The sequence below is a fragment of the Frigidibacter sp. MR17.24 genome (assembly GCF_037095655.1).
GTDB lineage: Bacteria > Pseudomonadota > Alphaproteobacteria > Rhodobacterales > Rhodobacteraceae > Frigidibacter.
Window position 1 is genome coordinate 1,035,620 of sequence record NZ_JBAWKE010000001.1, and the last position, 56,318, is coordinate 1,091,937.

Genomic DNA, 56,318 nt, shown 5'->3' on the forward strand with positions numbered 1-56,318 from the left:
CCGGTGCTGCGGCTGGCGCTGGTCGCGCTGGCCTGCGCGCTGGCGCTGGCGGTGCCGGTCCCGGTGCAGGCGAAATCCAAGCATTTCGCCTCGGAGGGCGGGGTGGCGATCGCGGGCCACGACCCGGTCGCCTATTTCTCGCAAGGGCGCGCCGCCGCGGGCGACGCGGGCCATGCGCTGCGCTGGCGCGGCGTCACCTGGTACTTCGCCAGCGCCGAGAATCGGGCGAGCTTCGAGATGAACCCCGCGGGCTATGCGCCGCAGTTCGGCGGCTGGTGCCCGGTCGCGCTGGCCGAGGGGCGGCTGGCCGCGGGCGATCCCGACCTGTTCCGGATCCGCGCCGGCAAGCTTTACCTGCTTGAGACGCCGCAGGCGGCCAGCCGGTTCGACGCGGGCGACGGCCGGATCCTCGACGCGGCCGAGGGCGCATGGAAGGCGATTCCGCGCAAGTGACCGGCCGGCGCCGGGGCAGCTGCGCCATCGCGGCGGCGCGCGCAAGTCACGCGCAGGTAACAAAATCGGGATGGTGGCTTTAACGCCACAGGGAAGCTGCTATATTGAGCCTTGGAAGACGGCAACGGAACTGTCGTGTTTCTCTTCACTGTCCCTCGTTCCGCCACTTGCGCCCGGGTCTGTCCCGGGCGCTTTTTTCTTTTCCGGCAGCGCCTTAGGCGCCCGGCCACAGCGGCGGCAGCACGACGCGGCCGCGGGTCTCGGGCGCCAGCAGCTCCTGCGCATCCTCCCAGGCGAAAGTCAGCTCGCTGCGGGTGCCGGCATCGAGTCGCGCGACCGACCGGCCGCCCATCCGGGTGTAGAATCCGACCGCCGGCAGGTTGCGCGCGAGGACCTGCACGCTGGCCGACCAGTGGCCGCGCCGCGCCAGCACCCCGGCCCCCGCCGCCAGCAGCCGCCGCCCCAGCCCCCGCCCCTGCACCGTCCGCAGCAGGTACAGCGCCCAGACCTCGCCGTCATGGCCCATCTCGGCCAGCGCCGGGTGCCGCTGCGCCCCGGCGGTGACGAAGCCCGCGGGCAGCCCGTCGGCCAGCAGGATCGCCGTCTCGGCCGGCAGCCGGCCCGCCGCGGCGGCGTCGAGGTCGCGCGCCCAGGCCTCGGTGCGGCGGGTCTCGTCCAGCCGCGCCACCTCCTGTGGCAGCAGCGCGGCATAGGTCTCGCGCCAGGCGGCGACATGCAGCCGGCCCAGCAGCCGCGCGTCGCCGGGCGCCGCGGCGCGGATCTGGATCACCGGCCGCGCCGGAGGGGGTGTGGCCGCCCTGCTCATCGCCGTCTCCGCCTTCGCATCTTCCCTTTTGCGCGCCATGCCCCAGATTGAGATCTCACGGCCCGCCACCGCCGGCCCGGGCGGGCCGGCTGCCATCAAGATGGGGAGGAAGACCCGCGATGACCAGCACCGATGCCTTCATCCGCGACACGCTGCACACCACCCGGGTGATCGCCGTGGTCGGCGCCTCGGCCGATCCCGACCGTCCCTCGCACTATGTCGCGCGCTACCTGCAGGAGCAGGGCTATCGCGTGATCCCGGTCAATCCCGGCGCGGCCGGGCAGCAGATCCTGGGCGAGCCGGTCTTTGCCAGCCTCGCCGAGATCCCGGCCGAGGCGGCGGTCGACATGGTCGACATCTTCCGCCGCCCCGAGGCCGTGCCCGCGATCGTCGACGAGGCGATGGCGGCGCTGCCGGGGCTGCGCACGATCTGGATGCAGATCGGCATCACCCACCCGGCCGCCGCCGCGAAGGCGCGGGCCGCGGGTCTGGGCGTGGTCGAGAACCGCTGCCCCCGGATCGAGATCCCGCGCCTGTTCGGCAGCCGCAGCCCGCTGACGCCGCCGGTGGGCTGAGCGGCGCCGGTCGCGGGCGGCCGCCGTCTTCCGGGCACCGCAGTCCTCCGGGGGTTGGGGGCGTCTCGGCCGCCTGCCTGCGAAAAATCCTGCCTTGATCGGCACTTCCGGGTTGCAACCGCGGCGCGGGGGGTGATCATCGCGCCCGCCGCCCCCAGCCCCGTGCCGTGCAGCGCCGAGGGGGCCTGTCCCGGAGCCGATCGCCATGACCGACCGCAGCACGCCCAAGATCCTGATCGTCGATCCCGTCGGCCTTGCCGCGGGCCCGGACGGCCGGCCCGACACCGCGGCGGTGCGCGCCCATGTCGCCGCGCGCGGCGGGCGGTTCCACGATGGCCCGCTGGGCGCGGATGCGCCCGAGCCGGGGGTCGCGCATTTCTACTACTGCCCCGATCTGTCGACGCCCGAGGCGCTGCGCGCCGTCGCCGGCGGTGGCGCCTATGACGCGGTGATCGCGGCGGCGACCGCCCTGCCCGCCGACCTGCCCTTCCCCGAAGGCGGCGTGCGCATCGGCGCGGGCACCGGCAACATGGGCTGCGACAGCTGGGGCGGCGGCGACGGCACGGGGGGCGCGGCGCCGCTGATGAACACCCCCGGCCTCAACGCCACCGCCACGGCGCAGATGGCGTGGAAGGCGCTGATGGCGGTGCGCCCCGACCTGCCGCTCGCCACGCTCAACGACCTGACCGCCGAGGGCGCCTTCGACACCGGCCGCGACCTTGCCCGCTTTCCGACCGCCAAGCTCGAGGGCTGCCGGCTCGCGGTGATCGGGTATGGCAACATCGGGCGCGAGGTCGCGAAGCTTGGCCGCGCCTTCGGGATGCGGGTCGCGGTCTTCGCCCGCCCCCGCCACCGCGACTGGATCGAGGCCGAGGGCTTCGGCTTCGCCGCCACGCCCGAGGCCGCCGCCGCGGGGGCCGACGTGCTGTCGGTGCACCTTGGGCTGGGGCCGAAGACCCCGGAGGGCTTCGCCAATGCCGGGCTGATCGGTGCGGCGGTGCTGGGCGCGCTTGCGCCCGGGGCGGTGGTGCTGAACTTCGACCGGGGCGAGCTGGTCGATGCCGACGCGCTGGCCGCGGGCCTGGGGTCCGGCGCGCTCGGCCATGCCGCGATCGACGCGGACCTGTTCCGCGATGCCGCGACCGGGGCGCTGTCGGGGCCGATGCTGCCCTATCTGGCGCTCGCGCAGCGCTTCCCCGACCGCCTGACGCTGCTGCCCCATGCCGCCGCCGACACCGACCATCCGACCCGCGTCGCCGGCGCCTGCCAAGCGATCGACCAGATCCTGGGCGCGATCCGCGACCGGCGGGTGGTGAACCTGAAGGGCGATCTGCCGCCCGGCTATGTCGCGGGCGGCACCACCCGGCCGCACGGCGTCGGCGGGCTTGCCGCCGGGGCGCTGGCCGCGCTGCCCGCCGCGCTGCGCGGCGCCCTCGCGGCCGAGGCCGCGACCCTGCAGCGCGAGATCGGCGCGCTTGGCCGCGATCCCGCCGGCGCCGATGCCCGCGCGCTGATGCTGGCCGCGAACCGCCTGCAGACCCTGATGGCGCAGGCCGGCCTCGCCGGTCCGCTGCTGCCCTGACCCCTCCCGGAGACCGACGATGACCGCCCGCCTGATGATGCTCGACCCCGCCACGCCCGAGCGGCTGGACCGCCTGCGCCCGTTCCTGCCCGAGGGCTTCACCATCGCCACCGCCTCCGGGCGCGATCCGCAGGCGCAGCTGGAGGCGATCCGGCAGGCCGAGTTCGCGATCACCGGCGACGTGCCGGTCAGCGCCGAGATGTTCGCCGAGGGCGCCCGCTGCGGCCTGCGCGCGGTGCAGAAATGGGGCGTGGGCTATGACAACATCGACCTCGACGCCGCGCGCGCGGCCGGGGTGCGGGTGATGCGCACCACCGGCAGCAATGCCGTCGCGGTGGCCGAGACCGCGCTGGCGATGATGCTGGCGCTGAACCGCAACATCGTCGCGGGACATGCGGGCGTGACCGGCGGCGGCTGGCCCAAGGGCGCGCTTGGCGCCACGAGCATGATGCTGTCGGGCAAGACCGTCGGCATCCTCGGCTTCGGCTTCATCGGCCAGGCGCTGGCGCGGCTGCTGGCGGGCTTCGGCTGCGAGATCCTCTATACCAAGCGCAGCCCGCTGCCCGCGGCCGAGGAGGCGCGGCTGGGCGCGCGCGCGGTGACGCTCGACGCGCTGCTGGCGCGGGCCGACGTGCTGAGCCTGCATTGCGAGCTGAACGCGCAGACACGCGGGCTGATCGACGCGGCGGCGCTGTCGCGGATGAAGCCGGGCGCGATCCTGGTGAACCTCGCGCGCGGCGGCGTGGTGGTCGAGGCCGATCTCGCCGCGGCGGTGCGCTCGGGCCAGCTGCGCGGCGCCGGCGTCGACGTCTTCGCGACCGAGCCGGTCGAGCCGGGCAACCCGCTGGTGGGTCTGGAGCGGGTGATCACCACCCCGCACCTGGGCGCGATGTCGGCCGACAACTTCGCCCCGACCGTGACGCGGATGATGGCGAACCTTGCCGCCGTGCACCGCGGCGAGGCGCCGCCGGCGGGCGACGTCCTCGTCTGACCGGCCGGCCCCGGTTTTCAGGCCCGGTCGCACGGCACCGGTCTCAGGGCCGGTCTCACGGCCCAGTCTCACGGATAGCACCGCCCCCAGGTCGTCGCCCGCGACGGTGCCGCCCCGGCCGGTGCCGTCGGGGCCGCGGGCGGCGCGCCATGGGCCGCGCCGGGCAGCCGGCGGTCACCGCGCCGGTGCACCGGCCGTGCGGCCGCGGGTCCGGGCCAGGTGCCGGGCCGCTCCCCCGCGCCCGCGCCGGCCAGCAGCGCCGCGCCAAGGCCGCGCCCCGCGGGCCAGGGGCCGAAGCCGCTTTCGACATTGATGTGCCCGGCATGGCCGAGGTCGGTCAGCCCCGCGCCCAGGCCCTGCGCGAACTCCGCCGCCTCGGCCGCGCCCATCCAGGGGTCGTTGCGGCTGGCCACCACCCGCGCCGGCACCGGCAGCCGGCCGCGCGGCAGCGCGCCGAAGCCGCAGGTGCGCGCCGAGCGCGACGGCTCGGCCGGTGCGACCAGAAGCGCCCCCGCCACCGGCAGCCCCGGCCAGCGCAGCAGCGCCCGCGCCGCCGTCACCGCGCCCAGCGAATGCCCGACGATCAGCGCGCCCGGGTGCTGCAGCACCGCCCCCGCAAGCTCGGCCTCCCAGTCCTCGGCCACGGGCCGGTCGGGCGCGCGCCAGTCCAGCAGCAGCGCCCCCGGCGTCACCGCCGCCCACCAGGCCTGCCAGTGCGCGGCGCCCGAGCCGTCGAGGCCGGGCACGAGTAGGATCTTGGTCATCGCGTCTCTCCCCGGGCGCCCGTCGCGCCCCGATGCATGGTCAACGCGAAAACTCTACCAGTCCGGTCGTGAATTTCGGTTCCAAAGCCCGGCCCGCGCGGAGGCGATCGCGGCTGCGCCGCCCCCGCGCGGGAGAGGGAATGACTACCGGCGTCCATCCGCCACCCGTGCGGCCCCCCCCCGCGCAGTCCAGGGTCGCGGCCCACGGGGCGGCGCGCTTCGTGCCGCGGCGCGGCTTGCACGCACGCCGCGCCCGCCCTATATCTTGCCCTGTTCGGGGCTTGCCCCGGGCTATGGACATAAACGCGCTCGGAATAAGCGGCTCGGACCCGGGGGCGGTACCCGGCGGCTCCACCAAACCCTGTCTTGTTGGGACAGTCTGGGGCCGAAATAGGATCGACGAACGTCTAAAGGGGTTAGCTTTGTCCCGGTGAGGTACCACCGTTATCGGTCCGAAACGTACAGTTGCCAACAACAACCGTGCTCCGGCAATGGCTCTGGCTGCGTAAGCAGTTCGGGTCGCCGAAACTAAGTCCTTGCGCTTAGCCGCGTAAGGCGGGGTTCGCAGGTACCTGGCAACAGAAACCTGCACTTACCCCCCCTTTCGTGCCCCGCAGGGCCGGTGTCGCGGCGTGCTCGGACCCGTGCCGGGACCTTGGCCGGATGTCGCTTGCGACCGGCTCCGGGCGGTGCCGCATCCTGCGGCAGCCGGCGGAATTCCCCCATCCTTTCGGATCGCCCGGCGCGCTCGGGACTTTGTCCGTTAACCGAATCATGCGCAGGATGGTGAATGCACATCACCTCGCGTCTCGCTGCCATTGGCACAGCGGTCGCCTGCGGAGCCGTTTTCGCCGCACTTCCCGACCGCCCCTCGCGGGCCGATACCCGTTGCGACGTGGCCCTCGTGCTGGCCATCGACGTCTCGGGCTCGATCGACACCGCCGAATATCGGCTCCAGACCGACGGCCTGGCGCTTGCGCTTTCCGACCCCGACGTCACCTCGGCCCTGGTTTCGGGCGGTGCGGCGGTGATGGTCCTGCACTGGTCCTCGGTGTTCCAGCAGCAGGTGGTGATCCCCTGGCGCCGGATGCAGGAGCCCGGCGATGTCGAGGCGCTCGCCCGCGACGCGGGCCAGCTGCGCCGGTCGTTCTCGCGCTCGGACACCGCGCCGGGCGAGATGATCGCCGCGCTGCCCGCGCTGTTCGAGAGTGCGCCCCCCTGCCTGCGCCGCGTCGCCGACATCTCGGGCGACGGGCCGGTCAATGCCGGCCGCCCGGTGCCGCCCGAGACCCGCCGCGCGCAGCAGGCCGGCATCACCCTCAACGCGATCGCGATCGAGGATCGCGGCTCGGGCAACCCGATCACCGAGTTCTACCGCCGCTATGTCATCACCCCGGACGGCTTCGTGATGACCGCGCGGGGCCTTGGCGACTATGCCCCGGTGCTGCGACGAAAGCTGCTGCGCGAGCTGGTGATCCCCACCGGGTAACCCGCCCGGCCCCGCCCTTCCCGGGCGCGCGCTCCCCGGGCGTGACCGGCCCGCGGCCCGCGTTCTGGCCCGACATGGTCCTTCGCCGCACCGCGTTGGCCGTCGCGGGACAAGGCGAACGGCGGTCGGATGGCTGGCGGACGGCTGGCGCACGGCTGGAGAATGGCCCCCGAAACCGACCGACGCCCGGCCGGCCGCTGCGACCGGCCGGGGCAGCGACAGCCCTGCTGCCCCCCGGGCGCCGGAGTGGCGGCGTGGGCCCGGTGCCGGTCTTTTGCGCGGCCCGGCGTCCTCAACCAGTCCCCTGATCCGCCCCCGTCCGACCGGCCCCCAGATACCGGTCCCCAGATCCGGTCCCCAGATACCTGTCCCCAGAACCGGCTCCCGGATTCTGGCCCCCATATACCGGGGCCGGATGCGGACCTCAGATGCGGACCCAAGTTACGGGCCCCGAGCGGCTTCCTGATCGGCCCCGTCGACCGGCCCCCTTCACCCCCTCCCCCTGATCCGGACCCGGACTTGGACCGGACACCGGACCGCACCCGGGCTGCCCGTCGCCAAGCCCCACCTATGGCCCCGTGTCTGGCCCCGCGCCCGGTCTCGCCTCTGGCCCCGCGTCTGGCCCCGCGTCTGGCCCCTCTTCTGGCCCCGCGTCCGGTCCCGCCTCTGGACCCGCGTCCGGATCCGCGTCCGGGCACGGCGTCGGGGCGGCTTGGGCGGCGGCCCGTGCCGGGCGGTGCCCATCCGCGTTGCAGGATGCGGCACGGGGGGGCGCGAAACCGGCGCCGGGGCGCCGTCGCGCCCGCTGCCGGTGCGGCGGACCTTGCCCTTTCCGCCCGCCCGGCTAGGGTCCGCGCATGGACCAGACCGACCCGATCGTCTCGCGCATCCGCCGCGCCTTTCCCAAGCACGACTTCCGCGAGGTGACCGCGCGCCGTGACGGTCTCGACTGTCTCGGGATCGAGCTCGACCACGACTGGATCGCGAAGATCCCGCGCCATGCCGCCGCCGCCGACCGGCTGCGCCGCGAGGCGGGCCTGCTGCCGCTGATCGCCGCCGCCGTGCCGGTCGCGGTGCCCGCGCCGCGGCTCGACGACTGGCAGCCGCCGATGACGCTGCACCACAAGATCCCGGGCGAGGCGCTGACGCCGGCGCTCTACGCGCTGCTGACCCCGGCCGAGCGCGACCGGCTGGCGCAGGAGCTGGCGCGCTTCCACCTCGGGCTGCACCGGATGGACCCGGCGCCGCTGGCGCGGCTGGGCGCGCGCGAGGTGCCGGCGCTGCTGGACGTGGCCGCGATCCGCGCCGCCGCGATGCCGCTGCTGCCCGCCGCGATGCGCCCCCGCGCGGCCCAGAGCCTGCGGATGATCGACGAGCTGGGACCCGACCCGCTGGGACAGGTCTTCGGCCATTTCGACGGCCATGGCGGCAACATGGCCTATGACCCCGACACGCGGCGGCTGAACGGGCTGTTCGACTTCGCCGATGCGGGATTTGGCGAGCTTCACCGCGATTTCGTCCCCGCGGGCTTCGTCTCGCCGGACCTGTCGGACCGGCTGGTCGCGGCCTATGCCCGCGAGAGCGGCCTTGCCGTCGACGCGGGCCGGGTGCGGCTGCTGACCGCGGCCCACCGGCTGTCCGAGCTGGCCGAGGCCGCCGACATGCCCGAGGCGATCCCGGGGCGGATCCGCAGCCTGGCGCAGTGGCTCAACGCCATGCCCGCGCCGGGGGCGGTGGCGGTGGCGGGATCGGGCGCTAGCGCCGCGGCGCTGCCCGGGCGCGCAAATCGGCGAGGATGAACAGCCGGATCGCGGTGGCCAGCCCGGTGTCGGGATCGCGCGCATCGTCGATCTCGGCCGCAAGCCGGTTGACCGCGATGTCGCGCGCCGCCGCGATCTCGCGCAGCGCCTGCCAGAACGGGTCCTCGAGCGTGACCGAGGTGCGGTGCCCGTGCAGCGTCAGCGAGCGCTTGACCGGTGCGCTCACGGCCGCCGCTCCATCCGCAGCACCGGCTCGCCCGCGATCTCCGTCGTCGCGGTGACGACGAAGCCGAGCCGCTCGTAGAAGCCGCGCGCGGTGAGCGAGGACTGCAGCCGCAGGACCACGGCCGGGCCCCCGTCCGCACCCCCGTCTGCGCCCGCCGCCTCGGCCAGCCGCGCCATCAGCGCCCGGCCGATGCCGCCGCGCTGCGCGGCCGGCGCGACGAAGAGGCTGCGGATCTCGGCCCCGCCCGCGTCGCGCACCAGCGCCCCGGTGCCGAGGATCTCGCCCCCCCGCTCTGCCACCAGGACCTGCCGCGTCGCGATCTGCACCGCCACCGCCGCGTCGTCGAAGCCGGCGAGGATCCGGGCCAGGATCTCGGGCGGGTAGTCGGGGCCGTTGCTGGCAGCGATCGTGGTGCGGATCAGCGCCGCCACCGCCGGCGCATCGCCCGGGCCCGCCGCACGGATCGCGACGCCGGCGGCCACGCGCCGGTGGCCCGCCACCAGCGCCTCGGCCCGCGCGGCGCGCAGCGCCTCGGCCTCGCGCTCGGCCCGGGTGCGGCCGAATTTCGCGGCATTGGCATCGGCCTGCGCGCGCGCGTCGCGACGCGCCCTGTCCTTGCGGAACCGGTTGAGGTTGATCGGATCGGGCATGGCGTGACCCCCGGGCGGTTGCGGGCTCTGGTTCGGGCGGCGAAGGCGGGGGCGCTGCCCCCGCACCCCCGGGATATTTGAACAAAGGCGAAAAACAAAGGGCCGCGCGCGCGAGGCGGCGGCCCTTCGGCGGGGAGGTGAGGCGGGATCAGTCCTCGGGGCCGACCATCAGTTCCGGGCGCACGATGCGGTCGAAGGTCTCGGCGTCGACGAAGCCGAGCGCGATCGCCTCTTCCTTCAGGGTGGTGCCGTTCCTGTGCGCGGTCTTGGCGACCTTGGTGGCGTTGTCGTAGCCGATCGTGGGCGCCAGCGCCGTCACCAGCATCAGCGATTCCTTCATCAGCTTGTCGATGCGCGGCAGGTTCGCCTGGGTGCCGACCACCATGTTGTCGGTGAAGGACCCGGCCGCGTCGCCCAGAAGCTGCATCGACTGCAGCACGTTGTAGGACATCATCGGGTTGTAGACGTTCAGCTCGAAATGGCCCTGCGAGCCGGCGAAGCCCACCGCCGCGTCATTGCCGAAGACATGGGCGCAGACCATGGTCAGCGCCTCGGCCTGGGTCGGGTTGACCTTGCCCGGCATGATCGAGGAGCCGGGCTCGTTCTCCGGCAGGATCAGTTCGCCCAGGCCCGAGCGGGGCCCCGAGCCCAGAAGCCGCAGGTCGTTCGCGATCTTGAAGAGCGAGGCCGCCACCGTCTTCAGCGCGCCCGAGAACATGACCATCGCGTCATGGGCGGCGAGCGCCTCGAACTTGTTCGGGGCGGTGACGAAGGGCAGGCCGGTGATCTCGGCGATCTTCGCCGCGATGGCCGTGTCCCAGCCCTTCTTGGTGTTGAGCCCGGTGCCGACGGCGGTGCCGCCCTGCGCAAGCTCGTAGATCGCGGGCAGGCACATCTCGACCCGCTTGATCCCGTTTTCCACCTGCTTGGCATAGCCGCCGAATTCCTGGCCCAGCGTCAGCGGCGTCGCATCCTGGGTGTGGGTGCGGCCGATCTTGATGATGTCCTTGAATTCCTCGGACTTCGCGGCCAGCGCCTTGTGCAGCTTGGTCAGCCCCGGGATCAGCACGTCGCGCGCCATCATCCCGATCGCCACGTGCATCGCCGTGGGGAAGGTGTCGTTCGACGACTGGCCCATGTTGCAGTGGTCGTTCGGGTGCACCGGCTTTTTCGAGCCCATGGTGCCGCCGAGGATCTCGATCGCGCGGTTCGACACGACCTCGTTGGCGTTCATGTTCGACTGCGTGCCCGAGCCGGTCTGCCAGACCACGAGCGGGAAGTTGTCGTCGAACTTGCCCGCGACGACCTCGGAGGCCGCCTGCACCATCGCGCGGCCCAGCGTCGCGTCCAGCGCGCCGGTCGCCATGTTGCACTCGGCCGCGGCCTGCTTGATCACGCCCAGCGCGCGCACGATGGCCACAGGCTGCTTTTCCCAGCCGATCGGGAAGTTGATGATCGACCGCTGGGTCTGCGCGCCCCAGTACTTGTCGGCGGGAACGTCGAGGGGACCGAAGCTGTCGGTTTCGGTGCGGGTCGCGGTCATGGGCCTGTGCCTCCCGGATGTACTACGGCCCCGGGATAGGAAATCCCGGGGCCGATTGCAATTGGTATGCGAGTGTATACGGGCGCTAACATCGGCTGCGCGCCCGGCTTTTCACCGGGCGGGGCCGCAGCCCCTCGTTCGAGCGGGCCCTTGCCTGCGCCCGCCCTTGACTTGCGCCCGTCCTTACTTCCGCCAGGTGTCGAGGCGCACGACCTCGGCATCCTGCTTCGGCGCGGGATCGTCCTCGGGCTCGTCCTCGTCCTCGTCGTCCTCGTCGGTCTCCTGCGTCTCGAAGCGCAGGCCGAATTCGACCGAGGGGTCGACGAAGGTGCGGATCGCGTCGAAGGGGATGTAGAGCGGCTCGGGGCTGTCGCCGAAGTTCAGCGTGACCGCGAAGCCGGCGTCGTCGACCTCGAGCCCGTCGAACCAGTGCTGCATCACCACCGTCATCTCGTCGGGATAGCGGTCGCGCAGCCAGTCGGCCAGCTGGGCGTCGGGGTGGCTGGTGTCGAAGGTGATGAAGAAGTGGTGCTGGCCCGGCAGGCCGTTCTGCGCCACGTCCTCGAGAACCTCCTGGATCAGACCGCGAAGCGCCCGGTGCATGAGGTTGCCGTAATCGATGTTGCGCGCCATGACATATTCCCGAGCGGTCGTCCTTTCCCCGAGCATAGGGGATTTGGATGCGAAGGAAAGTGCCCCTTCGTCGGGGGGCAAGGCGGGGCGCCGAGGTGGGCACCGAGCCGGGGGCCGAGGGGACGGCCGTCACCCCCCCGGCGGCGGCGCCACCCCCGCGAGCGTCAGCGCAAGCCCGGCCAGCGCGGCGCCGCCCAGCACCCAAGGCAGCCCCAGCCGCAGCCGCAAGAGCGCCACCCCCGCGCCCAGCGCGATCAGCCCCGCGCGCCAGTCGAATCTGGCCGGATCCGGCCGCGGCAGCGCCAGCGGCCCGTCGCCGAGCCGCCCGAACAGCAGGTGCAGCGCGAAGACCGCGGCCAGCGTGGCGATGACGCCGACCACCGCCGCCCCCACCCCCGCCAGCGCCCCCGCCAGCCGCGGCCGGCCGACGATGCGGTCGAGATGGGGCGCGGCGGCGAAGACGAACAGGAACGAGGGCAGGAAGGTCACCCACAGCACCAGCGCCGCCGCGGCCAGCGCCAGCCCCCAGCCGCCCTGCCCGTAGCCCGCGAGGAACCCCACGAATTCCGTCACCAGGATCAGCGGCCCCGGCGTCGTCTCGGCCAGGCCCAGCGCGTCGATCATCTGCCCGGTGCTGACCCAGCCGCGGCCCTCGGCCAGCTCGGTCACCATCCAGGCCAGCAGCGCATAGGCGCCGCCGAAGGACAGCACCGCGAGGCGCGAGAAGAACAGCCCGAGGTCCAGCAGGAAGCCCCCGCCCGCCAGCCACAGCGCCGCGAGCGGCGCGGCCCAGGCCAGCGCGCAGGCCGCGACCGCGACCCCGGTCGGCCGCCCCGCGGGCGCGGCCGCGCCGCGCGGCGCCGGCCGCAGCCAGAGCGCGCCGCAGGCCGCCGCCGCCAGCAGCACCGCCGGGAACGGCAGCCCGACGACGAACAGCGCCACGAAGGCCGCCGCCGCGATGGCCCGCGCCAGCCCCGACCCCAGCGCGCGGCGCGCGACGCGCAGCAGCGCCTCGATCACCACCGCGACCACCGCGGCCTTCACCCCGAGAAACAGCCCCGCCACCCAGGGCAGCCCGCCCCAGGCCAGATAGGCCGCGGCCAGCGCCGCGATCAGCACCGCCCCGGGCAGCACGAACAGCGCCCCCGCCACCAGCCCGCCCGCGACCCCGCCGCGCCGCCACCCGGCCCAGGTCGCCAGCTGCATCGCCTCGGGCCCCGGCAGCAGCATGCACAGCGACAGCGCCGCCAGATAATCGGCCTCGGTGCACCAGCGCCGGGTCTCGACCAGCTCGCGGTGCATCAGCGCGATCTGCGCCGCCGGCCCCCCGAACGAGATCAGGCCGATCTTCAGGAACACCCGGACGATCTCGTGCATGCGCCATCCCCCCCCCGTCGTCCCGCCGCGGCCGTCCCGCCGTGGCCGTCCCGCCGCCATAGACCGCGATGTTAACGTGCCGGTGACGGCGGGTCGCGGGCGATCACGCGCAGCCGGATGCCGTCGCGCGCACGCACCGTCAGATGCGCCACCGGCACCGGCACCGCACCCGGCACCGGCTCCAGCCGCACCCGGGCCAGGATCGCGGCCAGCATCAGCACGCCCTCGGCCATGGCAAAGCCCGCCCCGGGGCAGACCCGCGGCCCGGCCGAGAACGGCAGATAGCCCGCGCGGCTGGCGGGCCGGGTCTCGGGCCGGGTCCAGCGGTCGGGATCGAAGCGGTCGGGATCGTCCCAGATCCGCTCGTGCCGGCCGAGGTGGAAGGACGAGATCACCACCTGCGCCCCCGGCGCGACGGCACGGTCGCGGAAGGTCTCGGGCCGCGTCGTCTCGCGCACCATCATCGGCACCGGGGCATAGAGGCGCAGCGCCTCGCGGAAGACGTTGCGGGTGAACGCCAGCCGCGAAAGGTCGGCGAAACCGGGGGTTTGCGGGAAGGCCGCGGCCTCGGCCGCGGCGCGGTCCTGCGCGGCGGGATCGCATGCCAGCAGATAGAGCGCCCAGCCGAGCGCCGAGGCCGAGGTCTCGTGCCCGGCCAGGAAGAAGATCGCCACCTGGTCGACCATCTCGTCGATGCCGAAGCGCGCGCCGGTGACCGGGTCGGCCATGGTCATGATCTTGGTCGCGAGGTCGTCGGGCGCGGTGCCCGCGGCGATCTCGGCGGCGCGCGCCGCGGTCAGGGCGGTGATCAGCGCCCGGATCCGCGCCGCGCTCGCCCGCACCGCGCGCCGGTGCGGCCGCGGCAGCCAGCGCGGCAGCGGCAGGAAGGCGGCAAGGTTCAGCAGCGGCTGCGTGCGCTGATAGCGGCGGAACTCGTGGAACACCGCCGCCGCGGTCTCGTGCTCGATCGGGATCGAGAACAGGGTGCGGAAGATGATGTCGGCGGCGGCATGGCTCGCCTCGGCCTCGATCTCGACCACCCCCTCTGCACCCGCCTGCGCCTGCAGCCGCGCCGCGGCGGCGCCCGAGGCCGCCCACATCGCGGGGAAGGTGTCGCGCAGGCGGCCGCCCTCGAAGGCGGGGTCGATGATCCGGCGCTGCCGCTCCCAGGTCGCGCCGTTGGTGACGAAGACCGACCGGCCCAGCAGCGGCGCCAGCCCCTCGCGCACGCGGTCGGATTTCGGGAAGTCGCCGGGCCGGGATTTCAGAACCAGGTCAACCAGATCCGGGTCGTTGCACATGTAGCTTGCGAAGAAGGGCGTGCGGAATTCGGCCATCCAGGCCCGGTACAGCCGCGCCGGCTGCGCCGAGAGGATGTCGGCCCGGAACAGCCGCAGGTAGCGCAGCAGGCCGACCCGGTCGGGCCGCGCCTCGGGCTTGGGCGGCAGCGGCGTCATTGCAGCGACCGGTGGCGCGCGCAGGCGCGGGTGATGCGGCTGGGCGAGGGGCTGCGCCCCCCGAGGCGCCCGGCCAGCGTGCGCGGCCCGGCGGTGATGCGGAAATAGTCGTAGTCGTCGGGGCGGCCGGGCAGGTTGTCGAAGGCCGAGAGATACTGGAAATGCAGCCGGAAATACTGGCGCCGCATCTCGGCCCAGCGCGCCGGGCTCAGCGTCTGCGAAAACGCCGCCGACAGCACCAGCGGCCAGCGCTGCCCGGGCGGCGCCACCCCCGTCACCGCCACCGGGTCGCACAGCGCGAAGGCGCAGCCGTCGCCGGGCGCGGTCACGTCGATCCACACCAGCTCGTCGCGCGCCGACAGGAAGCGCAGGTCGGCCCGCAGCCGCCCGGCGCCGGGCAGGAACGACACCATCGGCACCACCTGCCCGAGGCTGAGGAACGACAGCGCCGGGCCGCGATCGGGCACGCCGGCGCGGATCAGGTCGGCCAGCGCCGAGACCGCGAGATGGGCGCCCGAGGAATGGCCCACGACCAGCACCTCGTCCCAGTCCTCGTCGAGCGCGGCGCGGATCGCGGCGGTGAAGGCCGCGAGCCGCGCCTCGAGCGCGGGCGGGTTTGCGCCGCGCCCGCGCGCGCCGAAGGCATAGTCGTGCATCAGGTAATAGGCATAGAGCCGGTGGTCGAGCCGCTTGAACCGCACCAGCGCCCAGACCGCGAGCGCGGCCCCGGCAAGCGTCGCGGCCGCGACCGCGCCCCAGGCCGGCAGCCCCGCGCGCCCGAGCGCCCAGCCCAGCCCGCCCGCCACCGCCGCCCCGCCGGCGAGCGCGGCCAGAAGCTGGCCCAGCAGCACCGCCACCGGGTAGAGCGCGGCGACGATCGGTCCGCCGCGCAGCCGCGCGAGCCGCAGGAGCGTGCCATCGGCGAGATAGATCCAGGCGGTGCGCGCAAGCTGGCCGTAGGTCGCCGCGATCGACTGCCCCATCGAGGCGCGCACGAGGTCGGACCAGACCAGCACCTCGACCTCGGCCCGGGTCTCGGCGCCCTCGATCCGGCCCTCGACCCGCCAGCCGTAGCGCCCGCCGCCCGCGCCGGACCCAGGCCCGGGTCCAGTGGCAAGTCCGGCACCGGCCCCCTTGCCCGCGCGTGGCACCAGGGCGATGTCATATCCCGACAGCGCCGCCTGCGCCTGCGCCTCCTTGCGGTAAAGCTCGCGGTAGCGGCGGGGATGGAACGGGTCGTAGCCGGGGATGTAGAACACCCGCCGCCGGCGCACCGCCGCCGCGTTCCCCTCCGGGCGCTCGTCCAAGCTTCCGTCCACCTGCCCGTCCACGACCCCGTCCAAGACCCTGCCCCGCCCCGGGCCCAAAGCCCGGCCCACCACCTCCGGCGCCGCCCCCGCGCCTCTCCGTCCCGGCGAGGGTATCCGCGAATTCCGGCGGTTATAAGGGCCAATGGCGGCATCGGGCGCCCGGCGGCTGCTTTCGCCTTGGCCCAAATATCCCGGGGTGAATGCCCGCGGCACGCGGGCAGAGGGGCAGCGCCCCTCCTGCCCCCCCGGCCGCCCCCGCGCCCCCCTACGGCCCCCCGAAGCCGCACGGGTTTCCCCGCTTTCCTCGCGCCGGGGATGGGTGTATGGGAGGCCATCCCCGCCCGTCCCCGCAGGAGCCCCCGATGAAAGCCGCCGTCATCACCTTCCCCGGTTCGAACTGCGACCGCGACCTCGCCGTCGCCTTCGAGGCCCAGGGCTTCGAGGTCACCCGCGTCTGGCACAAGGACAGCGCGCTGCCCACCGGCACCGATGTCGTTGGCGTCCCGGGCGGCTTCTCCTACGGCGACTACCTGCGCTGCGGCGCGATCGCGGCGCAATCGCCGATCTCGACCGCGGTCAAGGCCTTCGCCGACAAGGGCGGCTTCGTCATCGGCATCTGCAACGGCTTCCAGATCCTGACCGAGATGGGGCTGCTGCCGGGCGCGCTGATGCGCAACGCCTCGCTGAAGTACATCTGCCGCCCCGTCGGCCTGCGGGTGGCCACCACCGACAGCGCCTTCACCTCGGCCTTCGAGAAGGGCCAGGAGATCACCCTGCCGATCGCCCATCACGACGGCAACTACACCGTCGACGCCGAAGGGCTTGCGCGGCTGAAGGCCGAGGATCGCATCGCCTTCACCTACACCGCCAATCCCAACGGCGCGATGGACGACATCGCGGGCGTGCTGTCGGCCAACCGCCGGGTGCTGGGGATGATGCCGCACCCCGAGCGCGCGGCCGACCCGGTGCAGGGCGGCACCGACGGATCGGCGCTGTTCCGCTCGATTCTGGGCCAGATGGCCGCCGCCTGATCCCGGCCGCTTGAGCCGATGCCCGCCCGCCGGTAGAACGGGCGGGACATGATCCTGCGCCCCTCCTCCTCCTCCGCCCCCGCAGGCGACAGCGCCGACGACGACGCCGACGGGATCAGCGCGGCCGAGCGGCGCATCGGGCGCTGGTGGCTGCGCGGCGCCATCGGCGCGATCGTGGTCATCGCCGTGGCGGTGATCTGGATCACCAATTCCTGGCTGACGCAGCGCTTCACCGAAAGCACCCGCAACCGCGCCGAGGTGCGCGTCGCGCTTTACACCGGCAACATCATCTCCGAGCTGCAGCGCAACTCGGTCGTGCCGCTCCTGCTCGCGCGCGACCCCGAGCTGATCGGCGCGCTGAACAGCCAGAACTATTCGCTGACCTCGTCGCGGCTGATCTCGGCCCAGAAAGAGATCGGCGCGGCCTCGATCCAGCTTCTGGACGGCCAGGGCCGCGTCGTGGCCGCGACCGACCGCAACCGCATCGGCGCGAACCTGTCGAAAGAGCCGTTCTTCATCTCGGCCCAGCGCTCGAAAGAGACGATCTTCACCGTCAGCCCGCAGGACAGCGGCGGATCGGCCTTCACCTACACGCGCGCCGTGACCTTCGACAACCAGTTCCGGGGCGTGATCCTGGTCGGCGTCGACCTCAGCCGGTACGAGCGCAGCTGGTCGGTGATCGCCGACGCGGTGGCGGTGACCGACAGCGAGGGGCGGATCATCCTGGCGACCGAGCCGCGCTGGCGCGGGCTGACCATGGACGAGGCGCTGTCGGTGCGCAGCGCGCCCTCGGCGATCCAGCGCGCGCTGCAGGCCACCGCCGACTGGGCCAACCCCACCCCCGACGCCTATGTCCAAGGCGAGGCGGTGATGCGCGTCGATGCCCGCGTGCCGTTCCGCGGCTGGCGGATGACCGCCTTCTCGACCTACGATTCGATCCGCGAGCGGGTGAACGCGGTGCTCGCGCTCGAGATCATGCTGTTCGCGATCCTGATGGCGCTCGCCTTCTACATGCTGCAGCGCCGGGCGCGGCTGCAAAGCCGGGTGCTGATGCGCGAATCGACCGAGCTGCGGCAGCTGAACGCGCGGCTGCAGCGCGTCATCGCCGAGCGCGAGAAGGCGCAGAAGGACCTCGCCGTGGCCGAGCAGACGCTGGCGCAGTCCTCGAAGCTGGCCGCGCTGGGCGAGATGTCGGCCGCCGTCAGCCACGAGCTGAACCAGCCGCTGGCGGCGATGAAGACCTATCTGGCCGGGGCGCGGCTGTTGCTGCAGCGCGACCGCCCGACCGAGGCGATGTCCTCGTTCCAGCGCATCGACGACCTGATCGAGCGGATGGGCGCGATCACCCGGCAGCTGAAATCCTATGCCCGCAAGGGCGGCGAGGCCTTCGAGCCGGTCGACCTGCGCGCCTGCCTCTCCTCGGCGCTGACGATGATGGAGCCGCAGCTGCGCACCCGGGCGGTGCGGATCGTGCGCTCGGTCCCCAAGCAGCCGGTGCAGGTGATGGCCGACCGGATCCGGCTCGAGCAGGTGATCATCAACCTGCTGCGCAACGCGCTCGACGCCACGCGCGAGGCCAAGGATCCCCAGATCGACATCCTGCTCGCCGCGGGCGAGACCGCCAGCCTGTCGGTGCGCGACAACGGCCATGGCATCGCCGACCTCGAAAAGCTGTTCGAGCCGTTCTGGACCACGAAGAAGCCGGGCGACGGGGTCGGGCTCGGGCTCGCGATCTCCTCGGGCATCGTCACCGATCTGGGCGGGCGGCTGACGGCGCGCAACGCGCAGGGTGGCGGCGCGGTGTTCGAGATGCGCCTGCCGCTGCTGGGCGAGCTGCGCGCCGCCGAATGAAGCCCGTCCGCAGCCGCACGATCCATGCTATCCTCGCCAGACATGCCGGGCCGGCGCCCGACCGGCCGGGGCGTGCCGGTCCGGGGCGAGCCGGTCCCGGGCGCGCCTGTGCCGGACAGGCCCGGCCGGGACGTGACGCGGACGTGATTGGCGGCCCGGCCGGCCCGGGTCCATCACGGTGCCCGTCCCGGACGTGCCGCGGGGCCTCTCACGGGGTCACGCACTGGGCCACGTACGGGTCGGCGTACGGGGTCACGCCTGGCGGGAACGACGCGCCCGATGACCGGGCGGCAGGCGACGGAACTTTTCGGCGCCCGCGTAGATTGCCTTGACTGCCAGGACGACCCGGGCGCCCGCCGCGCCCGGCCGAGAACGAGAACAAGCGGGAGATGCCCCCCAGATGGCACGCACGATGAAGGTCGCTATCGTCGATGACGAACAGGACATGCGCCAGTCGATCAGCCAGTGGCTGACGCTGTCGGGTTTCGAGACCGAGACCTTCGGCTGCGCCGAGGATGCGCTGAAGGCGATCGGCAGCGACTGGCCCGGCGTGGTCGTCTCCGACATCAAGATGCCCGGCATGGACGGCATGGCCTTCCTCAAGCGGCTGATGGGCCAGGATTCGGGCCTGCCGGTGATCATGATCACCGGCCATGGCGACGTGCCGATGGCGGTCGAGGCGATGCGCCTCGGCGCCTGGGACTTCCTGGAAAAGCCCTTCGACCCCGGCAGGATGACCGAGCTTGCCAAGCGCGCCACCCAGCACCGGCGGATGACGCTTGATGCGCGCGCGCTGCGCCGCGACCTCGCCGACGGCACCGGGATCATGGAGAAGCTGATCGGCTCGTCGACGCCGATGGAACGCCTGCGCGAGGACATCCTCGACCTCGGCCAGGCCGACGGCCACGTGCTGATCGACGGCGAGACCGGCACCGGCAAGACGCTGGTCGCCCATGCGCTGCATGCCGTCGGGCCCCGCGCCTCGAAGAAGTTCGCCTCGCTCTCCTGCGCGGCCTATTCCGAGGAGATGCTGGCGCAGCGCCTCTTCGGCCCCGTCGAGGAGGGCGGCCCGCTGCCTCTGGTCGAGGAGGCCCGCGGCGGCACGGTGCTGCTCGAGGATGTCGAGGCGCTGAGCCAGGCGCTGCAGGCGCGGCTGCTGACCTTCATCAACGACCAGGGCACCCCGGCCGAGACCCGGATCGTGGCGATCTGCAACGATCACCAGGCCGGCCGCACCGTCGAGGACGCGCTGCGCCCCGACCTCTACTACCGGCTCTCGGCGCTGAAGATCACGCTGCCGCCGCTGCGCACCCGCGGCGAGGACATCCTGACGCTGTTCACGCGGATGGCCGAAAGCTTCGCCGACGAATACGGGTGCGAGGCGCCGCAGATCACCGCGCAGGAGGCGGCGCAGCTGCTGCAGGCGCCTTGGCCCGGCAACATCCGCCAGCTGATCAACGTGGCCGAGCGCGCGGTGCTGCAGAACCGCCGCGGCACCGGCTCGATCGCCTCGCTCCTGATGACCGAGAACGAGGCCGCGGGCCCGGTGATCACCACCGAGGGCAAGCCGCTGAAGGAATATGTCGAGAGCTTCGAGAAGATGCTGATCGACAACACGATGCGCCGCCACAAGGGCTCGATCACCTCGGTGATGGACGAGCTGTGCCTGCCGCGCCGCACCCTGAACGAGAAGATGGCAAAGTACGGCCTGCAGCGCTCCGACTACCTCTGAGCGACCTCCGACCGGCGCCCTCTGACGCGGCCCCAGGCACGGCGCCTGGCAAGGCCCCTGGCTTCGGCCGCGTCTCTCGACTTTGCCGAAATATCCCGGGGGGCCGCCAACGGCGGCGGGGGCAGCGCCCCCTCCCCGGCCCCCCACCCGGACCCCCGTCAGCCCCCGCCCGCACCCGCCCGAGGCAACGGCACCGGGCCGGGGCGCGGCGTCGGAAGCGGGCCCGGAAAAGACACGGGGCCCGCGCGGTTGCGGGCCGCTTGTGGCCCCGCGACATCATCGGTTCCAAAAACCGATTGTGTTCATCTTGCATTCACACGTATGATTCAGGCTATCGGCTTGGCCCGTGTCGCGCCGGGGCTCCCCCGGGAAGACCTGCCGCCGCCGATCCATCAGTTTCGCAGCCGTCCGGCCGGTAGCGGGGTCCTTCGGGGATCCGCCCGGGGACGGCCCGAGAAGGGCCGCGAGGCCGAATTCGCCCCGCGCAAGCGGGGCATCAGCAGGCGCCCCGGCGCCAGGAAAAGAACCGCGATGACCTGCGCGAGGACGACGGACTGGAAGACGGGGCGGCCATCGGCTGCGCCGGGCCTCCGCGCCCTCCTCCGTCACCCCCTCGGCGGGGATCGCCTCATTCATGAAAGCAGCCAGATGACCGCCGGGGCCCCGGGAGATGATCCCGCGGGCCGCGGTGCGCGATCGGCTGTCAGATACAGGTACAATGGCAAAGAAGATGCTCATCGATGCCACCCACGCGGAAGAGACCCGCGTCGTGGTGGCGGACGGCAACAAGGTCGAGGAATTCGACTTTGAGACCGTAAACAAGCGCCAGCTGGCGGGTAACATCTACCTGGCGAAGGTCACGCGGGTCGAACCCTCGCTGCAGGCGGCCTTCGTGGATTACGGCGGGAACCGTCACGGCTTCCTCGCCTTCTCGGAGATCCACCCCGACTATTACCAGATCCCGCTCGCGGACCGTCAGGCGCTGCTTGCCGAGGAACGCGCCTATGCCGAGGCGATGGAGGCCGAAGAGGCCAGCCGCTCGAAGCGCCGCCGCCGCAAGCCGCGCGCCGAGGCCGCGGCCGGCGGTGACGCGACCGTCGCCAGCGACGAGATCGACGGGATGGACATCGTCGATCTCGACGAGCCCGCGACCGAGGACGGCGCCGAGGGTGGCGCGCCCGAGGCGTCGGGCGACGAGCCCTATGTCGCGGCCGACCACGCCGCCGAGACCGACGAGGACATCGAGTCGGTCGCCGACGAGGACGTCACCGAAGAGATCCGGGCCCCGCGCAAGCCGCGCGCCCGCCGCTACAAGATCCAGGAAGTGATCAAGGTCCGGCAGATCATGCTGGTCCAGGTCGTGAAGGAAGAGCGCGGCAACAAGGGGGCGGCGCTGACCACCTACCTGTCGCTGGCCGGGCGCTACTGCGTGCTGATGCCCAACACCGCCCGTGGCGGCGGCATCTCGCGCAAGATCACCAATGCCGCGGACCGCAAGAAGCTCAAGGACATCGCCTCCGAGATGGAGGTGCCGGAGGGCGCCGGCCTGATCATCCGCACCGCGGGCAGCCAGCGCACGCCGCAGGAGATCCGGCGCGACTACGAATACCTGATGCGGCTCTGGCAGCAGATCCGCGACCTGACGCTGAAGTCGATCGCGCCAGCGAAGATCTACGAGGAGGGCGACCTGATCAAGCGGTCGATCCGCGACCTCTTCGCCAAGGACATCGACGAGGTCATCGTCGAGGGCGAGCGCGGCTTCCTCGAGGCGCGCGACTTCATGAAGATGATCCTGCCGCAGCAGGTCCATCAGGTGAAGCACTACCACGAGACGCTGCCGCTGTTCGCGCGCTATCAGGTCGAAAGCTACCTGTCGGGCATGTTCAACCCGACGGTCCAGCTGAAGTCGGGCGGCTACATCGTCATCGGCGTGACCGAGGCGCTGGTCGCGATCGACGTGAACTCGGGCCGGGCCACGAAGGAGGGCTCGATCGAGGACACGGCGCTGAAGACGAACCTGGAGGCGGCCGAGGAGGTCGCGCGCCAGCTGCGCCTGCGCGACCTTGCGGGCCTGATCGTCATCGACTTCATCGACATGGAAGAGCGCAAGAACAACGCCGCCGTCGAGAAGCGCCTGAAGGAAAAGCTGAAGACCGACCGCGCCCGCATCCAGGTCGGCCGGATCTCGGGCTTCGGCCTTCTCGAGATGAGCCGCCAGCGCCTGCGCCCCGGCATGCTCGAGGCGACGACGCAGCCCTGCGCGCATTGCCACGGCACCGGGATCATCCGCTCGGACGAGAGCCTCGCGCTGTCGATCCTGCGCGCGATCGAGGAAGAGGGCACGCGCAAGCGGTCGCGCGAGGTGCTGCTGAAGGCGCCGATGTCGGTGGTGAACTTCCTGATCAACGCCAAGCGCGAGCACGTGGCGCAGATCGAGGCGCGCTATGGCATGTCGGTGCGGATCGAGGTCGATCCGGCGCTGATCTCGCCGGACTACGCGCTCGAGAAGTTCAAGGTCGCGACCCGGGCGGTGCCCGAGGCGACGCCGGTGGTGATCTCGGGCACCGATGCCGGGCTGATGCCCGACGAGGTGGTGGTCGAGACCGAGGAGGTGATCGTCGAGGCGGTGGTGGCCGAGGAGGCCGTGGCCGTCGAGGCGGAGCCGAAGGCCGAGGGCGACGAGCGCGGACCGAAGAAGAAGCGTCGGCGCCGGCGCAAGCGCAAGGGCACCAATGGCGAGGCCCAGGGCGCGGCGGGCGATGACGAGGCCGATGGCGACGATGCCGAGGCCGATGAGGGCGCCGAGGACCTCGTGGCCGAGGAACCGGCCGCCGAGGCCGCTCCGGTCGAGGCTGCTCCGGTCGAGGCTGCTCTGATCGAGGCGGTGGCCGAGCCCGTCGCCGAACCCGTCGCCGACGTGGTGACCGAGGCGCCGACCGAGGGCGTTGCCGAGGAGCCCGCGCCGAAGAAGAAGCGCGCGCCGCGCCGCAAGAAGGCCGCCGAGCCCGAGGCCGAGGCTGCGCCGGGTGAGCCCGCGCCCGAACCGGTCGCCGAGGAGGCGCCGAAGAAGAAGCGCGCGCCGCGTCGCAAGAAGGCGGCCGAGCCCGAGGCCGCGGACGCCCCCGCCGCCGAACCGGCCGTCGCCGAGGCGCCTGCCGCCCCGGCAGCGGAAGCGGCGCCCACCCCGGCGCCCACCCCGGCGCCTGTCGTCGAAGTGGCCGCCATGGCCGAGGCGATGGCCCCGGCCGCCGCCGAAACTGCCGCCGAAACCGCAGACGAGGCGGAAGACGACAAGCCCAAGCGCCGTGGCTGGTGGGCGCGCTGAGCGCGCCTTTGGCCCGCGCAAGGCCCTGACGGAGTTCGACGCCCCCCGCAGCGATGCGGGGGGCGTTTCGCGTTCAGGCCCCTGTCTGCGCCGCAGGTCCGCTCACCGTCCCCGCGAGCGGCCAGCCACGCGGCGCCGGCCGCCGCCCGCGGGCACGTCTGGGTCGGCGGGGTCGGAGGGTTGGGTGGTCCCGGCGGCGGTCAGCCGTGCTCGACGAGATAGCGGTGGTGGCCGTTCAGGCTCTCGGCCTCGACCAGCCGGTGGCCGGCCTCGCGGCAGAAATGCGGGACGTCGATCCACGAGGCCGGGTCGGTCGCCAAGAGCCGCACCCGCGCCCCCGGCCCCAGCGCCGCCAGACGCTTGCGCAGCCGCAGCACCGGCAGCGGGCACAGCAGCCCGCGCGCGTCGATCTCGGTCACCGTGCCGTCCATGCCGTCCATGCCGTCCGCCCCCCGCCCGTACCGCGGCCCGCGCCGCCGGTTCCGCCCGCGTCCCTCCGCGCTAGCGCGGGCGGCCGGCCCTGTCCAGCGTCCCACGCTCGCGTGATCCGCCGCTTTCGCGGATGACGCGCGGGCGGGCTTGGGCTATGGCGGAAGCCATGTTCGGGATCGACCTCTTCGACGCCGCCTTCCTGCCCGCCGCGCTGGTCGCGCTCGCGGGGGGGATCCTGTCGTTCCTCAGCCCATGCGTGCTGCCGATCGTGCCGCCCTACCTCGCCTACATGGGTGGGGTCGGCATGACCGAGATGCAGGAGGGACGATCGCGCAAGCCCCTGGCGGCGGCCGCGTTCTTCGTGCTGGGCCTGTCGACGGTGTTCCTGTTCCTGGGCTTCACCGCCTCGGCCTTCGGCCGCTTCTTCCTGGTCAACCAGGACTGGTTCAACACGCTCGCCGGCCTGTTGGTGATGGCCTTCGGGCTGCATTTCCTGGGCGTGGTCCGGATCCCGATCCTCGCGCGCGAGGCACGGATCGACGCGGGCGACCGCGGCGGCTCGGCCTTCGGCGCCTACGTGCTGGGCCTGGCCTTCGCCTTCGGCTGGACGCCCTGCATCGGCCCGCAGCTGGGCATGATCCTGTCGCTCGCCGCCCAGGACAGCAGCCTTGGCCGCGGCGCGGCGCTGCTGGCGGTCTATGCGCTGGGCCTGGGCATCCCGTTCCTGCTGGTCGCGGCCTTCTTCCCGCGCCTCGGCCCGCTGATGGCCTTCATGAAGCGCCACATGGAGCGGATCGAGCGGGTGATGGGCCTGCTGCTGTGGACGATCGGGCTGATGATGCTGACCGGCGGTTTCTCGCAATTCTCGTTCTGGCTGCTCGACACCTTCCCCGCCCTCGCGCAGCTGGGCTGACGACGGCCCCGGACCACCCGGCGGCAGGCTGCCCGAGCCGGGTTAAGGTCGGCTTCACCGAACCCCTACAATTCTTCCGAAATTAAGCCCGCCGTAACAGGCCGGGCGCTATGCCGCGTCGCAACGCCGGGCAATCCCGCCCGGCCCTGATCCAGACCGGAGACGCGTCATGACCAAGCATACCTTCGCCCTGCCGCACATCACCCTGCCGGCAATCACCCTGCCCCCGATCACCCTGCCGCTGATCGAGCTGCCGATGATCCGGCTGCCGTCCATCACGCTGCCGTCGCTGGCCGGGCTGCGCCCGCTGGCGCTCGCGCTCGCGCTCGGCGCGGCGCTGCTGCCGGCCACCGACGCCCGCGCGGCCGAGCCGCAGCTCGAGACGGCGCTGCGCGACGCGCTCGGGCAGTGGGTCACGCCCTGGGCCACCGATCCGGCGATCCTCGCGGCGCTGCGGCAGGCCAATGCCAGCCATGCCGCGCTGACGCTCGACGACATCGCCGCGCTCGACACCGCCTGGGCCGCCGAGATGAACGCGCCGCGCCACCCGACGATCGACGCGGTGATCGACACGCCGCTGTCGGACCTGCTGCGCACCAAGCTGGCCGAGGCCGCCGGCGCGATCGTCGAGATCATCGTGATGGACGACCGCGGGCTGAACGTCGCGGCGACCGACACCACCTCGGACTACTGGCAGGGGGACGAGGCTAAGTTCACCGAAACCTTCCCGAAAGGGTTCGATGCGATCCATTTCGGCGACGTGGATTTCGACGACTCGACGGGGCAGCTGGTTGTGCAGGTCTCGATCACCGTCGCCGATCCCGCCACGCATGAACCGCTGGGCGCGATGACCGTGTCCTTCGACGCCTCCTTCTGACCCCGAACCGAGAGACCCGATGTCCCTGACCACCGATCCCGGCCCGATCCGTCGCCCGCTGCACCATTCGGTCCTGGTCCGGGCCGGGCTGCTGATCGCGGCCTGCTGCACGGTGATCGTGGCGCTGATGGCGACGCGCGACGCCGCCAGCACCGGCCAGACCGCCCGCGATTTCACCGAGAACCGCGGCGCGCTGGTCACCGAGCTGCTCGCGGCCGATGCGGGGGCGGCGCTGCACTTCGGCAAGCCCGAGGCGCTTGACCAGATGATGACCACGCTGCTCGACCAAAGCAACGGCATCATCTCCGGCATCGGCCTGTTCGACGCCGACGGGCAGCAGCTTGGCCTGCGCGGCACGGCCGACCCGGCGATGGCCGAGGCGGCGCGCCAGGCGCTCGCCAGCCCGGGCACGCTCGTGTCGCTGCCCGAGAACGAACTGCACGCGCTGACCACGACCTTCGGCAAGGACCACGCGCTGGCCGGGGCGGTCGTGGTCGACACCACGGTCGACCGGGCGCTGGCGCAGGTGGCCGAGGCGCAGCTTTACGCCTACCTGATCGGCGGCGGGCTGCTGCTGGTCACGCTGCTGGTGACGATCCCGACCTTCCGGGTGATGATCTCGCGGCCGCTGCTGCAGGTCGGCGAGGCGATGCGCGCGGTCGCGGCAGGCGACCTTGCGGCCGATGTGCCGCACCGCGCCCGCCGCGACGAGATCGGCAGCATCGCGGGCTCGCTCGAGCAGTTGCGCGGCTCGCTGCAGGCGGCCGAGGTCGGGGTGCGCGACGGCCGCTACAAGGGCGCCGCCTTCGAGGCCAGCGCCGCGGCGATGATGCTGTGCGACCCCGCGCTGCGGCTGCGCTATGCCAATGGCGCGATGGGACAGATGATGGCCACGCTCGCGCCGCAGATCCGCGGCCGGGTCCCGGGCTTCGATCCCAAGGCGCTTGCCGACCTGTCGCTGGACCAGCTGCAGACCGCGGGCGGCGGCGCGCCGCTGCGGCCGGGGCAGATGACGCTGCCCGCCCGGACCGAGCTGCGCTTTGGCGCCACCACGATCGAGATGGAGCTGAACAGCGTCACCGATCCCGAGGGCGCGCTGATCGGCTATGTCGCCGAATGGCGTGACGTGACCGAACAGATGCGCTCGGCCGCGGTGCTGGCGGGGATCGACGCGGCGCAGCTGCGGGCCGAGCTGGATGCCGAGGGCCGGCTGCATGCCGCCAACGACCGCTTCGCCACCGCGCTGGGCCAGACCCTGCAAAGCCTGCGCGACCAGGGGTTTGCCGACCGCATCAGCCTGGCCGGCGGCAGCCCGGGCGCGCTGATGCAGCAGCTGCGCGAGGGGCGCACCATCAGCGGCCAGCTGTCGATCCGCCGACAGGACGGGCGCGAGACGCTGGTGCAGGGCAGCTTCACCGGCGTGCGCAACAGCACGGGCCAGCTGCGCTCGCTGGTGCTGATCGGCACCGACATCACCGACTCCGAGGCCGAGCGCATCCGCGCCGAGGCCCGCCGCAGCGAGATGGTCGCGGCGCAGGAACACGTCGTCGACGCGCTGCGGCTGGGCCTCGAGCGGCTGGCGCAGGGCGATCTGTCGGCCCAGATCGACAGCGCCTTCGATGCCGATTACGAGACGCTGCGCGGCTATTTCAACGCCGCGACCGAACAGCTTTCCGCCGCGATCCAGGGTGTCGTCGACAATGCCGAGGCGATCCGCGGCGAGGCGCGCGAGATCTCCTCGGCCGCCGACGACCTCTCGCGCCGGACCGAGCAGCAGGCCGCGACGCTTGAGCAGACCGCGGCTGCGCTTGATCAGCTGACCTCGTCGGTGCGCTCGGCCGCGGATGTGGCGGGCCAGGCCAACCGCATGGTCGAACAGGCGAAATCCAACGCCGAGACCTCGGGCAAGGTGGTGCGCGAGGCCGTGGTCGCCATGGGCGAGATCGAGGAGAGCTCGGGCAAGATCAGCCGCATCACCGGCGTGATCGACGAGATCGCGTTCCAGACCAACCTGCTGGCGCTGAACGCCGGGGTCGAGGCCGCGCGCGCCGGCGAGGCCGGCCGCGGCTTCGCCGTCGTCGCCTCCGAGGTCCGGGCGCTGGCGCAGCGCTCCTCCGACGCCGCGCGCGAGATCGCCGGGCTGATCTCGGCCTCGTCGCACCAGGTCAAGCGCGGGGTCGACCTTGTCGGCCAAGCCGGCGAGGCGCTGACCGGGATCCAGACCTCTGTGACCGAGATCTACAGCTGCGTCGCCGACATCGCCGCCTCGGCGCGCGAGCAGTCGGCGGGGCTTGGCGAGATCAACACCGCGGTCAACCAGCTTGACCAGGTGACGCAGCAGAACGCGGCGATGTTCGAGGAGACGACCGCGGCCAGCCATTCGCTGAACCGCGAGGCCGAGACTCTGACCTCGACGATGGCGCAATTCTCGACCGGGCGCGGCGTTGCCCCGCCGGCCGCCCGGTCACCCGCGCCGGCGCCCGCCTACCGCGCCCCCGCCGCGAAGCCTGCCCCCGCGAGCGCCGCGCCGACCTCTCCCGCCCCCGCGCGCCGGCTGACCTCGCTTGCCGTGAAGCCGGACCCGACCAGCGACTGGGAAGAGTTCTGAGCCCCGCGCCGCCGGTCCGGTGCCACCGCAGTCGGACCGCCCCTCCGGGCAGGCGGCCATGCGCCCCCAGCCCGGACTGGCGATCCGCCCGGTGGAGGGCACCGGGGACGGCCGGGCGACTGACCGGCGATCGGCGCGATGATCGGCTCGGCCACGGCCGCCGGGACCTTGCAATGCGCCATGCCGTGCGGTGACGCGGCGGCGCCCGGCTCGACAGGGGCGCCGGCCCGTGCGACGGCGGGCCACGCTGCTGCCGCGCAGGACCGGTCGGGGGTCCCCGGCTCGGCAGTGCCGCCGCCCCATGCAACGCCCGCTTGCCTTGTGGCCGCGCACGACCGGGCGGGGCCGCCCGGCTCAACGCCTGGCTCGGCAATGACGCCCTGATCTGTGGCAAGTCGTCCGGCCTTGCCGGCCGCACATGACCGGACGGGGTGCCGGCCCGGGCGCGGCGACCGGTCCGTGCGACGCCGGCCGGCCTTGCCGGGCGTGACCGACTGGGCGTTGGCCCGGCGGCGGTGCCCGGCCCGCTGACGAGCCCGGCGCCTAGACCCGCGGTCGGCAGGGCGGCTCGTCCGGCGTTGAGCGCTGCGGTCGGTCTGGCCTGCGCCCTCTGCGCGGGAACCCATCGGCAGACCAGCGGCAGCCCGGTGGAGGCCTAGTGGCGGAAGGTCAGCTGCACGAATTCGTAGGGGTCGAGCGACAGCGACAGCCGCGGGCTGCGCACGGCGAAGCGCGTCGCCTCGGGGGCCGCGTCGTTCTCGTTGTAATAATAGGCCTCGCCGTCGACCGTGACATGGTCGGCCGCCACCTGCTCGTTGCCGCCCGAATACTGGATCCCGTCGGTGCGCGCATTGTCCTCGTCGATGCCCACCAGCAGGCCATAGGCCGAGGTGTAACGGCCGACGAGTTCGCTGAAATCGAAATCGAGGTCGAGCGGCTCGTCGGTCTTCGAGAAGACATAGATCGTCGAGGTCGTGTCGGATTCGTAGGCCATGACCCCGTAGTCGTCGGACTCCGACGACAGGTCGAGCTCGATGCGCTCGGACCCCGGCAGCGCCTCGGCCATCAGGTCGAAGACCATGCCGTTCACGGTGTTGGTCACATGGCCCTGCGCGTCGGTCTCGACCTCGTCGTCGCTGCCGCCGGCGAGATCGTTGTGGGTGTTGTGCTGCACCGGCCAGACATCGGCCGAGGACGCGCCCATCGACACCATCGTGTCGACCTGCGTCAGCATCATCTGCGCCGAGGCGAGCCCCCCCTTCGAGGGATCGTGCAGGCTGGTGTTCCACTCGGTCACGTGCAGGTCCAGCGGCTTGTCGAAGTTCTTCTGCCAGACCTCGTACTTGGTGCTGAGCAGGTTGTCCTTCGACGACATCTGGTCGATGCTGCGCCCCTCGGTGTGCAGGTAGTAGTGCCCGACCACGCCGTCGATCGCGTCGCGGCTCTCGTCGTCGAGCTGGTCGATGATGCGCTGGTTGGCATCGGTGATGCGGTCGACATAGCCCCGCGAGTCGAGCGCGCGCGAGAATTCCGAGGCCGAGGAGACGTTGGCCACCTGCACGAGGATCTGCGGCTGCTCGTCCTCGTCGAGGCCGGCGCGTTCCAGCCCGTCGGCCAGCGCCTTGGCGGCGATGCCCGCCTTCTGGCCGTACTCGGTCTCGGGCATGTCGATGTAGTATTCGTTGCCGATCTCGAAGACGGCGACGGTGTCGGGATAGTCGCGCCCGACCAGATAGGCGAAATCCTCGATCTGGCGGGAATAGTCCTGGTACTCGTCCAGCGGGATGCTCTTGGTCGGGACCACCAGCTTGACCTGATAGCCCTCGCCGTCATTGGCGTCGCCGCTCGCCCAGTCGAGGAAGGCCTGCGCCTCGGCGTTCAGGTGCGGGTTGCCGGCGCTGTCGTAGTCGATGTCGGTGACGTCGAGCCAGTCCTTGCCCTCGTCCTCGGGATCGACGCCGTCGCCCTTGCCGGACGGGAAGCGCAGGTAGTCGACGTCGAGCTTGTCGAGCGCCTCCTCGAAATTCTCGGTGACCTGGCCGCCCTCGGTGTTCACGCCGTAGATGACGTTGGCGCCGAACATCTCCTCGCCGACGACCTGCCCGGTGTGGCGATGCGACAGCACGCGGATCCGCTCGCCCGAGCCGGCTTTGGCCGCGGCGGCCTCGGCCTCGGCGTCATCATCGGCCGTATCCGTGTCGGCCTCGGTCTCGTCCTGGTCGTCCTTGTGGTCGGCCTCGTCCTCGTCGTCGAGGAAGAAGGCGGTCGCGGAAAAGAAGAGGAGCGAGCTCAGCAGCGCAATCATGCCCGTCCCCATGAACTCTCCCTGCCACCCTTCGACCAAGCCTCGCCGAAGCTAGCCGAGCCCCTGCGGCCGGTCGATGGAAAGACGGCGGGGAAAGGGGTTAGGCGGCATTTGCCACCCGCGCGCGCACGCTTCGCGGGTGAAGGCACGCATTCTCACCCGCGGTGGGCGAACCCGCTTTTCGATTTTGCGACGCGGCGGAACGGCTGGCTGCGGCGCGGAAACGGTGCGGCGCGCGGCAGGCAACGATTCGCGGTGGAGCGCCGCGCGGCACGACCGATTCCCGTCGCCGAACGCCGCCCGAAGCACCTCGCCCGGACGCGCCATGGAACGCGGCACCGCCGCGGTTCCGTCGCGCCGATCGCGCTGCGGCGGATCTGGCCGGCCCGGCCAACGCCCGGCCCCGCGCGGGGATCGGGGGACCGCTCGCCGACGGGGGACAGAGGGACGGATCGGTGCCGCAGCCGGCGTGGCGCCGGTCCCTGCCGACAGGCGCCGCAGCGCCCGCGACGGACCAACCGCTTGATCACGGACAACTATCAAAGGGGGAGTGGCGCACCCGACACGATTCGAACGTGTGGCCTTTGCCTTCGGAGGGCAACGCTCTATCCAGCTGAGCTACGGGTGCGTGGCCTTTCCTATAGCGGCAGGTTCCGGGCACTGCAAGCCACCTTTCCGGGGAACCGCTGCCCGACGGAACGGTTCACTTCCCGCAGGCCGGGCCCCGGCCGCCCGCGGCGTCGCGCCGCAGTCCCGCAAGGTACCAAGGACCCCGGAATGCTTGGCGAACTCAGCCACTGGCTGCTCTGCATCGCAGGCGCAGCCACCATACTCGCAACCGCCGCCTCGTTCCTGCGCCTCCCCCACGGCGCCATCCGCAGCCTCGACTTCCCGCGCCTGCAGGCGATCGTGCTGTGCCTGCTGCTGGCGGTGCTGTTCTGGGCCCTCGAACCGCCACCCTGGAACCTGGCCTGGGCGCTGGCACTGGTGGTCGCGGCGGTGGCGCAGGGCGCGCTGGTCGTGATCTTCACGCCCCTCTGGCGGCGCCAGTCGCATCGCCCGCGCCATGCCGTGCCCGAGGCCCAGGTCACGCTGCTGGCCTGCAACGTCAAGCAGTCGAACCGCGCCTATCACCGGCTGATCGCCGCGATCCGGCGCGAGGATCCCGACATCGTCATGGGGCTCGAGATCGACGACGACTGGGCCGAGGCGCTCTCGGCGCTTGACGACGACTATCCGCACCGGGTGATGAACCCGCAGGACAACGGCTATGGCATGACGCTGCAGTCGCGTCTCGAGATCGCCGAGCACGAGTTGCGCGAACTGCTGCTGGAAGGCGTGCCCTCGATCCGGGCCCGGATCCGTCTGCGCACCGGCGAGGACTTCCGGCTGTACGTCGTGCACCCCGAGCCGCCGGTGCCCTATCACGACAGCGAGGGCCGCGACGCCGAGATCGGTCTCGTCGGGATCGAGGCGGCGAAGGACCCGCTGCCGGTGGTGGTGGCGGGCGACCTGAACGACGTCGCCTGGTCGCATACCACGCGCCGGTTCCAGCGGCTGTCGGGGCTGATGGACCCGCGGGTCGGGCGCGGCTTCTTCAACACCTTCGACGCGCGCTATCCGTTCCTGCGCTGGCCGCTCGACCACATGTTCCACGATGCCCGGTTCCGGCTGGTCGAGATGCGGCGGCTGGAACATGTCGGATCGGATCACTTCCCGATGCTGTTCCGCCTGCAGCTTGCCCCGGTCGAGGGCGGAGAGGCCCCCGAGGAGGTGCGCGACGAGGACCGCGAGGAGATCCGCGACATGGTCCGGACCGAGCGCGCCCGCGACCGCGAGCCGATCGGGTCGGACTGGGAGGACGAGGACTAGCGCCGGCGGGGAAACGGGATGGGGCGGAAGAGGGCCGTCGTCCGGGGCCGCTCCGCCGGCGGGCGCGGTGCGGGAGCGTCGGACGGGGGCGCTGCCCCCGGCCGCGTGCCGCGGCTCCCCCGGGATATTTCGGCAAAGTCGAGGGCGGCGGCGGGACGGGCGCGGGGACGGGCGCGACCGGGGGGGCGCGCTCAGCCGAAGAGGTCGTGGCAGAGTTCGAGCGCGTCGACCAGGGCGTCGACCTCGGCATGGGTGTTGTAGAGGCCGAAGCTCGCGCGGCAGGTGGCGGTGACGCCGAGGTGCTGCAGCAGCGGCATCGCGCAATGGGTGCCGGCGCGGACCGCGACCCCCTTCTGGTCGAGCACGGTCGAGATGTCATGCGCATGGGCCGGGCCCTGCAGCGTGAACGAGAAGATCGCGCCCTTGTCCGGGGCGGTGCCCTGGACCGTCAGCCAGTTCAGCCCGGCCAGGCGCTGCTGCGCATAGTCGCGCAGCGCGGCCTCGTGCGCGGCGACGTTCTCCATGCCGAGCCCCATCAGGTAGTCGAGCGCGACGCCCATCCCGATCTGGTTGACGATGCCCGGCGTGCCCGCCTCGAACCGCATCGGCGGCCTGGCGTAGCTGACCGTGTCGCGGAACACCTCGTGGATCATGTCGCCGCCACCGAGGAAGGGGCGCATCTCGGCCATCCGCTCTTTCGCGATCCAGATCGCGCCCGAGCCCGAGGGGCCATAGAGCTTGTGGCCGGTGATCGCGTAGAAGTCGCAGCCGATCGCGGGCACGTCGACGGGGCGGTGCACCGAGGCCTGGCTGCCGTCGACCAGCACCGGCACGCCCCTGGCGCGCGCGCCGGCCGAGATCGCGGCGACATCGACCAGCGTGCCCAGCACGTTCGACATGTGGGTGACCGCGACGAGCCGGGTCTTGGGGCCGATCGCGTCGATCACCCGCTGCGGGTCGAGCGAGCCGTCGGCCTCGCATTCGACCCATTTCAGCACCACGCCCTGGCGTTCGCGCAGGAAGTGCCAGGGCACGATGTTGGCATGATGTTCGAGGATCGACAGCACGATCTCGTCCCCGGGCTGCAGCCGCGGCGCGGCCCAGGCGTAGGACACGAGGTTCAGCCCCTCGGTCGTGCCGGAGGTGAAGACGATCTCGTCCTCGTCGGCGACGCCGAGGAACCGCGCGACCTTGCCGCGCACGGCCTCGTATTTCTCGGTCGAGATGGTCGAGAGCGTGTGCAGCCCGCGGTGGACATTGGCATAGTCCTGGGCATAGCCCTGCACCACCGCGTCGATCACCGCCTGCGGCTTCTGCGCCGAGGCGCCGTTGTCGAGATAGACCAGCGGCCTGCCGTTGACCTCGCGCGAGAGGATCGGGAAATCGCGGCGCACCGCCTCGACATCGTAACCCTGAGCCATCAGCGGGCCCTCCATCTTCTAAAATCCCATGCCGGCGGGCGTCAGCCCGACGATGCCCAGCACCGTCAGCATCACGAAACCCGCGACGAAGAAGCCCCCGAGCAGCGCGAAGAACACCTTCACCGCGCTGGTGAAGCCGTGCAGCTCCATCGTGAACTGGGTGAGCTGCCAGAAGAAGATCACCATCCCCGCGACCAGCAGAAGGTCGGCGAGCAGCGGCACCGCGAGGCCGGCCACCAGCTGCGCGACCTGCAGCAGCAGCAGCGTCACCTCGGCCCAGACCACCAGCAGGAGCGCGTCGGCGAAGCCGCCCCGCCCGCCGGCGGCGCGGCCGACCTGCGCGATCCCGGCCGAGATCACCAGCATCACCCCCGCCTGCACGATCGCCGTCGAGACCGCGGCCCCGAGCGGCGCCGCGCCATCGGCCGGGATCGCGCCGAGGATCATCATCGTCGCCTGCGCCAGCACCACCGAGCAGACCACCACCGTCACCAGCGCCAGCCAGCGCACCGGCATCGGCAGCCCGGTCCCGATCAGGAAGCGCGCGGCGCGCCGCGGCTCGGCCACCGACAGCCGCGCCAGCCCCAGAAGCCCCGAAAGATCCACCGACATCACGCCCTCTCGTCCATCGCCGCGCCCAGGCCCGCGAGCCACAGCCACAGGAAGGCGGTCCAGACCGCGATCCCGGTGGCGGTGGTCACGACCCCCGGCCCCGCGATCCCTGCCACGATCCCCTGCCCCAAGACCAGAGGCGAGACCGCGAGAAGCGCGGAAAACAGCGCGAGCCGCGCCAGGTAGCTGCCGCCCGGGCGCCCCGCCAGCCGCAGCGCGAGGCCGCTGAGCGCGGCCAGCGCGTAGAACCCGAGGGGCGCGATCAGCAGCGTGCCCAGAGCCGCGCCGCCCACCCGCGCCTCGGGCGGGATCGCGGGGTTGAGCGCGCCCGCGCGCAGTATCCCCGGCCATTGCGCGAGAAACAGCGCCAGGCACCCGCCCGCGAGCCGCGCGAGGGTGCGATCCTCGCGCAGGCCCTCGGTCAGCCGGGCCCGGATCGCGGCACGGGGGCCCCGCCAGGGGGCCGCGATCTCGGACCAGAGGCTCATCTGTGCCGGATCAGCCAGCCTTCGAGCCGGGCGACCAGCGCCGCCTGCAGGTCCTCGTCCTCGATCTCGGCGATCGCGTCGCCGAGGAAGGACAGCACCAGCAGCACCTGCGCATCCGCCAGCGGCACCCCGCGCGAGCGCAGGTAGAACAGCGCCACGTCGTCGATCGCGCCCGAGGTCGACCCGTGCGAGCACTTGACGTCGTCGGCGTAGATCTCGAGCTCGGGCTTGGCCAGGAACTGGCTGTCGCCGTCCAGCAGCAGCGACTGGCTGATCTGGTAGCCGTCGGTCTTCTGCGCGCCCTGCTTCACCAGGATCTTGCCCTGGAACACGCCGGTGGCGCCGTTCTTCAGCACCTTCTTGAACACCTGCCGGCTTTCGCAGCCGACGGCGTCATGGGTGATGAAGACGGTGTCGTCGTGCAGGAAGTCGCCGCCGTCGCCGACGGCCGCGCCAGCGACATGGGCGACGCAGTCGTCGCCCTTGATGTCCATCACCACCTCGTTGCGCGTCAGCCGCCCGTTCAGCGCGAGCGTGAAGCTCTTGAACAGCGCGCCCTCGGCGATGCGGGCGAAGACATGGGTCACCGCGCGGCGGTCATGGGCCCGGCCCTGCGCCCGCACGTGGTGGAAGCGCCCGCCCTCGGCCACGTCGACTTCCATCGACGAGACGAAGCGCGCCGCGGCGGTCCCGGTTTCAAGCAGCGTGACCTCGGCCCCGGTCTCGACCTTGACGACGTGGTGCAGCACCACCTCGGTGTCGGCCGCGCTCTGGCGGTATTCGATCGCCACCGGGCGCGCCGCCTTGCCGGTGGCGCGGATCAGCACGCCATCGGTCGCGGCATGGGTCGCGAAGGCGGCATAGGGCCGCGCGACCGGCGACTGGCCGGCCGCCTCGAGCGTGCCGTACAGGCCCTTGGCCCAGTGGATGTCGGCCGCGCCGTCGGCCTCGGCCAGCCGCGCGATCTCGATCCCGGTGCCGTCCAGCGCGTCCGAGGCCTCGGCGTCGAAGGCGCCGTCGGTGAAGACGATGCGCAGCCGGTCGGTCGCGGCGAAGATCTCGTCATCCGGACCGAACGGCTCCGAGGCCGGCACCGCGACCGCGTTCAGCGCCGCGGGGTCGGTATAGCGCCAGTACTCGTCGCGCCGCCCGGGCAGGCCCATCGCCTGCAGCCGCGCCAGCGCCGCGGCCCGCGCCTCGGCGGTGAAGCCGCCCGCGGGCGCCGCGACCGCCGCGAGCCGGGCAGAGGTCGCCTCGGCCCGGCGGTCGTCCTTGAGGGAAGCCACCGCCATCATTCCACCTCGGACAGCAGGTCGGCATAGCCGTTCTGCTCGACTTCCAGCGCCAGTTCCGGGCCGCCGGTCTTGATGATCCGGCCATTGGCCATGATGTGCACGACGTCCGGCTTGATGTGGTCGAGCAGCCGCTGGTAGTGCGTGATCACGAGGAACGAGCGGCCCGCGTCGCGCAGCGCGTTCACGCCGTCGGCCACCAGCCGCATCGCGTCGACGTCGAGACCCGAGTCGGTCTCGTCGAGGATGCACATCTTCGGCTCCAGCATCGCCATCTGCAGGATCTCGTTGCGCTTCTTCTCGCCGCCCGAGAAGCCGACGTTGACCGGGCGCTTGAGCATCTCGGCGTCGATGTTCAGCGTCTTGGCCTTCTCGCGCACCAGCTTGAGGAAGTCGGCGGCGCTGATCTCCTCCTCGCCGCGCGCCTTGCGCTGGGCGTTCACCGCGGTGCGCAGGAAGGTCATGTTGCCCACGCCCGGGATCTCGACCGGGTACTGGAACGCGAGGAACAGGCCCGCCGCGGCACGCTCCTCGGGCTCCATCTCCAGCAGGTCCTCGCCGTTCAGCGTGGCGCTGCCGCCGGTGACCTCATAGCCGTCGCGGCCCGACAGCACGTAGGACAGCGTCGACTTGCCCGAGCCGTTGGGGCCCATGATCGCGTGGACGCGGCCGGCTTCGACGGTCAGGTCAAGACCCTTGAGGATCTGCTTGTCCTCGTCCTCGAGCTTCACCTGGAGGTTGCGGATTTCCAGCATGTTCGTCCTTTCAGTCATCTTGGCGGCGCGCCTCGGCGGCCGCGTGTCAGGGGTGGGGCCCGCGGCCCCGATCGCAGGGACGCGGCCGCTCACAGCGGGCGCGTCATCAACTCCATGATCCCGGCCAGGTCGCGCACCGGGAACAGCCGCGGCACCAGCCGGTAGACCGCCATCCGGCCGCAGATCTCGTCGGGTTCGACCCAGCGCTCGACCTCGGCATAGCGCGGCCGGTCGGCATAGTCGTCGAACAGCACCGTCACCGGCTTGCGGATCTGGAACGCCGTCGCCAGCAGGCAGCCCACGCGAAACCGCCCGTCGATCAGCACCACGTCGGGATGCGCGAAATCCTCGCGCTCCCAGACGCCCAGCGGGTACAGGTGGAACGACCGCCAGCGCTCGTCATCCACCGGCTTGCCCCAGCGCCCGGTCGGGCCGATGTCGGCATGGTGGAACGTCACCGGCGAGCGGCCGGGGTTCGCCGCGAACCACCGCTGCATCCCCGCGATCCAGGCCGCGTCGCTCTCGACCGAGGTGATGGTCTTGCCGTCCATGTCCGCCGCCAGCACCGTCGAGCCGCCGGCGCCGTATTCCAGGATCACCTCCGCGGCGGCATAGGCCGCGCGCAGGCGCTCGCCCTCGGCCACCGGCAGCGTCAGCTCGGGCCGGGTGCCGTCCGGAAAGGCGAACGGCTTCTTGACGGTGTCGATCTCGACCATGGCGTGCCTCTCAGCCGACGTCTTCAGCCAACCGAGCCTTCGAGGCTGATCGCCACCAGGCTCTGGGCCTCCATCGCGAACTCCATCGGCAGCGCCTGCAGCACCTCGCGGCAGAAGCCGTTGACGACCAGCGCCACCGCCTCTTCCTCGTCCATGCCGCGCTGGCGGCAATAGAACAGCTGCTCGTCATCGACCTTCGAGGTGGTGGCCTCGTGCTCGACCCGGGCCGAGTTGTTCTTGACCTCGATGTAGGGCACCGTGTGGGCCCCGCACTGGTCGCCGATCAGCAGGCTGTCGCACTGGGTGTAGTTGCGCCCGTTCTTCGCTTTCGGGTGCATGCTGACCAGGCCGCGATAGGTGTTCTGCGCCCGGCCGGCCGAGATGCCCTTGGACACGATGCGCGATTTGGTGTCGCGGCCCAGGTGGATCATCTTGGTGCCGGTATCGGCCTGCTGCATGTTGTTGGCGATGGCGATCGAGTAGAACTCGCCCTGGCTTTCCGCGCCGCGCAGGATGCAGCTGGGGTATTTCCAGGTGATGGCCGAGCCGGTCTCGACCTGGGTCCACATCACCTTGGCCCGCGCCTCGCGGCAGTCGGCACGCTTGGTGACGAAGTTGTAGATCCCGCCCTTGCCCTCGTCATCGCCGGGGAACCAGTTCTGCACGGTCGAATACTTGACCTCGGCATCCTCGAGGATCACCAGCTCGACCACCGCCGCGTGCAGCTGCGCGGTGTCGCGCTTGGGCGCGGTGCAGCCCTCGAGGTAGCTCACGTAGCTGCCCTTGTCGGCGATGATCAGCGTGCGCTCGAACTGGCCGGTGTTCTCGGCGTTGATGCGGAAATAGGTCGACAGCTCCATCGGGCAGCGCACGCCCGGCGGGATGTAGACGAAGGACCCGTCCGAGAAGACGGCCGAGTTCAGCGTGGCGAAGAAGTTGTCGGTCTGCGGCACGACGGAGCCGAGGTATTTCTTCACCAGCTCGGGGTGTTTCTGGATCGCTTCCGAGATCGAGCAGAAGATGACGCCCGCCTTCTCCAGTTCCTTCTGGAAGGTGGTCCCGACCGAGACGCTGTCGAACACGGCGTCGACCGCGACCTTGCGGCCCTCGGCCGGCGCGGCCTCCGCGCCCTCGACCCCGGCCAGGATCATCTGCTCCTTCAGCGGGATCCCCAGCTTCTCGTAGGTCGCGAGCAGCTTGGGATCGACCTCGTCCAGCGACTTCGGCTTCTCGGCCATGCTCTTGGGCTTGGCGTAGTAATACAGGTCCTGGTAGTCGATCTTGGGATAGTGAAGCATCGCCCAGCGCGGCTCCTCCATCTCCTTCCAGCGGGCGAAGGCCTGCAGGCGCCACTCGGTCATCCATTCCGGCTCGTTGTTCTTGGCCGAGATCAGGCGGACGATGTCCTCGGTCACGCCCTTGGGGGCGTATTCCATCTCGATCTCGGTTTCCCAGCCGTACTTGTAGGCGCCCATGTTCTGGACGGTCTCGACCGTTTCCCGGTCGACACCCTCGCGCACCTCAAGGTCGGGGCTCGTGTCGATCTTTTCATCCAGCGTCATGTCGTTTCCGTTTCATTGCGGCACCTTGCGGTGCATACTTGATCTGTTGTCTCAGGCAGCGCGCGACAGGTGGCGCTGCGCGGCCCGCACCCAGGCCTCGGCGAATCGCATGATCTCCTCCTCGGTGGTCGCAGGCCCGATCGAGACCCTGACCGCCGAGGCGGCGGCGGTCCCGTCGAAGCCCATCGCGGCCAGGGTGGCGCTTGCGCGCACCTTGCCCGAAGAGCAGGCCGAGCCCGCCGAAACGGCGAAGCCCGCGAGATCCATCTGCATCACCTGCGTCTCGCCCTTCCAGCCGGGCAGGATCAGCGTGGTGGTGTTGGGCAGCCGCGGGCTTTGCTTTCCCGCAAATGTAACATTCGGGACGGCCGATGCCACCGCCTGTTCTAGAATATTTCTAAGATCGGCGACCCGCTCCCAGACGCCGTCGGCCAGATCGCGCGCCGCGGCGGTGGTGGCGGCGGCGAAGCCCGCGATGCCGACCAGGTTCTCGGTCCCGGCGCGCCGGCCCATCTCCTGGCCGCCGCCGCGCATCTGCGCCGCGACCTCGACCCCGCGCCGCACCACCAGCGCGCCCACGCCCTTGGGCCCGCCAAGCTTGTGCGCCGAGACCAGGCCCATCCGGCAGTCGAGCCAGTTGAAGGCGAAGGCGACCTTGCCGAAGGCCTGGGTCAGGTCCGTCACCGCCAGCCCCGCCGGCAGCTCCTGCAGCACGCCGGTCTCGGAATTGGCCAGCTGCAGCGCGCTCGCGCCCGGATCGGCCACCGCGACCCGCCCGTCCGCCGCGACCGGCAGCGCGCCGGTCCCCCAGGCGCTGACGGCCTCGTGCTCGATCGGCGCGGTGGCCAGCCCCCGCCCCGCCATCGCCAGCGCCGCCGCCTCGGTCGCGCTGCCGGTGAAGACGATGTCGGCCCCGTCGGCCCCGAGCGCATCGGCGATGTCCGCCCGCGCCCGCTCCATCAGCGCCTTCGCGGCCCGCCCCTCGGCATGGACCGAGGACGGGTTGCCCAGCAGCTCCATGGCCCCGAGCATCGCCGCCCGCGCCTCGGGCCGCATCGGCGCCGTCGCATTCCAGTCCAGGTAGACCCGCGCAGTCACTGCTCCGTCCTCTTTCGCATTGGCTCAAATATCCCGGGGGGTCCGGGGGGCAGCGCCCCCCGGCCGGCCTCCCCGGGCGCCGCCCTCAATCCTCGACCCGGAACAGCGAGGGCACCGCCGGACAGGGCTTGAGCCCATTCTTCACCACGTCCTGCAGCGTCGTCGCGTGCAGGAACACGTAGACCTGCGCCGACAGGCTCTCCCACAGCCGGTTCACCATCGACTGCGCCCGCGTCCCCGACACGCCGCCGGTCGCGCCCGCGCCGGTGTGCATCGCGCTCACCGTCTCCTCGACCGCCTCGAGCACCTCCGACACCCGGATCGTCTCGGGCGCGCGGGCCAGGCGATAGCCGCCGCCGGGGCCGCGCACCGATTCCACCAGCCCCGCCCGGCGCAGCTTGACGAACAGCTGCTCGAGATAGGGCAGCGAGATGTCCTGGCGGTCCGAGATCTCGGCCAGCGTCGTCAGCCCCGTGCTGCCCGGCTTGGCCGCCGCCCCGGTCACCGCCAGATCGGCGAGCGCCACCATCGCGTAGCGCCCCTTGGTCGAAAGCTTCATCCCGCCCGGCCTTTCCCGATCCGCCCCGCCGCGGCCCGCCTCCGGCCATGCCCCGGCCCCGGCCCGCGTGCAAGAACATTGACGCCATCCGCAGGGCCGCTTAACTGCAACCCGCACGAGAGCCCCGCGCGGGCTCTTTAGAACGTTTCTAGGGTAGCCGAGCGAAAGCGTCAAGATTGGCGCTGCGCGACCGGGGCCCGCAACCGAGCAGGCGCGATGCCCGAAGTGATTTTTCCCGGCCCCGAAGGCCGGCTCGAAGGCCGCTACCACCCGCAGAAGGACCGTGACGCGCCGATAGCGATCGTGCTGCATCCGCATCCGCAGTTCGGCGGCACGATGAACAACCGCGTGGTCTACAACCTGCATTACGCCTTCTACCGGCTGGGCTTCACGGTGCTGCGGTTCAACTTCCGCGGCGTCGGGCGCAGCCAGGGCGAATACGACCAGGGCATCGGCGAGCTGTCGGACGCGGCCTCGGCGCTCGACTACCTGCAGGCGATGAACCCGAACTCCAAGCACTGCTGGGTCGCGGGCTTCTCGTTCGGGGCCTGGATCGGCATGCAGCTTCTGATGCGCCGGCCCGAGATCACCGGCTTCATCTCGGTCGCGCCGCCGGCCAACATGTACGACTTCTCGTTCCTCGCGCCCTGCCCCTCCTCGGGGCTGATCATCAACGGCTCGGCCGACCGGGTCGCGCCGCCCAAGGACGTCAACGGCCTGGTGGGCAAGCTGCGCGAGCAGAAGGGCATCACCATCAGCCACGAGACGATCGACGGCGCCGACCACTTCTTCAAGGACGAAGAGTCGCACATGACCCCGATGATCCAGCATGTCAGCGACTATGTCGCGCGGCGGCTGACCGAGGGGTCGCGCTGATGGCGCTGGTCGACGATCTCGCCGATGCGCTGGCCCGCGACGTGCTGGCCGCGCAGCCCGAGCTCGACGACGACCGCTTCTACGACAAGGTGAGCGCGGCGGTCGGCGCGCTCTCTCCGACGCTGCAGGAGGCGTTCATGACCTCGGTCCGGCTGCGGCTGGCCGAGATCCGCGGCCGCCGCTTCCTCGAGGCCGCGCTGCAGGCACGGCGCGGCGAGGGCTGAGCCGGGCGGCCGCGACGGGGCGCCCGCGGCAGCGAGGGGTTGCCCGCGGCAGCGAGGGGGCGCCGCCCCCTCTTGGCCTGCGGCCAATTCACCCCCGGGATATTTCGGCCAAGGCGAAAGGCGGCGGCGCGATTGAGCGCGGGCGGCGGCGGTGGTAGGACCGCGCCATGACAGACAGCCCCGAAGACCGCCTCACCCGCCAGTTCGCCTTCCTGACCGAGGCCGACCGGCTGAAGACCGTGCTGCGCGGGACCACCATCACCGACGGCGCGCGGCGCGAGAATTCCGGCGAGCATTCCTGGCACCTAGCGCTTTATGCGCTGGCGCTGGCCGGCGAGGCGCCCGAGGGCGTGTCGATCGACCGGGTGATCCGGATGCTGCTGATCCATGACCTGGTCGAGATCGACGTCGGCGACGTGCCGATCCATTCGCAGGGCGGCCAGGCCCATGGCTCGGCCGCGATCCAGGCCGCCGAGGCGGCGGCGGCGGCGCGGATCTTCGGCCTGCTGCCCGAGGACCAGGGCGCGCCGCTGCTGGCGCTGTGGCACGAGTTCGAGGCCAACGAGAGCCCGGACGCGGTCTTTGCCAAGTCGCTCGACCGGGTGCAGCCGGTCTTGCAGAACATCGCCGCCGGCGGCGGCACCTGGACGGAATACCAGGTGACCTGGCCGCAGCTCGAGGCCCGGGTCGGGGTCAAGATCGCCCGCGGCCTGCCGCGGGTCTGGGACTGGGTGCGCGCCCGCGCCCGGCCGTTCTTCGACTGATCCGCCGGGACTGAGCCGCCGGTTGGCCGCGCGCGCCCCCCGGGGGGATCGCCGGAGGATCGCCGGAAATCCGCGGCATTCTTGCCGCCCGCGTCGCGGCCCCGCCGGATCGCCGCCACAATCCGGCGGCCATCCTGTCCCTGACCCCGAGGCTTCAGGAGACGCGACCGATGACCCATTCCCCTGCCCGCCCGCGCCGCGGCGCCCTGGCCGCGCTGGCGCTGTGCGCCGCGCTGGCGACGCTGACCGCGGCGCCCGCCGCGCGCGCCGAACCCGCGGCCGCACCCGCCCGCGGCGCGCCGCTCTTCGCGCCGCTGCCCGAGGCCAGCGCCACAGCGCGGCCCCGCGCGCTCGCCCTCGCGCCGCTGCGCGACTGGATGAGCCCCGAGGTCGGCGCCGCCTGGGCGCAGGGCTGGACCGGCAAGGGCACCACGGTGACGGTGATCGACGACTTCACCTCGACCCAGCGGCTGCGCGGCAATCTCGGGACCGGGGTCCGCAACCAGCGCCACGGCGAGTGGGTGCGCGACGAGGCGAGGATGATCGCCCCCGGCGCCAGCTTCGCCACGCAAAGCTTCTATTCGGGCCGGGCGGTGGTGCCGAGGGGCGGGCTGAACGTGCTCAACCTCAGCTACGGCTCGCCGGTCGCGGCCTCGGTCCCGTTCGACCAGATCGGCTGGTCGGCGCAGGAACGCTCGATCCGGACGCTGGCCGACACGGGCCGCGCGGTGGTGGTGAAATCGGCCGGCAACGACGGCGTCGCGATCGGCAGCGCCAACCGGCAGGGCCGGATCGACGCGCTGAACACCTATCTGACCGGCGTGCAGGGCACGATCTTCGTCGGCGCGCTCGACCGCAACGGCACGCCCGAGGCGCAGTCGCGGCTGACGGGCTATTCGAACTTCGCCGGCGCGGACGAGACGGTGCAGGGCCAGTTCCTGTCGGTCGGGGTCGAGAGCGCGAAGACCGGGCTTGCCGGCACCTCGTTCGCGGCGCCGATCGTGTCGGGCTATGCCGCGATCGTGGGGCAGAAGTTCAAGGGCGCGACCGCGCCGCAGATCGCGACGCAACTGCTGACCACCGCGCGCACCGACACGATCGCGGGCTTCGACCCCGGCCTGCACGGCCGCGGCGAGGCCAGCCTGTCGCGCGCCCTCGCCCCCGACGCGATCCGCTGAGGCCCGCCTCCGCCGCGGCGCCCGCCCGCGGGGCGGCCGCGCCGCCGCCTAGAACGCATGTTCGAGCCGCAGCACCAGCTGCGTCTCGGCCCGCCCCGACATCTGCAGGCGGTAGCGCAGCGTCTCCTCGGGCGGCAGGAGCCCGGCCGCGAGCCGGCAGTTGACCCGCCGCAGCCCGCCGATCGCGCCGTAGTCGGCCTTGCAGTCGCGCTCGACCAGCCGGCCGCCGAGCAGCGTGACGGCCGAGATCGACAGCACCGTCCGCGGCCCGGTCTCGCGGCTGTAGCCCAGCCCGAGCCAGAGGCCGGGATCGATGCGGTACTTGGGCCCGCTCTCGCCGGTGCTGACGCCCCAGATCACCGCGACGCCGCGCCCGAGCGCCGTCACCAGCCGCAGGTTCACCTCGGCGCGGTCGGCGTGGTACCAGTCGGCGAAGGCGATGCGGCCGCCGCCCGCAAGCTCGTAGCCGCCGCGCCCGAGGCTTCGGGCCGCGTCCGACCGGCGCGAGCCGGCGAAGATGTCCATCAGCGCCGTGCGCTCGCGCAGGGCCGCCCCGGCATCGCCCGACCACGGTTGCCCCGCCGCCGGCGCGCCCGAAAGCAGCGCCAGCGCCACCAGCGCCCGCCCGATCCCCGGCCCGATCCCCCGCCGCGCCTGCCGCCAGTGCCATGCCCGCCCGGCCACGGGCCCCGCCGCGGCCGGCACTGGCATCGGCAAAGGCAGGGATGTCGCGCGCGCCGTCACGGCCCGCGCCGCTCGCCGCTGTGCGATTAGCCGCCATGCCCCTGACCAGCGCGCCACCGACCGCCACGCCCCTGACCAGCGCGCCACCGCCTGCAGCGCCGCGTCGGGGCGGTCCGCCTGTCCTGCCCGCATGCCCGCGCGCTTTCCGAAATGTCCTGTCGGATAACAGCCTGACGGCAAAGCATGTGCAGGAGCCTAACGCCGCGGAACGCCGGGGGACGCCGCGGACGGCCGGGGGGTGCGGCAGATGGCCCAAGATGTGGCATACAATCGCATACCATCTTTCCCGGCCCCGCGAATTCCGCTAAGACCCGGGACGACGAGTCACACCAACCAAGAGGCTTCCATGTCGAAGATCAAGGTAGCGAACCCGGTCGTCGAGCTCGACGGCGACGAGATGACCCGGATCATCTGGGATTTCATCAAGAAGAAACTGATCCTGCCCTACCTCGACGTCGACCTGAAGTACTACGATCTGGGCATCGAGGAGCGTGACCGCACCGACGACCAGATCACGGTCGACGCGGCGAACGCGATCAAGGAATACGGCGTCGGCGTGAAATGCGCCACGATCACCCCCGACGAGCAGCGCGTCGAGGAATTCGGCCTGAAGTCGATGTGGCGCTCGCCCAACGGCACGATCCGCAACATCCTGGGCGGCGTGATCTTCCGCGAGCCGATCATCTGCCAGAACGTGCCGCGCCTGGTGCCGGGCTGGACCAAGCCGATCGTCGTCGGCCGCCACGCCTTCGGCGACCAGTACCGCGCCACCGACTTCAAGTTCCCCGGCAAGGGGAAGCTGTCGATCAAGTTCGTCGGCGAGGACGGCACCGAGATCGAGAAGGAGGTCTTCCAGGCCCCCGGCGCCGGCGTGACCATGGCGATGTACAACCTCGACCAGTCGATCATCGACTTCGCGCGCTCGTCGATGAACTACGGCCTGCTCAAGGGCTGGCCGGTGTACCTGTCGACCAAGAACACCATCCTCAAGGCCTATGACGGCCGCTTCAAGGACCTGTTCCAGAAGGTCTACGAGGAAGAGTTCGAGGAGAAGTTCAAGGCCGCGGGCATCCATTACGAGCACCGGCTGATCGACGACATGGTCGCCTCGGCGCTGAAGTGGTCGGGCGGCTATGTCTGGGCCTGCAAGAACTACGACGGCGACGTGCAGTCGGACACCGTGGCGCAGGGCTTCGGCTCGCTCGGCCTGATGACCTCGGTGCTGATGACGCCCGATGGCAAGATCGTGGAAGCCGAGGCCGCGCACGGCACCGTCACCCGCCACTACCGCCAGCACCAGCAGGGCAAGGAGACCTCGACCAACTCCATCGCCTCGATCTACGCCTGGACCGGCGGCCTCAAGCACCGTGCCAAGCTTGACAGCAACGCGGCGCTGATGACCTTCGCCGAGACGCTGGAGAAGGTGACCGTGCAGACCGTCGAGGACGGGTTCATGACCAAGGACCTCGCGCTGCTGGTCGGGCCGGACCAGAAGTGGCTCACCACCATGGGCTATCTCGAGAAGGTCGACGAGTACCTGAACAAGGCGCTGGCCTGACCGGCGGAGCCGGGGGCTTCGCGCCCCCGGACCCCCGCGGGATATTTGCGCAAAGTCGAGAACGGGGCCGTGGCATTGCCGCGGCCCTTCGCGTTCGTCACAGCGCCAGCGGGCCGGTCAGGCGGTAGTGCAGGCCCGCGGCGGCGAAGCGGGTCTCGGCGGTGCCGCCGAAATCCAGCGGCGCCACCCGGCCGATCAGCAGCGAGCCGAAGCCCTGGCGCGACGGCGCCGTCACCGGCGGCCCGCCGCTTTCCACCCAGTCGAGGCAGAGCGCGCGCGCCGTCGCGTCGCCCGTCACCTGCCAGTCGAGCGCCACCCGCCCCTCGGGCACCGAGAGCGCGCCATGCTTGGTCGCGTTGGTCGCAAGCTCGCTCACGATCAGCGCCACCGCCAGCGCCTGGCGCGCCTCGAGCGCGACTGGCGGCCCCGAGAGCGCGATCCGCCCCTCGGCCAGCGCCGCCTGCGAGGCGAGCGCGGTGCCGACCAGATCGGCCAGCGGCGCCGCGACCTGCGCCCCCGAGGTCAGGATGTGATGTGCCGCCGCCAGCGCGCCCAGCCGCGCCGAGAGCTTTTCCCAGGCCTCGGCCGTGTCGGCGGCGGCGCGCAGGGTCTGGCGCGCGATGACCGAGACCACCGCGAGGGTGTTCTTCAGCCGGTGCGCCAGCTCGGTGTTGCGCAGTTCGAGCGCGCGTTCGGCCAGGACCTTGTCGGTGGTCTCGACCACCGTGTCCATCACGCCGCCCACCCGCCCCTCGGCATCGCGGATCGGGCTGTAGCAGAAGGTGAAGTTGCAGGGTTCGGGATAGCCGTGCCGGTCGATCGTCAGCGGGAAATCGGCGAAATACGACGCCTCGCCGGCGAAAGCGCGGGCCGCGATCGGGCCGATCTCGTCCCAGGCCTCGGCCCAGACGTCGTAGAACGGGCGTCCCTGCGCGGCGGGCTTGGCGCCGAGGATCGGCGTGAAGGCGTCGTTGTGCAGCGTGATCATCCGCTCGCCCCAGAAGATCGCCGCGGGGAAGGACGAGGCCAGCATCATCTGCGCCGAGACATGCAGCGCCACCGGCCAGCCCTCGGGCGGGCCGAGCGAGTTCGTCCCCCAGTCGATCGCGCGCAGCGCGGCGCGGGCGGCCCCCGGCCCGGCAAGGCAGGGATGGCTGGATTCTGGCATGTGCGGCGGACTCCTCGGGATCGCAGCAGAGGCCAAGCCGGGCGAAAAGGCAAGGCCCGGCAGCGTGGTGGCCCCTGCGGTGGCCCCCGTGATGAGCCCGTGACGAGCCCGTGATGAGCCCTGGAGGAGCCCGGCGCGCGCCCGGCGCAAGCCCGTGACGATGTCGGACGAGCGACGGCGGACACGGGCGCCGGCTACGGGCCCCGGACACGGGCCTGGACACGGGGCGCGCGCGCGCGCCTGCCTCGGACACGGCTCGCAGGGGCGCGGGATCGGGGGGCGCGAAGTCGGCGTCGCGAGGTCGGGGGCGCGGCTCCGGCAGGGCGCGGGCGGGCCGAGGAATCGCTGGACCGGACCGGGCCGGCCGTGCGAAAAAGGGTCATGGCCTCTGACCTTACCGCCGCGCTTGCCGACCCGCCCCGCCAGCCGCGCTACACCGCGCTGGAGGATGTGCAGGGTCTGCTGATCTCGACGGTGCAATGCGCGCTGGGGATCCACCTGCTGCGGGCGGCGGGGCTGGTGACGGGGGGCACGGCGGGGCTGGCGCTGATCGTGGCCTATGCCACCGGCTGGGGCTTCGGCCCGACCTTCTTCGTGGTCAACCTGCCGTTCTACGCCTTCGCCTGGGCGCGCAAGGGCGCGGCCTTCGCGCTGAAGAGCTTCGCGAGCGTCACGCTGGTCTCGGTCATCGCCGACGCGCTGCCGGGCGTGCTGAGCATCGCCCATGTCCACCCCGGCGTCGCCGCGGCGGGCTTCGGCGTGGTCGCGGGCGTGGGGCTGCTGGGGCTGTTCCGGCATTCCTCGTCCCTGGGGGGCGTGTCGATCGTGGCGGTGATCGTCCAGGACCGCTTCGGCATCCGCGCGGGCTGGGTGCAGTCGGGCTGGGACCTGTGCCTGTTCCTGGTGTCCTTCGCGATCCTGCCCGCCGACCGGGTGGTCTGGTCGCTGCTGGGCGCGGTGATCCTGAACCTGGTGATCGCGCTGAACCACCGCCGCGACTGGTACGTCGTCACCTGACCGCCCGCCCCCCGACGGCACACGCCCGGCGCGGCGCGCAATCCGGCCCTGCGTGCATTGGCGCTGGCATTTTCTGCGGATGCGAGGTATCCCGCGCCCGACATTTCCGGGATAGCTTCATGGACCTTCGCAACATCGCGATCATCGCGCACGTCGACCACGGCAAGACCACGCTGGTCGACGAGCTTCTGAAACAGTCTGGCACCTACCGCGAGAACCAGGCGACGACCGAACGCGCGATGGACTCGAACGACATCGAGCGCGAGCGCGGGATCACCATCCTTGCCAAGGCGACCTCGGTCGAGTGGAAGGGCACGCGCATCAACATCGTCGACACCCCCGGCCACGCCGACTTCGGCGGCGAGGTCGAGCGCATCCTGTCGATGGTCGACGGCGTCTGCCTGCTGGTCGACGCGGCCGAGGGCCCGATGCCGCAGACCAAGTTCGTGACCTCGAAGGCGCTGGCGCTTGGCCTGAAGCCGATCGTCGTCGTGAACAAGGTCGACAAGGGCGACGCGGAACCCGACCGGGCGCTGGACGAGGTCTTCGACCTGTTCGCCAACCTCGGCGCCAGCGATGAACAGCTCGACTTCCCGCATGTCTACGCCTCGGGCCGCTCGGGCTGGGCCGACATGACGCTGGACGGCGAGCGCAAGAACCTCGACGCGCTGTTCGACCTGATCGTCAAGCATGTGGAGCCGCCGAAGCAGGCCGCCCAGGCGAACGAGCCGTTCCGGATGCTGGCGACCACGCTGGGCTCGGACCCGTTCATCGGGCGGATGCTGACCGGCCGCGTCGAAAGCGGCACGCTGAAGACCAACGACACCGTCAAGGCGCTGTCGCGCACCGGCGACCGGATCGAGCAGTTCCGCGTCTCGAAGATCCTCGCCTTCCGCGGCCTGAGCCAGCAGCCGATCGACGAGGCCGTCGCGGGCGACATCGTCAGCCTTGCCGGCATGACCAAGGCGACCGTGGCCGACACGATCTGCGCGCTCGAGGTCGACACCGCCCTGCCCGCCCAGCCGATCGACCCGCCGACCATCTCGGTCACCTTCGGCATCAACGACAGCCCGCTGGCGGGTCGTGACGGCGACAAGGTGCAGTCGCGCGTCATCCGCGACCGGCTGATGAAGGAAGCCGAATCGAACGTCGCGATCAAGATCGAGGACACGCCGGGCGGCGAGGCCTTCATCGTCTCGGGCCGGGGCGAACTGCAGATGGGCGTCCTGATCGAGAACATGCGCCGCGAAGGGTTCGAGCTGTCGATCTCGCGCCCGCGCGTGATCTTCAAGGAAGAGGACGGCCAGCGCATGGAGCCGGTCGAGGAAGTCACCATCGACGTGGATGACGAATTCTCGGGCGCGGTGATCGAGAAGATCACCGGCGAGCGCAAGGGCGACCTCGTCGAGATGAACCCCGATGGCACGGGCAAGACCCGGATCATCGCCCATGTGCCCTCGCGCGGTCTGATCGGCTATCACGGCCAGTTCCTGACCGACACCCGCGGCACCGGCGTGATGAACCGCATCTTCCACAGCTGGACCCCCTACAAGGGCGCGATCCAGGGGCGCCGGCAGGGCGTGCTGATCTCGATGGAGAACGGCACCACCGTCGCCTTCGCGCTGTGGAACCTCGAGGACCGCGGCAAGCTGTTCCTGGGCGCGCAGGAGCAGGTCTACGAGGGGATGATCATCGGCGAGCACTCGCGCGACAACGATCTGGAAGTGAACCCGCTCAAGGGCAAGAAGCTGACCAACATGCGCGCCTCGGGGTCGGACGAAGCCGTGCGCCTGACCACGCCGACGATCATGTCGCTGGAAGCCGCCATCGCCTATATCGACGATGACGAGCTGGTCGAGGTCACGCCGAACAACATCCGCCTGCGCAAGCGCCACCTGGACCCGCACGAGCGCAAGCGCCAGGCCCGCGCCGAGGCCTGAGCGCCCGCCCCGCGCCGCCGCCGCGCGGTCGCGACGGAGTGAACACGAGGCCCCCCGGGAGTGATCCCGGGGGGCCTTCGCTTTGGGCGTCCCGGATTTTTTTTCGAATTTCGTCAGAAACTTGCGCCATGATCGCGACGGAACGGCGCCGCGGCCGCGTATCCATCCCGACGCGCCGTCCAGAGCGCGGAGCAGACCGCAGGGACCCCATGACACTGATCGACATCGCCGTTCTCGACCTGATCGAGAGCCTTCGCCTGCGCCTGTTCAGCCTTGATCCCCGCGGCCTGCGCGCGCTGGCCGAGCTGCCGTCGGGATGGTGGATCCTGCCCGCGCTGTTGCTGGGGCTGGCCGGCTGGGGCGCGCTGGGCTGGCTGGCGGTGCGGATGGTGCGCGGCTGGCTCTAGCCCGCCGCGCCCGGCCTGCGGCGGTCCGGGCGCAGAGCCGCCTGGACCGGCCCTGCCAACGCGGCCGGACCTTGGCGGCCCGGTCAGGCTGCGGCGGCGACCGGCAGCGGGCGGAAGGGCCGGATCTCGACCGTCTCGCCGGTGAAGCTGCAGAAGCTGCCCGCCGGGATCACCGACCAGTCCTCGCCGGTTTCCAGCGGCTCGGAGACGACGGCGCGGCCCTTCCGGCTGACCGACCAGCGGTGGTAGAGGCTGGGCGCGCGGTCGTCGGTGGCATAGCGCACGGCATAGAGCTTCTCGCCATCCGACAGCGCCGCGGTCAGCCGCACATGCGGGGCGCAGCCCTTCTCGCGCGACAGCGTCTCGAGCGCGGCCACCGCACGCTCGAGCGCGCCGCAGGGGTCGGCATCAAGCCCCTCGGCCAGCGCCACGAGGAACAGCGCCTCGCTGTCGGTGGCGCCGCGGCGGTGGGCATAGAGGTCGTCGGGGATCAGCATCTCGGCGCAGCGGCGGAACCGGTCGTAGCCGCCGATCTGACCGTTGTGCATGAAGCTCCAGCGGCCGACGGTGAACGGGTGGCAGTTGTTGCGGCTGGTCGCGGTGCCGGTCGAGGCACGGACATGCGCGAGAAACAGCGGCGAGCGGACCTGCGCGACCAGCGACTTCAGGTTCGGGTCCGACCAGGCCGGCATCACGTCGCGATACAGCCCCGGCTCGGGACGCTCGCCGTACCAGGCCAGGCCGAAGCCGTCGGCGTTGATCGCGGTCGCGCATTCGGTGGCGCAATGGCTCTGTCGGATCAGCGAATGGCCCGGCAGGGCGACGATGTCTTCCAGAAAGATCGCCTCGCCCACATAGGCGGCCCAGCGGCACATTCCCGTCTCCCTGCGCCCGATGCTCTGCTCGTGTTGCGTCGCAGCATATACCGGCGGGCCGGTGGCGGGCAATCGCGAAGCGGGCGCGGGGTTACCGCCGCCCTGACAGAAAAGTGCCCCGCCGGGGATGGCGGGGCACGATCAGGCAAAAAGGTGTACACAAGAACGTTGATCGGCAAGGCGTGTTCGGGAGACTGTCCCGGAAATGGTGACGTCAAAAGACTGGTACGCTTCGGATGAAACGAGGGGCCCTCCCGCATCCGACACCCCCAGCCTAGGCCCGCGCCGTGACACGGGCATGACCAGTTCTCGCTATGCACGCTGAAATCGTTAACAGGGCAACGATCACGCGACGCTTTCAGGCGACGGTTTCAGGCGGCGGGGCTTTCCTCGACCACGACCAGCTCGCGCTCGGCCGCGCCCTTGGCGTGGCTCAGCGCCTCCTGGTATTCGGGCGAGTGATAGCAGGCGACGGCATCCTCGAGGCTGGGGAAGCGCGCGACGACGTTGCGCGACCGATCGGTGCCTTCCAGCTGCACATAGCGCGTGGCCCGCGCCAGGAAGGTGCCGCCGTGCTTGGCGATGGCGGGACCGGCGAGGGCTGCGTAGCGGCCGTAGGCCTCGGGGTCGGTCACGGTCACATGGGCGATCCAGAGTGCGGACATCGGTGGTCTCCTTGAGAAGGACGAAGGGCCCCGGCCGGCGGACGGAGCCCCCCGGGAATTCGGGGATCGCGGGTCAGAGCGCGGCGAGAACCGCCTCGGCCGCGGCGATGGCCTCGGGGGCCTTGGCCGGGTCGGCACCGCCGGCCTGGGCCATGTCGGGCCGGCCGCCGCCGCCCTTGCCGCCAAGCGCGCCGGCCGCGGCCCGGACCAGGTCCACGGCCGAGACCTTCTCGACCATGTCCGCGGTCACGCCCGCCGCCACCGCGGCCTTGCCGCCGGTATCGGCCACGACCAGCACCGCGCCCGAGCCGACCGTGGTCTTCAGCGCGTCGACCAGCGCCGGCAGGTCCTTGCCCGACACGCCGGTGACGGCCTGGGCGATGAACTTCACGCCGCCGATCTCCTTGGCCTCGGGGCCGCCCTTGGCGCCGCCGCCCATCGCGATCTCGCGGCGCAGCTGCGCGACCTCGTTCGCCAGCGCCCGGCGTTCCTCGGCCAGCGCCTTCACGCGCTCGACCACCTCGCCCACCGGCGCCTTCAGCACGCCCGCGACCTCGGCCAGCCGGGTGCCCTGCGCATTCAGGTGATCCAGCGCCGCCTGCCCGGTCAGCGCCTCGATCCGGCGCACCCCGGCCGAGGACGCGCTGTCGCCCAGCACCACCATCAGCCCGATCTCGCCCAGCCGCGCCACGTGGGTGCCGCCGCACAGCTCGAGCGAATAGGTCCGCCCGTCGGTGCCCTTGCCGGTGCCCTCGAGCGTGCCCATCGACACGACGCGGACCTCGTCGCCGTATTTCTCGCCAAACAGCGCCTGCGCCCCCAGGCCGCGCGCGTCGTCGGGCGTCATGATCCGGGTCGAGACGGCACCGTCCTGGCGGATGAAGCCGTTCACCTCGGTCTCGACCCGGGCCATCTCCTCGGGCGTCAGCGCCTTGGTGTGGCTGAAGTCGAAGCGCAGCCGGTCGGGGGCGTTGAGCGAGCCGCGCTGGGCGACGTGATCGCCAAGCGCGCGGCGCAGCGCCTCGTTCAGCAGGTGCGTGGCCGAGTGGTTGGCGCGGATCGCGCCGCGGCGGTCGTGGTCGACGACCAGCGTCGCGCCCTGCCCGGCCTGGATCTCGCCCATGGTCACGGTGGCCACGTGCAGGAACACGCCCGCGGTGCGCTTGACGTCGGTCACATGCGCCTCGCCGGTCTCGGTGCGGATGATGCCCGCATCGCCGACCTGGCCGCCCGACTCGCCGTAGAACGGGGTCTGGTTGACGACGATCGTCACCTCGTCGCCCTGCCCCGCGGTCTTCACCGCGGCGCCCTTCTGCACCAGCGCCAGCACCTGGCCCTCGGCGGTCTCGGTGTCATAGCCCAGGAACTCGCTCGGCCCGTGCTCCTCGGCCAGGTCGAACCAGATCGCCGCATCCTTGGTCTCGCCCGAGCCGGCCCAGGCGGCGCGCGCCTTGGCCTTCTGCTCGGCCATGGCGGCGTCGAAGCCCTGGGTGTCGACGGCGCGGCCCTTCTCGCGCAGCGCGTCCTGCGTCAGGTCCAGCGGGAAGCCGTAGGTGTCGTAAAGCTTGAACGCCGCCTCGCCCGGCAGGGCAGACCCCTCGGGGATCTTCGCCAGCTCGTCGTCCAGAAGCCGCAGGCCGCGGTCCAGCGTGGTGCGGAACTTCGTCTCCTCGAGCTTCAGCGTCTCCTCGATCAGCGCCTGCGCGCGGGTCAGTTCCGGATAGGCCGCGCCCATCTGGCGCACCAGCGCCGGCACCAGCCGGAACATCACCGGGTCCTGCGCGCCCAGCATGTGCGCATGGCGCATCGCGCGGCGCATGATCCGGCGCAGCACGTAGCCGCGGCCCTCGTTCGAGGGCATCACCCCGTCGGCGATCAGGAACGAGGTCGAGCGCAGGTGGTCGGCGATCACCCGGTGGTGCACCTTGCCCGGCCCGTCGGGATCGGCCGAGGTCGCATGGGCCGAGGCCTCGATCAGCGAGCGCATCAGATCGGTGTCGTAGTTGTCGTGCTTGCCCTGCAGAAGCGCGCCGATCCGCTCCAGCCCCATGCCGGTGTCGATCGACTTGGCGTCGAGCGTGCGGCGCGAGCCGTCCTCGAACTGCTCGAACTGCATGAAGACGTTGTTCCAGATCTCGATGAACCGGTCGCCGTCCTCGTCCTTCGAGCCCGGCGGGCCGCCCCAGATCTTGTCGCCGTGGTCATAGAAGATTTCCGAGCACGGGCCGCAGGGCCCCGTGGGGCCCATCATCCAGAAGTTGTCGTTGGTGGCGATGCGGATGATGCGGTCGTCGGACAGGCCCGCGACCTTCTTCCAGATCGCCGCCGCCTCGTCGTCGGTGTGGTAGACCGTGACCAGAAGCTTGTCGCGGTTCAGCCCGAACTCCTTGGTCAGCAGCTCCCACGCCAGCGGGATCGCGGTTTCCTTGAAGTAGTCGCCGAACGAGAAGTTGCCCAGCATCTCGAAGAAGGTGTGGTGGCGCGCGGTATAGCCCACGTTGTCGAGGTCGTTGTGCTTGCCGCCGGCGCGGACGCATTTCTGCGCGGTGGTGGCGCGGGTGTAGTCGCGCGTCTCGACCCCGGTGAACAGGTTCTTGAACTGGACCATGCCCGAGTTCGCGAACATCAGCGTGGGATCGTTGCGCGGCACCAGCGGCGAGCTGTCGACGACGCGGTGGCCGTTGCGCTGGAAGAAGTCGAGATAGGTCGACCGGATGTCGTTCAGGCTGGGCATGGGCTGCGCCTTCATTGTGTAAGCATGTCAGCGCGCGCCTCCCGCGCGCGGGGTTCCGCCCCGTTTATCGCCGCAGATGCTTAAGGTGCAACGCAAAACGCATGGCCCCGCCCCGCCCGGCGCGCGCGGCCCGTTGACATTCCCCCGCGCACGAGGGGATAGAAGCCGGCAGACATAACCCGCAACCGGGCGTTCCGTGGGCGCCAAACCGACGAGGAGAGCCGACATGGCCCCGATTTCCCTCACCTTTCCCGATGGCAACAGCCGCGAATACGACGCCGGCGTGACGGCGGCCGAGGTCGCGGCCTCGATCGCGCCCTCGCTGGCGAAGAACGCCATCTCGGCCACCGTCGACGGCGCCCACTGGGACCTCGCCTGGCCCATCGAGGCCGACGCGCGCCTTGCCATCAACACGATGAAGGACGCCGAGCCGTCGATCGAGCTGATCCGCCACGACTTCGCCCACGTCATGGCCCGCGCCGTGCAGGAGCTGTGGCCGGACGTGAAGGTGACGATCGGCCCGGTGACCGAGACCGGCTGGTTCTACGACTTCGACCGCAACGAGCCGTTCACGCCCGAGGACCTCGGCGCGATCGAGGCGCAGATGAAGAAGATCATCAACGCCCGCGACCCGGTGAAGACCGAGATCTGGGACCGCGCCCGCGCGATCGCCTATTACGAAGAGCGCGGCGAGCCCTTCAAGGTCGAGCTGATCGCCCGCATCCCCGAAGGCGCGCCGATCCGCATGTACTGGCACGGCGACTGGCAGGACCTGTGCCGTGGCCCGCACCTGCAGCACACCGGCCAGCTGCCGGCCGATGCCTTCAAGCTGATGGGCGTCTCGGGCGCCTACTGGTTCGGCGACGTGAACCGCCCGCAGCTGCAGCGCATCACCGGCGTCGCGTTCCGCAACCGCGACGAGCTGAAGGCGCATCTGACGATGCTGGAAGAAGCCGCCAAGCGCGACCACCGCAAGCTCGGCCGCGAGATGGAGCTGTTCCACCTGCAGGAAGAGGCGCCGGGGATGGTGTTCTGGCACCCGAACGGCTGGTCGGTCTATCGGCTGCTGCAGGAATACATGGG

At 71.6% G+C, this 56,318-nt stretch carries 48 protein-coding genes, 1 tRNA gene and 1 other RNA gene (2 of these 50 running past the window's edge); 24 read left to right on the forward strand and 26 right to left on the reverse strand.

All coding sequences use genetic code 11. The features are described from left to right. A protein-coding gene (locus V8J39_RS04885; RefSeq protein ID WP_336459724.1) for a YHS domain-containing (seleno)protein crosses the window boundary here: on the forward strand, positions 1-453 show its 3' portion. It extends 3 nt beyond the left edge of the window; the window shows 453 of its 456 coding nt (coding positions 4-456); its start codon lies beyond the left edge, outside the window; its stop codon occupies positions 451-453. A 214-nt stretch (positions 454-667) separates the two neighbouring features. Here the strand turns inward: V8J39_RS04885 and V8J39_RS04890 are convergent, their stop codons facing one another. Further along, positions 668-1,279 carry a GNAT family N-acetyltransferase gene (locus V8J39_RS04890; protein WP_336459725.1) on the reverse strand — a complete coding sequence of 204 codons (612 nt, stop codon included), beginning with the start codon at positions 1,277-1,279 and terminating at the stop codon, positions 668-670. Positions 1,280-1,398: 119 nt separating this feature from the next. Here V8J39_RS04890 and V8J39_RS04895 point away from each other — a divergent pair, with 119 nt between their 5' ends. From V8J39_RS04895 to V8J39_RS04905, 3 genes are all read left to right on the forward strand, one after another. Beyond that, the gene (locus V8J39_RS04895; RefSeq protein WP_336459726.1) at positions 1,399-1,854 is read left to right on the forward strand and encodes a CoA-binding protein; all 456 of its coding nucleotides are present in this window, start codon (positions 1,399-1,401) and stop codon (positions 1,852-1,854) included. A 205-nt stretch (positions 1,855-2,059) separates the two neighbouring features. Continuing rightward, positions 2,060-3,436, forward strand: a complete 1,377-nt coding sequence (locus tag V8J39_RS04900) for an NAD(P)-dependent oxidoreductase (RefSeq protein WP_336459727.1) — start codon at positions 2,060-2,062, stop codon at positions 3,434-3,436. A 19-nt stretch (positions 3,437-3,455) separates the two neighbouring features. Further along, positions 3,456-4,427 (forward strand): 2-hydroxyacid dehydrogenase, encoded by a 972-nt coding sequence (locus V8J39_RS04905; RefSeq protein ID WP_336459728.1) that lies wholly within the window; start codon positions 3,456-3,458, stop codon positions 4,425-4,427. A 68-nt stretch (positions 4,428-4,495) separates the two neighbouring features. Here V8J39_RS04905 and V8J39_RS04910 read toward each other — a convergent pair whose 3' ends face one another. Then, positions 4,496-5,191: an RBBP9/YdeN family alpha/beta hydrolase gene (locus V8J39_RS04910; protein ID WP_336459729.1), complete on the reverse strand. Its 696-nt coding sequence runs from the start codon at positions 5,189-5,191 to the stop codon at positions 4,496-4,498. Between the two features lie 232 nt (positions 5,192-5,423). Here V8J39_RS04910 and ssrA point away from each other — a divergent pair. From ssrA to V8J39_RS04925, 3 genes are all read left to right on the forward strand, one after another. Next, positions 5,424-5,784: a transfer-messenger RNA gene (gene ssrA / locus V8J39_RS04915) on the forward strand. A gap of 197 nt (positions 5,785-5,981) precedes the next feature. Then, positions 5,982-6,680 (forward strand): DUF1194 domain-containing protein, encoded by a 699-nt coding sequence (locus V8J39_RS04920; RefSeq protein WP_336459730.1) that lies wholly within the window; start codon positions 5,982-5,984, stop codon positions 6,678-6,680. 857 nt (positions 6,681-7,537) lie between these two features. After that, on the forward strand, positions 7,538-8,479 hold the full coding sequence (locus V8J39_RS04925; protein WP_336459731.1) for a phosphotransferase family protein: 942 nt from the start codon (positions 7,538-7,540) through the stop codon (positions 8,477-8,479). Here V8J39_RS04925 and V8J39_RS04930 read toward each other — a convergent pair. The 7 genes from V8J39_RS04930 to V8J39_RS04960 all read right to left on the reverse strand — a co-directional run bounded on the left by V8J39_RS04930 (position 8,436) and on the right by V8J39_RS04960 (position 15,633). Next, positions 8,436-8,666, reverse strand: coding sequence for a ribbon-helix-helix domain-containing protein (locus tag V8J39_RS04930; RefSeq protein ID WP_336459732.1), 231 nt, complete (start codon positions 8,664-8,666; stop codon positions 8,436-8,438). The two genes, V8J39_RS04925 and V8J39_RS04930, sit on opposite strands and share 44 nt — an antisense overlap. Then, positions 8,663-9,316, reverse strand: coding sequence for a GNAT family N-acetyltransferase (locus V8J39_RS04935; RefSeq protein ID WP_336459733.1), 654 nt, complete (start codon positions 9,314-9,316; stop codon positions 8,663-8,665). The genes V8J39_RS04930 and V8J39_RS04935 overlap by 4 nt, the downstream gene beginning before the upstream one ends. Positions 9,317-9,464: 148 nt before the next feature. Beyond that, positions 9,465-10,859, reverse strand: a complete 1,395-nt coding sequence (fumC, locus tag V8J39_RS04940; protein ID WP_336459734.1) for a class II fumarate hydratase — start codon at positions 10,857-10,859, stop codon at positions 9,465-9,467. 183 nt (positions 10,860-11,042) lie between these two features. Beyond that, entirely contained in the window at positions 11,043-11,492 is a 450-nt protein-coding gene (locus V8J39_RS04945; RefSeq protein WP_336459735.1) for an SspB family protein, read from the reverse strand. 129 nt (positions 11,493-11,621) lie between these two features. Further along, entirely contained in the window at positions 11,622-12,869 is a 1,248-nt protein-coding gene (gene chrA, locus V8J39_RS04950; protein ID WP_336459736.1) for a chromate efflux transporter, read from the reverse strand. A 71-nt stretch (positions 12,870-12,940) separates the two neighbouring features. Then, on the reverse strand, positions 12,941-14,326 hold the full coding sequence (locus V8J39_RS04955) for a cytochrome P450 (protein WP_336459737.1): 1,386 nt from the start codon (positions 14,324-14,326) through the stop codon (positions 12,941-12,943). After that, positions 14,323-15,633: a hypothetical protein gene (locus tag V8J39_RS04960; protein ID WP_336459738.1), complete on the reverse strand. Its 1,311-nt coding sequence runs from the start codon at positions 15,631-15,633 to the stop codon at positions 14,323-14,325. The genes V8J39_RS04955 and V8J39_RS04960 overlap by 4 nt, the downstream gene beginning before the upstream one ends. A gap of 365 nt (positions 15,634-15,998) precedes the next feature. On the opposite strand from V8J39_RS04960, the gene purQ reads away from it, so the two are divergent. The 4 genes from purQ to V8J39_RS04980 all read left to right on the forward strand — a co-directional run bounded on the left by purQ (position 15,999) and on the right by V8J39_RS04980 (position 23,575). After that, a complete protein-coding gene (purQ, locus tag V8J39_RS04965) occupies positions 15,999-16,667 on the forward strand; it encodes a phosphoribosylformylglycinamidine synthase subunit PurQ (protein WP_336459739.1) in 669 nt (222 codons plus the stop codon). Between the two features lie 48 nt (positions 16,668-16,715). Beyond that, a complete protein-coding gene (locus V8J39_RS04970) occupies positions 16,716-18,518 on the forward strand; it encodes a sensor histidine kinase (protein ID WP_336459740.1) in 1,803 nt (600 codons plus the stop codon). A 400-nt stretch (positions 18,519-18,918) separates the two neighbouring features. After that, a complete protein-coding gene (locus V8J39_RS04975; RefSeq protein ID WP_336459741.1) occupies positions 18,919-20,250 on the forward strand; it encodes a sigma-54-dependent transcriptional regulator in 1,332 nt (443 codons plus the stop codon). Between the two features lie 718 nt (positions 20,251-20,968). Next, positions 20,969-23,575: an Rne/Rng family ribonuclease gene (locus V8J39_RS04980; RefSeq protein ID WP_336459742.1), complete on the forward strand. Its 2,607-nt coding sequence runs from the start codon at positions 20,969-20,971 to the stop codon at positions 23,573-23,575. Between the two features lie 200 nt (positions 23,576-23,775). On the opposite strand, the gene V8J39_RS04985 is transcribed toward V8J39_RS04980, so the two are convergent. Beyond that, positions 23,776-24,006, reverse strand: a complete 231-nt coding sequence (locus tag V8J39_RS04985) for a sulfurtransferase TusA family protein (protein ID WP_336460203.1) — start codon at positions 24,004-24,006, stop codon at positions 23,776-23,778. Positions 24,007-24,173: 167 nt separating this feature from the next. On the opposite strand from V8J39_RS04985, the gene V8J39_RS04990 reads away from it, so the two are divergent. The 3 genes from V8J39_RS04990 (at position 24,174) to V8J39_RS05000 (ending at position 28,405) form a co-directional block, all read left to right on the forward strand. Then, positions 24,174-24,920 carry a cytochrome c biogenesis CcdA family protein gene (locus V8J39_RS04990; RefSeq protein ID WP_336460204.1) on the forward strand — a complete coding sequence of 249 codons (747 nt, stop codon included), beginning with the start codon at positions 24,174-24,176 and terminating at the stop codon, positions 24,918-24,920. A 169-nt stretch (positions 24,921-25,089) separates the two neighbouring features. Then, positions 25,090-25,797 (forward strand): hypothetical protein, encoded by a 708-nt coding sequence (locus V8J39_RS04995; protein WP_336459743.1) that lies wholly within the window; start codon positions 25,090-25,092, stop codon positions 25,795-25,797. A 19-nt stretch (positions 25,798-25,816) separates the two neighbouring features. Further along, positions 25,817-28,405: a methyl-accepting chemotaxis protein gene (locus tag V8J39_RS05000; RefSeq protein WP_336459744.1), complete on the forward strand. Its 2,589-nt coding sequence runs from the start codon at positions 25,817-25,819 to the stop codon at positions 28,403-28,405. A 655-nt stretch (positions 28,406-29,060) separates the two neighbouring features. On the opposite strand, the gene V8J39_RS05005 is transcribed toward V8J39_RS05000, so the two are convergent. Both V8J39_RS05005 and V8J39_RS05010 read right to left on the reverse strand, forming a co-directional pair. After that, a complete protein-coding gene (locus V8J39_RS05005; protein ID WP_336459745.1) occupies positions 29,061-30,710 on the reverse strand; it encodes a hypothetical protein in 1,650 nt (549 codons plus the stop codon). A gap of 551 nt (positions 30,711-31,261) precedes the next feature. Further along, a tRNA-Arg gene (locus V8J39_RS05010) sits at positions 31,262-31,338 on the reverse strand. 149 nt (positions 31,339-31,487) lie between these two features. Here V8J39_RS05010 and V8J39_RS05015 point away from each other — a divergent pair. Continuing rightward, positions 31,488-32,582: an endonuclease/exonuclease/phosphatase family protein gene (locus V8J39_RS05015; RefSeq protein WP_336459746.1), complete on the forward strand. Its 1,095-nt coding sequence runs from the start codon at positions 31,488-31,490 to the stop codon at positions 32,580-32,582. A 191-nt stretch (positions 32,583-32,773) separates the two neighbouring features. Here V8J39_RS05015 and V8J39_RS05020 read toward each other — a convergent pair whose 3' ends face one another. From V8J39_RS05020 to V8J39_RS05060, 9 genes are all read right to left on the reverse strand, one after another. Then, positions 32,774-34,003 (reverse strand): cysteine desulfurase, encoded by a 1,230-nt coding sequence (locus V8J39_RS05020; RefSeq protein WP_336459747.1) that lies wholly within the window; start codon positions 34,001-34,003, stop codon positions 32,774-32,776. Between the two features lie 18 nt (positions 34,004-34,021). Then, complete coding sequence (locus tag V8J39_RS05025) at positions 34,022-34,615, reverse strand: YIP1 family protein (RefSeq protein ID WP_336459748.1); 594 nt, start codon at positions 34,613-34,615, stop codon at positions 34,022-34,024. Then, entirely contained in the window at positions 34,615-35,103 is a 489-nt protein-coding gene (locus V8J39_RS05030) for a YIP1 family protein (RefSeq protein WP_336459749.1), read from the reverse strand. The genes V8J39_RS05025 and V8J39_RS05030 overlap by 1 nt, the downstream gene beginning before the upstream one ends. Further along, a complete protein-coding gene (locus tag V8J39_RS05035) occupies positions 35,100-36,395 on the reverse strand; it encodes a SufB/SufD family protein (protein ID WP_336459750.1) in 1,296 nt (431 codons plus the stop codon). The genes V8J39_RS05030 and V8J39_RS05035 overlap by 4 nt, the downstream gene beginning before the upstream one ends. Then, positions 36,395-37,150, reverse strand: a complete 756-nt coding sequence (gene sufC / locus V8J39_RS05040; protein ID WP_336460205.1) for a Fe-S cluster assembly ATPase SufC — start codon at positions 37,148-37,150, stop codon at positions 36,395-36,397. The genes V8J39_RS05035 and sufC overlap by 1 nt, the downstream gene beginning before the upstream one ends. An 89-nt stretch (positions 37,151-37,239) precedes the next feature. Further along, on the reverse strand, positions 37,240-37,866 hold the full coding sequence (locus V8J39_RS05045; protein ID WP_336459751.1) for a hypothetical protein: 627 nt from the start codon (positions 37,864-37,866) through the stop codon (positions 37,240-37,242). A gap of 23 nt (positions 37,867-37,889) precedes the next feature. Then, the gene (gene sufB / locus V8J39_RS05050) at positions 37,890-39,428 is read right to left on the reverse strand and encodes a Fe-S cluster assembly protein SufB (RefSeq protein ID WP_336459752.1); all 1,539 of its coding nucleotides are present in this window, start codon (positions 39,426-39,428) and stop codon (positions 37,890-37,892) included. A 51-nt stretch (positions 39,429-39,479) separates the two neighbouring features. Further along, complete coding sequence (locus V8J39_RS05055) at positions 39,480-40,526, reverse strand: cysteine desulfurase family protein (protein WP_336459753.1); 1,047 nt, start codon at positions 40,524-40,526, stop codon at positions 39,480-39,482. Between the two features lie 85 nt (positions 40,527-40,611). Then, positions 40,612-41,085 (reverse strand): Rrf2 family transcriptional regulator, encoded by a 474-nt coding sequence (locus V8J39_RS05060; RefSeq protein WP_336459754.1) that lies wholly within the window; start codon positions 41,083-41,085, stop codon positions 40,612-40,614. 216 nt (positions 41,086-41,301) lie between these two features. Between V8J39_RS05060 and V8J39_RS05065 the strand changes: the two genes are divergently transcribed. The 4 genes from V8J39_RS05065 to V8J39_RS05080 all read left to right on the forward strand — a co-directional run bounded on the left by V8J39_RS05065 (position 41,302) and on the right by V8J39_RS05080 (position 44,127). Next, a complete protein-coding gene (locus tag V8J39_RS05065) occupies positions 41,302-41,961 on the forward strand; it encodes an alpha/beta hydrolase (RefSeq protein ID WP_336459755.1) in 660 nt (219 codons plus the stop codon). Beyond that, positions 41,961-42,185, forward strand: coding sequence for a hypothetical protein (locus V8J39_RS05070; RefSeq protein ID WP_336459756.1), 225 nt, complete (start codon positions 41,961-41,963; stop codon positions 42,183-42,185). The genes V8J39_RS05065 and V8J39_RS05070 overlap by 1 nt, the downstream gene beginning before the upstream one ends. A 167-nt stretch (positions 42,186-42,352) precedes the next feature. Beyond that, positions 42,353-42,949 carry an HD domain-containing protein gene (locus V8J39_RS05075; protein WP_336459757.1) on the forward strand — a complete coding sequence of 199 codons (597 nt, stop codon included), beginning with the start codon at positions 42,353-42,355 and terminating at the stop codon, positions 42,947-42,949. A 170-nt stretch (positions 42,950-43,119) separates the two neighbouring features. Then, positions 43,120-44,127 carry a S8 family serine peptidase gene (locus tag V8J39_RS05080; protein WP_336459758.1) on the forward strand — a complete coding sequence of 336 codons (1,008 nt, stop codon included), beginning with the start codon at positions 43,120-43,122 and terminating at the stop codon, positions 44,125-44,127. Positions 44,128-44,175: 48 nt separating this feature from the next. Here the strand turns inward: V8J39_RS05080 and V8J39_RS05085 are convergent, their stop codons facing one another. Then, the gene (locus tag V8J39_RS05085; protein WP_336459759.1) at positions 44,176-44,811 is read right to left on the reverse strand and encodes a hypothetical protein; all 636 of its coding nucleotides are present in this window, start codon (positions 44,809-44,811) and stop codon (positions 44,176-44,178) included. 406 nt (positions 44,812-45,217) lie between these two features. On the opposite strand from V8J39_RS05085, the gene V8J39_RS05090 reads away from it, so the two are divergent. Next, positions 45,218-46,429: an NADP-dependent isocitrate dehydrogenase gene (locus tag V8J39_RS05090; RefSeq protein WP_336459760.1), complete on the forward strand. Its 1,212-nt coding sequence runs from the start codon at positions 45,218-45,220 to the stop codon at positions 46,427-46,429. 97 nt (positions 46,430-46,526) lie between these two features. Here the strand turns inward: V8J39_RS05090 and V8J39_RS05095 are convergent, their stop codons facing one another. Further along, complete coding sequence (locus V8J39_RS05095) at positions 46,527-47,597, reverse strand: sensor histidine kinase (RefSeq protein ID WP_336459761.1); 1,071 nt, start codon at positions 47,595-47,597, stop codon at positions 46,527-46,529. Between the two features lie 381 nt (positions 47,598-47,978). Between V8J39_RS05095 and V8J39_RS05100 the strand changes: the two genes are divergently transcribed. The 3 genes from V8J39_RS05100 (at position 47,979) to V8J39_RS05110 (ending at position 50,961) form a co-directional block, all read left to right on the forward strand. Beyond that, positions 47,979-48,614, forward strand: a complete 636-nt coding sequence (locus V8J39_RS05100; protein WP_336459762.1) for a YitT family protein — start codon at positions 47,979-47,981, stop codon at positions 48,612-48,614. A 119-nt stretch (positions 48,615-48,733) separates the two neighbouring features. Then, positions 48,734-50,554 (forward strand): translational GTPase TypA, encoded by a 1,821-nt coding sequence (gene typA / locus V8J39_RS05105; RefSeq protein WP_336459763.1) that lies wholly within the window; start codon positions 48,734-48,736, stop codon positions 50,552-50,554. A gap of 209 nt (positions 50,555-50,763) precedes the next feature. Continuing rightward, the gene (locus tag V8J39_RS05110; protein WP_336459764.1) at positions 50,764-50,961 is read left to right on the forward strand and encodes a hypothetical protein; all 198 of its coding nucleotides are present in this window, start codon (positions 50,764-50,766) and stop codon (positions 50,959-50,961) included. An 83-nt stretch (positions 50,962-51,044) separates the two neighbouring features. On the opposite strand, the gene V8J39_RS05115 is transcribed toward V8J39_RS05110, so the two are convergent. From V8J39_RS05115 to alaS, 3 genes are all read right to left on the reverse strand, one after another. Beyond that, positions 51,045-51,836, reverse strand: coding sequence for a class II glutamine amidotransferase (locus V8J39_RS05115; protein ID WP_336459765.1), 792 nt, complete (start codon positions 51,834-51,836; stop codon positions 51,045-51,047). Between the two features lie 371 nt (positions 51,837-52,207). Next, positions 52,208-52,501, reverse strand: a complete 294-nt coding sequence (locus V8J39_RS05120; RefSeq protein WP_336459766.1) for a DUF1330 domain-containing protein — start codon at positions 52,499-52,501, stop codon at positions 52,208-52,210. Between the two features lie 73 nt (positions 52,502-52,574). Beyond that, complete coding sequence (gene alaS / locus V8J39_RS05125; RefSeq protein WP_336459767.1) at positions 52,575-55,235, reverse strand: alanine--tRNA ligase; 2,661 nt, start codon at positions 55,233-55,235, stop codon at positions 52,575-52,577. A 226-nt stretch (positions 55,236-55,461) separates the two neighbouring features. Between alaS and thrS the strand changes: the two genes are divergently transcribed. Beyond that, positions 55,462-56,318 carry the start of a threonine--tRNA ligase gene (gene thrS, locus V8J39_RS05130; protein WP_336459768.1) on the forward strand. 1,090 nt of this gene lie beyond the right edge of the window, so the window shows 857 of its 1,947 coding nt (coding positions 1-857); the start codon lies at positions 55,462-55,464; its stop codon lies beyond the right edge, outside the window.

What these genes read in the sequence shown, in the direction of transcription:
- V8J39_RS04890 (WP_336459725.1), bottom strand. Translation starts at nt 1,279, where the DNA reads ATGAGCAGGGCGGCCACACCCCCTCCGGCGCGGCCGGTGATCCAGATC.
- V8J39_RS04895 (WP_336459726.1), top strand. Translation starts at nt 1,399, where the DNA reads ATGACCAGCACCGATGCCTTCATCCGCGACACGCTGCACACCACCCGG.
- V8J39_RS04900 (WP_336459727.1), top strand. Translation starts at nt 2,060, where the DNA reads ATGACCGACCGCAGCACGCCCAAGATCCTGATCGTCGATCCCGTCGGC.
- V8J39_RS04905 (WP_336459728.1), top strand. Translation starts at nt 3,456, where the DNA reads ATGACCGCCCGCCTGATGATGCTCGACCCCGCCACGCCCGAGCGGCTG.
- V8J39_RS04910 (WP_336459729.1), bottom strand. Translation starts at nt 5,191, where the DNA reads ATGACCAAGATCCTACTCGTGCCCGGCCTCGACGGCTCGGGCGCCGCG.
- V8J39_RS04920 (WP_336459730.1), top strand. Translation starts at nt 5,982, where the DNA reads ATGCACATCACCTCGCGTCTCGCTGCCATTGGCACAGCGGTCGCCTGC.
- V8J39_RS04925 (WP_336459731.1), top strand. Translation starts at nt 7,538, where the DNA reads ATGGACCAGACCGACCCGATCGTCTCGCGCATCCGCCGCGCCTTTCCC.
- V8J39_RS04935 (WP_336459733.1), bottom strand. Translation starts at nt 9,316, where the DNA reads ATGCCCGATCCGATCAACCTCAACCGGTTCCGCAAGGACAGGGCGCGT.
- fumC (WP_336459734.1), bottom strand. Translation starts at nt 10,859, where the DNA reads ATGACCGCGACCCGCACCGAAACCGACAGCTTCGGTCCCCTCGACGTT.
- V8J39_RS04945 (WP_336459735.1), bottom strand. Translation starts at nt 11,492, where the DNA reads ATGGCGCGCAACATCGATTACGGCAACCTCATGCACCGGGCGCTTCGC.
- chrA (WP_336459736.1), bottom strand. Translation starts at nt 12,869, where the DNA reads ATGCACGAGATCGTCCGGGTGTTCCTGAAGATCGGCCTGATCTCGTTC.
- V8J39_RS04955 (WP_336459737.1), bottom strand. Translation starts at nt 14,326, where the DNA reads ATGACGCCGCTGCCGCCCAAGCCCGAGGCGCGGCCCGACCGGGTCGGC.
- purQ (WP_336459739.1), top strand. Translation starts at nt 15,999, where the DNA reads ATGAAAGCCGCCGTCATCACCTTCCCCGGTTCGAACTGCGACCGCGAC.
- V8J39_RS04970 (WP_336459740.1), top strand. Translation starts at nt 16,716, where the DNA reads ATGATCCTGCGCCCCTCCTCCTCCTCCGCCCCCGCAGGCGACAGCGCC.
- V8J39_RS04975 (WP_336459741.1), top strand. Translation starts at nt 18,919, where the DNA reads ATGGCACGCACGATGAAGGTCGCTATCGTCGATGACGAACAGGACATG.
- V8J39_RS04980 (WP_336459742.1), top strand. Translation starts at nt 20,969, where the DNA reads ATGGCAAAGAAGATGCTCATCGATGCCACCCACGCGGAAGAGACCCGC.
- V8J39_RS04985 (WP_336460203.1), bottom strand. Translation starts at nt 24,006, where the DNA reads ATGGACGGCACGGTGACCGAGATCGACGCGCGCGGGCTGCTGTGCCCG.
- V8J39_RS04990 (WP_336460204.1), top strand. Translation starts at nt 24,174, where the DNA reads ATGTTCGGGATCGACCTCTTCGACGCCGCCTTCCTGCCCGCCGCGCTG.
- V8J39_RS04995 (WP_336459743.1), top strand. Translation starts at nt 25,090, where the DNA reads ATGACCAAGCATACCTTCGCCCTGCCGCACATCACCCTGCCGGCAATC.
- V8J39_RS05000 (WP_336459744.1), top strand. Translation starts at nt 25,817, where the DNA reads ATGTCCCTGACCACCGATCCCGGCCCGATCCGTCGCCCGCTGCACCAT.
- V8J39_RS05005 (WP_336459745.1), bottom strand. Translation starts at nt 30,710, where the DNA reads ATGATTGCGCTGCTGAGCTCGCTCCTCTTCTTTTCCGCGACCGCCTTC.
- V8J39_RS05015 (WP_336459746.1), top strand. Translation starts at nt 31,488, where the DNA reads ATGCTTGGCGAACTCAGCCACTGGCTGCTCTGCATCGCAGGCGCAGCC.
- V8J39_RS05020 (WP_336459747.1), bottom strand. Translation starts at nt 34,003, where the DNA reads ATGGCTCAGGGTTACGATGTCGAGGCGGTGCGCCGCGATTTCCCGATC.
- V8J39_RS05025 (WP_336459748.1), bottom strand. Translation starts at nt 34,615, where the DNA reads ATGTCGGTGGATCTTTCGGGGCTTCTGGGGCTGGCGCGGCTGTCGGTG.
- V8J39_RS05030 (WP_336459749.1), bottom strand. Translation starts at nt 35,103, where the DNA reads ATGAGCCTCTGGTCCGAGATCGCGGCCCCCTGGCGGGGCCCCCGTGCC.
- V8J39_RS05035 (WP_336459750.1), bottom strand. Translation starts at nt 36,395, where the DNA reads ATGGCGGTGGCTTCCCTCAAGGACGACCGCCGGGCCGAGGCGACCTCT.
- sufC (WP_336460205.1), bottom strand. Translation starts at nt 37,150, where the DNA reads ATGCTGGAAATCCGCAACCTCCAGGTGAAGCTCGAGGACGAGGACAAG.
- V8J39_RS05045 (WP_336459751.1), bottom strand. Translation starts at nt 37,866, where the DNA reads ATGGTCGAGATCGACACCGTCAAGAAGCCGTTCGCCTTTCCGGACGGC.
- sufB (WP_336459752.1), bottom strand. Translation starts at nt 39,428, where the DNA reads ATGACGCTGGATGAAAAGATCGACACGAGCCCCGACCTTGAGGTGCGC.
- V8J39_RS05060 (WP_336459754.1), bottom strand. Translation starts at nt 41,085, where the DNA reads ATGAAGCTTTCGACCAAGGGGCGCTACGCGATGGTGGCGCTCGCCGAT.
- V8J39_RS05065 (WP_336459755.1), top strand. Translation starts at nt 41,302, where the DNA reads ATGCCCGAAGTGATTTTTCCCGGCCCCGAAGGCCGGCTCGAAGGCCGC.
- V8J39_RS05070 (WP_336459756.1), top strand. Translation starts at nt 41,961, where the DNA reads ATGGCGCTGGTCGACGATCTCGCCGATGCGCTGGCCCGCGACGTGCTG.
- V8J39_RS05075 (WP_336459757.1), top strand. Translation starts at nt 42,353, where the DNA reads ATGACAGACAGCCCCGAAGACCGCCTCACCCGCCAGTTCGCCTTCCTG.
- V8J39_RS05080 (WP_336459758.1), top strand. Translation starts at nt 43,120, where the DNA reads ATGACCCATTCCCCTGCCCGCCCGCGCCGCGGCGCCCTGGCCGCGCTG.
- V8J39_RS05090 (WP_336459760.1), top strand. Translation starts at nt 45,218, where the DNA reads ATGTCGAAGATCAAGGTAGCGAACCCGGTCGTCGAGCTCGACGGCGAC.
- V8J39_RS05095 (WP_336459761.1), bottom strand. Translation starts at nt 47,597, where the DNA reads ATGCCAGAATCCAGCCATCCCTGCCTTGCCGGGCCGGGGGCCGCCCGC.
- V8J39_RS05100 (WP_336459762.1), top strand. Translation starts at nt 47,979, where the DNA reads ATGGCCTCTGACCTTACCGCCGCGCTTGCCGACCCGCCCCGCCAGCCG.
- typA (WP_336459763.1), top strand. Translation starts at nt 48,734, where the DNA reads ATGGACCTTCGCAACATCGCGATCATCGCGCACGTCGACCACGGCAAG.
- V8J39_RS05110 (WP_336459764.1), top strand. Translation starts at nt 50,764, where the DNA reads ATGACACTGATCGACATCGCCGTTCTCGACCTGATCGAGAGCCTTCGC.
- V8J39_RS05115 (WP_336459765.1), bottom strand. Translation starts at nt 51,836, where the DNA reads ATGTGCCGCTGGGCCGCCTATGTGGGCGAGGCGATCTTTCTGGAAGAC.
- V8J39_RS05120 (WP_336459766.1), bottom strand. Translation starts at nt 52,501, where the DNA reads ATGTCCGCACTCTGGATCGCCCATGTGACCGTGACCGACCCCGAGGCC.
- alaS (WP_336459767.1), bottom strand. Translation starts at nt 55,235, where the DNA reads ATGCCCAGCCTGAACGACATCCGGTCGACCTATCTCGACTTCTTCCAG.